At 69.6% G+C, this 55073-nt stretch carries 50 protein-coding genes; 24 read left to right on the top strand and 26 right to left on the bottom strand.

Annotation, left to right across the window (positions count from 1 at the left end; all coding sequences use genetic code 11):
* Positions 1–134: 134 nt before the first annotated feature.
* From ABEA07_RS04090 to ABEA07_RS04080, 3 genes are read left to right on the top strand one after another with little or no spacing between them, the layout of a single operon-like run.
* Positions 135–1253: a TauD/TfdA family dioxygenase gene (locus ABEA07_RS04090; protein WP_345536054.1), complete on the top strand. Its 1119-nt coding sequence runs from the start codon at positions 135–137 to the stop codon at positions 1251–1253.
* 35 nt (positions 1254–1288) lie between these two features.
* Complete coding sequence (locus tag ABEA07_RS04085) at positions 1289–2254, top strand: Bug family tripartite tricarboxylate transporter substrate binding protein (RefSeq protein ID WP_345536053.1); 966 nt, start codon at positions 1289–1291, stop codon at positions 2252–2254.
* 4 nt (positions 2255–2258) lie between these two features.
* The gene (locus ABEA07_RS04080; RefSeq protein ID WP_345536052.1) at positions 2259–3140 is read left to right on the top strand and encodes an isocitrate lyase/PEP mutase family protein; all 882 of its coding nucleotides are present in this window, start codon (positions 2259–2261) and stop codon (positions 3138–3140) included.
* A 1-nt stretch (position 3141) separates the two neighbouring features.
* On the opposite strand, the gene ABEA07_RS04075 is transcribed toward ABEA07_RS04080, so the two are convergent.
* From ABEA07_RS04075 to ABEA07_RS04065, 3 genes are read right to left on the bottom strand one after another with little or no spacing between them, the layout of a single operon-like run.
* A complete protein-coding gene (locus tag ABEA07_RS04075) occupies positions 3142–3972 on the bottom strand; it encodes a putative hydro-lyase (RefSeq protein WP_345536050.1) in 831 nt (276 codons plus the stop codon).
* 11 nt (positions 3973–3983) lie between these two features.
* Positions 3984–4835 carry an HpcH/HpaI aldolase family protein gene (locus ABEA07_RS04070; protein ID WP_345536049.1) on the bottom strand — a complete coding sequence of 284 codons (852 nt, stop codon included), beginning with the start codon at positions 4833–4835 and terminating at the stop codon, positions 3984–3986.
* The gene (locus ABEA07_RS04065) at positions 4832–5803 is read right to left on the bottom strand and encodes a Bug family tripartite tricarboxylate transporter substrate binding protein (RefSeq protein WP_345536047.1); all 972 of its coding nucleotides are present in this window, start codon (positions 5801–5803) and stop codon (positions 4832–4834) included. Before ABEA07_RS04065 ends, ABEA07_RS04070 begins: the two co-directional genes overlap by 4 nt.
* A gap of 236 nt (positions 5804–6039) precedes the next feature.
* On the opposite strand from ABEA07_RS04065, the gene ABEA07_RS04060 reads away from it, so the two are divergent.
* From ABEA07_RS04060 to ABEA07_RS04030, 7 genes are read left to right on the top strand one after another with little or no spacing between them, the layout of a single operon-like run.
* Entirely contained in the window at positions 6040–7800 is a 1761-nt protein-coding gene (locus tag ABEA07_RS04060; RefSeq protein ID WP_345536046.1) for a hydantoinase B/oxoprolinase family protein, read from the top strand.
* Positions 7797–9914 carry a hydantoinase/oxoprolinase family protein gene (locus tag ABEA07_RS04055; protein WP_345536045.1) on the top strand — a complete coding sequence of 706 codons (2118 nt, stop codon included), beginning with the start codon at positions 7797–7799 and terminating at the stop codon, positions 9912–9914. The genes ABEA07_RS04060 and ABEA07_RS04055 overlap by 4 nt, the downstream gene beginning before the upstream one ends.
* An 11-nt stretch (positions 9915–9925) precedes the next feature.
* Positions 9926–11404: an aldehyde dehydrogenase gene (locus ABEA07_RS04050; protein WP_345536044.1), complete on the top strand. Its 1479-nt coding sequence runs from the start codon at positions 9926–9928 to the stop codon at positions 11402–11404.
* Between the two features lie 5 nt (positions 11405–11409).
* On the top strand, positions 11410–13056 hold the full coding sequence (locus tag ABEA07_RS04045; RefSeq protein WP_345536042.1) for a thiamine pyrophosphate-binding protein: 1647 nt from the start codon (positions 11410–11412) through the stop codon (positions 13054–13056).
* A 4-nt stretch (positions 13057–13060) separates the two neighbouring features.
* Entirely contained in the window at positions 13061–13222 is a 162-nt protein-coding gene (locus ABEA07_RS04040; RefSeq protein WP_345536041.1) for a hypothetical protein, read from the top strand.
* A gap of 21 nt (positions 13223–13243) precedes the next feature.
* On the top strand, positions 13244–14212 hold the full coding sequence (locus ABEA07_RS04035) for a Bug family tripartite tricarboxylate transporter substrate binding protein (protein ID WP_345536039.1): 969 nt from the start codon (positions 13244–13246) through the stop codon (positions 14210–14212).
* Between the two features lie 52 nt (positions 14213–14264).
* Positions 14265–15179 carry an aminotransferase class IV gene (locus ABEA07_RS04030; protein ID WP_345536038.1) on the top strand — a complete coding sequence of 305 codons (915 nt, stop codon included), beginning with the start codon at positions 14265–14267 and terminating at the stop codon, positions 15177–15179.
* Between the two features lie 22 nt (positions 15180–15201).
* Here ABEA07_RS04030 and ABEA07_RS04025 read toward each other — a convergent pair whose 3' ends face one another.
* Positions 15202–16119 carry a LysR family transcriptional regulator gene (locus ABEA07_RS04025; protein ID WP_345536037.1) on the bottom strand — a complete coding sequence of 306 codons (918 nt, stop codon included), beginning with the start codon at positions 16117–16119 and terminating at the stop codon, positions 15202–15204.
* Positions 16120–16181: 62 nt separating this feature from the next.
* Positions 16182–17966, bottom strand: a complete 1785-nt coding sequence (locus ABEA07_RS04020; protein ID WP_345536036.1) for an ABC transporter transmembrane domain-containing protein — start codon at positions 17964–17966, stop codon at positions 16182–16184.
* Between the two features lie 78 nt (positions 17967–18044).
* Here ABEA07_RS04020 and ABEA07_RS04015 point away from each other — a divergent pair, with 78 nt between their 5' ends.
* From ABEA07_RS04015 to ABEA07_RS03970, 10 genes are all read left to right on the top strand, one after another.
* Positions 18045–18599 (top strand): MarR family winged helix-turn-helix transcriptional regulator, encoded by a 555-nt coding sequence (locus ABEA07_RS04015; protein WP_345536035.1) that lies wholly within the window; start codon positions 18045–18047, stop codon positions 18597–18599.
* Positions 18580–20070, top strand: coding sequence for an efflux transporter outer membrane subunit (locus tag ABEA07_RS04010; protein WP_345536034.1), 1491 nt, complete (start codon positions 18580–18582; stop codon positions 20068–20070). The genes ABEA07_RS04015 and ABEA07_RS04010 overlap by 20 nt, the downstream gene beginning before the upstream one ends.
* A 34-nt stretch (positions 20071–20104) precedes the next feature.
* The gene (locus ABEA07_RS04005) at positions 20105–21406 is read left to right on the top strand and encodes an HlyD family secretion protein (protein ID WP_345536032.1); all 1302 of its coding nucleotides are present in this window, start codon (positions 20105–20107) and stop codon (positions 21404–21406) included.
* Between the two features lie 14 nt (positions 21407–21420).
* Complete coding sequence (locus ABEA07_RS04000; protein ID WP_345536031.1) at positions 21421–22980, top strand: DHA2 family efflux MFS transporter permease subunit; 1560 nt, start codon at positions 21421–21423, stop codon at positions 22978–22980.
* A gap of 264 nt (positions 22981–23244) precedes the next feature.
* A complete protein-coding gene (locus ABEA07_RS03995; protein ID WP_345536030.1) occupies positions 23245–24015 on the top strand; it encodes an ABC transporter ATP-binding protein in 771 nt (256 codons plus the stop codon).
* A gap of 1 nt (position 24016) precedes the next feature.
* Positions 24017–24724, top strand: coding sequence for an ABC transporter ATP-binding protein (locus ABEA07_RS03990; protein ID WP_345536029.1), 708 nt, complete (start codon positions 24017–24019; stop codon positions 24722–24724).
* 56 nt (positions 24725–24780) lie between these two features.
* Entirely contained in the window at positions 24781–25974 is a 1194-nt protein-coding gene (locus ABEA07_RS03985; protein WP_345536028.1) for an ABC transporter substrate-binding protein, read from the top strand.
* 28 nt (positions 25975–26002) lie between these two features.
* Entirely contained in the window at positions 26003–27187 is a 1185-nt protein-coding gene (locus ABEA07_RS03980) for an ABC transporter substrate-binding protein (protein ID WP_345536027.1), read from the top strand.
* Between the two features lie 55 nt (positions 27188–27242).
* Entirely contained in the window at positions 27243–28118 is an 876-nt protein-coding gene (locus tag ABEA07_RS03975) for a branched-chain amino acid ABC transporter permease (protein WP_345536026.1), read from the top strand.
* A gap of 13 nt (positions 28119–28131) precedes the next feature.
* On the top strand, positions 28132–29112 hold the full coding sequence (locus ABEA07_RS03970) for a branched-chain amino acid ABC transporter permease (protein ID WP_345536292.1): 981 nt from the start codon (positions 28132–28134) through the stop codon (positions 29110–29112).
* An 11-nt stretch (positions 29113–29123) separates the two neighbouring features.
* On the opposite strand, the gene ABEA07_RS03965 is transcribed toward ABEA07_RS03970, so the two are convergent.
* Complete coding sequence (locus ABEA07_RS03965; protein ID WP_345536025.1) at positions 29124–29516, bottom strand: type II toxin-antitoxin system VapC family toxin; 393 nt, start codon at positions 29514–29516, stop codon at positions 29124–29126.
* Positions 29513–29758, bottom strand: a complete 246-nt coding sequence (locus tag ABEA07_RS03960) for a FitA-like ribbon-helix-helix domain-containing protein (RefSeq protein WP_345536024.1) — start codon at positions 29756–29758, stop codon at positions 29513–29515. The genes ABEA07_RS03965 and ABEA07_RS03960 overlap by 4 nt, the downstream gene beginning before the upstream one ends.
* A gap of 94 nt (positions 29759–29852) precedes the next feature.
* On the opposite strand from ABEA07_RS03960, the gene ABEA07_RS03955 reads away from it, so the two are divergent.
* Complete coding sequence (locus ABEA07_RS03955) at positions 29853–30791, top strand: SMP-30/gluconolactonase/LRE family protein (RefSeq protein ID WP_345536023.1); 939 nt, start codon at positions 29853–29855, stop codon at positions 30789–30791.
* A 60-nt stretch (positions 30792–30851) separates the two neighbouring features.
* Here ABEA07_RS03955 and ABEA07_RS03950 read toward each other — a convergent pair whose 3' ends face one another.
* The 4 genes from ABEA07_RS03950 to ABEA07_RS03935 form a co-directional block, all read right to left on the bottom strand.
* Entirely contained in the window at positions 30852–31592 is a 741-nt protein-coding gene (locus tag ABEA07_RS03950) for an aspartate/glutamate racemase family protein (protein ID WP_345536022.1), read from the bottom strand.
* A 28-nt stretch (positions 31593–31620) separates the two neighbouring features.
* Complete coding sequence (locus ABEA07_RS03945; RefSeq protein ID WP_345536021.1) at positions 31621–33012, bottom strand: amidase; 1392 nt, start codon at positions 33010–33012, stop codon at positions 31621–31623.
* Positions 33002–34495: a dihydropyrimidinase gene (gene hydA / locus ABEA07_RS03940; RefSeq protein WP_345536020.1), complete on the bottom strand. Its 1494-nt coding sequence runs from the start codon at positions 34493–34495 to the stop codon at positions 33002–33004. Before hydA ends, ABEA07_RS03945 begins: the two co-directional genes overlap by 11 nt.
* Before the next feature lie 93 nt (positions 34496–34588).
* On the bottom strand, positions 34589–35917 hold the full coding sequence (locus tag ABEA07_RS03935; protein WP_345536019.1) for an MFS transporter: 1329 nt from the start codon (positions 35915–35917) through the stop codon (positions 34589–34591).
* 269 nt (positions 35918–36186) lie between these two features.
* Here ABEA07_RS03935 and ABEA07_RS03930 point away from each other — a divergent pair, with 269 nt between their 5' ends.
* Positions 36187–36888 (top strand): GntR family transcriptional regulator, encoded by a 702-nt coding sequence (locus ABEA07_RS03930; RefSeq protein WP_345536017.1) that lies wholly within the window; start codon positions 36187–36189, stop codon positions 36886–36888.
* 41 nt (positions 36889–36929) lie between these two features.
* Here the strand turns inward: ABEA07_RS03930 and ABEA07_RS03925 are convergent, their stop codons facing one another.
* The 5 genes from ABEA07_RS03925 to ABEA07_RS03905 all read right to left on the bottom strand — a co-directional run bounded on the left by ABEA07_RS03925 (position 36930) and on the right by ABEA07_RS03905 (position 42493).
* Positions 36930–37985: a glycosyltransferase family 2 protein gene (locus tag ABEA07_RS03925; protein ID WP_345536016.1), complete on the bottom strand. Its 1056-nt coding sequence runs from the start codon at positions 37983–37985 to the stop codon at positions 36930–36932.
* 361 nt (positions 37986–38346) lie between these two features.
* Positions 38347–39267: a DMT family transporter gene (locus ABEA07_RS03920; protein WP_345536014.1), complete on the bottom strand. Its 921-nt coding sequence runs from the start codon at positions 39265–39267 to the stop codon at positions 38347–38349.
* 70 nt (positions 39268–39337) lie between these two features.
* A complete protein-coding gene (locus tag ABEA07_RS03915; protein ID WP_345536013.1) occupies positions 39338–40336 on the bottom strand; it encodes a Bug family tripartite tricarboxylate transporter substrate binding protein in 999 nt (332 codons plus the stop codon).
* A gap of 35 nt (positions 40337–40371) precedes the next feature.
* Positions 40372–41526: a CaiB/BaiF CoA transferase family protein gene (locus ABEA07_RS03910; protein WP_345536012.1), complete on the bottom strand. Its 1155-nt coding sequence runs from the start codon at positions 41524–41526 to the stop codon at positions 40372–40374.
* A gap of 13 nt (positions 41527–41539) precedes the next feature.
* Entirely contained in the window at positions 41540–42493 is a 954-nt protein-coding gene (locus ABEA07_RS03905) for a hydroxymethylglutaryl-CoA lyase (RefSeq protein WP_345536011.1), read from the bottom strand.
* Between the two features lie 126 nt (positions 42494–42619).
* Between ABEA07_RS03905 and ABEA07_RS03900 the strand changes: the two genes are divergently transcribed.
* Positions 42620–43543 carry a LysR family transcriptional regulator gene (locus tag ABEA07_RS03900; protein WP_345536009.1) on the top strand — a complete coding sequence of 308 codons (924 nt, stop codon included), beginning with the start codon at positions 42620–42622 and terminating at the stop codon, positions 43541–43543.
* 125 nt (positions 43544–43668) lie between these two features.
* On the opposite strand, the gene ABEA07_RS03895 is transcribed toward ABEA07_RS03900, so the two are convergent.
* The 4 genes from ABEA07_RS03895 to ABEA07_RS03880 form a co-directional block, all read right to left on the bottom strand.
* Complete coding sequence (locus ABEA07_RS03895) at positions 43669–44010, bottom strand: DUF4189 domain-containing protein (RefSeq protein WP_345536008.1); 342 nt, start codon at positions 44008–44010, stop codon at positions 43669–43671.
* 78 nt (positions 44011–44088) lie between these two features.
* On the bottom strand, positions 44089–45132 hold the full coding sequence (locus ABEA07_RS03890) for a lipocalin-like domain-containing protein (RefSeq protein WP_345536291.1): 1044 nt from the start codon (positions 45130–45132) through the stop codon (positions 44089–44091).
* A gap of 2 nt (positions 45133–45134) precedes the next feature.
* Positions 45135–46205: a PLP-dependent cysteine synthase family protein gene (locus ABEA07_RS03885; protein ID WP_345536007.1), complete on the bottom strand. Its 1071-nt coding sequence runs from the start codon at positions 46203–46205 to the stop codon at positions 45135–45137.
* A 23-nt stretch (positions 46206–46228) separates the two neighbouring features.
* Positions 46229–48781 (bottom strand): ABC transporter permease, encoded by a 2553-nt coding sequence (locus tag ABEA07_RS03880; RefSeq protein ID WP_345536006.1) that lies wholly within the window; start codon positions 48779–48781, stop codon positions 46229–46231.
* A gap of 376 nt (positions 48782–49157) precedes the next feature.
* Here ABEA07_RS03880 and ABEA07_RS03875 point away from each other — a divergent pair, with 376 nt between their 5' ends.
* The gene (locus ABEA07_RS03875; protein WP_345536005.1) at positions 49158–49508 is read left to right on the top strand and encodes an alpha/beta hydrolase; all 351 of its coding nucleotides are present in this window, start codon (positions 49158–49160) and stop codon (positions 49506–49508) included.
* 68 nt (positions 49509–49576) lie between these two features.
* Here the strand turns inward: ABEA07_RS03875 and ABEA07_RS03870 are convergent, their stop codons facing one another.
* The 6 genes from ABEA07_RS03870 to ABEA07_RS03845 all read right to left on the bottom strand — a co-directional run bounded on the left by ABEA07_RS03870 (position 49577) and on the right by ABEA07_RS03845 (position 54850).
* The gene (locus ABEA07_RS03870; protein WP_345536004.1) at positions 49577–50866 is read right to left on the bottom strand and encodes an amidase; all 1290 of its coding nucleotides are present in this window, start codon (positions 50864–50866) and stop codon (positions 49577–49579) included.
* Positions 50863–51087 (bottom strand): CoA transferase, encoded by a 225-nt coding sequence (locus ABEA07_RS03865; RefSeq protein ID WP_345536003.1) that lies wholly within the window; start codon positions 51085–51087, stop codon positions 50863–50865. The genes ABEA07_RS03870 and ABEA07_RS03865 overlap by 4 nt, the downstream gene beginning before the upstream one ends.
* A 5-nt stretch (positions 51088–51092) precedes the next feature.
* A complete protein-coding gene (locus ABEA07_RS03860) occupies positions 51093–52451 on the bottom strand; it encodes an NAD(P)H-dependent oxidoreductase (RefSeq protein WP_345536002.1) in 1359 nt (452 codons plus the stop codon).
* Complete coding sequence (locus ABEA07_RS03855) at positions 52451–53326, bottom strand: phytanoyl-CoA dioxygenase family protein (RefSeq protein WP_345536001.1); 876 nt, start codon at positions 53324–53326, stop codon at positions 52451–52453. Before ABEA07_RS03855 ends, ABEA07_RS03860 begins: the two co-directional genes overlap by 1 nt.
* Entirely contained in the window at positions 53323–54003 is a 681-nt protein-coding gene (locus ABEA07_RS03850) for a GntR family transcriptional regulator (protein ID WP_345536000.1), read from the bottom strand. Before ABEA07_RS03850 ends, ABEA07_RS03855 begins: the two co-directional genes overlap by 4 nt.
* Positions 54004–54145: 142 nt before the next feature.
* Positions 54146–54850 (bottom strand): ABC transporter ATP-binding protein, encoded by a 705-nt coding sequence (locus ABEA07_RS03845; RefSeq protein ID WP_425584072.1) that lies wholly within the window; start codon positions 54848–54850, stop codon positions 54146–54148.
* Between the last annotated feature and the right edge of the window lie 223 nt (positions 54851–55073).

Here is a 55073-nt window from a genome sequence, read left to right as displayed (position 1 = left end):
TATAGTCACTTTTTCTTGAGGCCCGGCGTCCCTAGACTTGCCGGCATGCCCCGAAGCGAGTCGTCCGGATCGTCGGACTCACCGGTTCGTGCGAGGGGCAATCACTGCCAACTGCCCACGGAGACCGACCTCACATGACCACCCCCGATCAAGGCTGGCGCGCCGCCGAAGCCGCTGCCGACACGACCTGGATCCACCGCCTGAGCCCCGAGGCCGTCGCCGGCTTCGACGCCGCCCTGCAGCATGCCAGGCGCCTGGGCAAGCCGCTGGTGGAGATGACGCAGGACGACTTCCCGCTGCCGCCGGTCTCGGTCGAGGCGCTGCAGGCGGCCCTGGCATGCACGCAAGGCCCCTGGGGCATGTGCCAGCTCAAGGGCTTTCCGGTCGAGCGCTGGAGCGAGGACGAGGCCCGTACCGCCTACTGGGGCCTGGGCCTCTACCTCGGCGTGGCGCGCACGCAGAACAAGGCGAGCGACATCCTCAACGACGTGCGCGATGCCGGCGGCAGCTACAAGGTGACCAACGGCCGCGGCTACAACACCAACGCGCAGCTCGACTTCCACTGCGACTCCTGCGACGTGGTCGCGCTGCTGTGCCGCCGGACGGCCAAGGAAGGCGGCGCCAGCAAGATCGTCAGCTCGAAGGCGCTGGTGGCCGAGTTCGCCCGCCGCCGTCCCGACCTGGTGGAGACCCTGCGAGGCGTCTTCTACTACAGCTACCAGGGCGCGCAGGACCCGGCGCAGCCGCCGTACTACACCATCCCGCTGCTCGGCAGCGCCGATGCGCCCTTCGCCTTCCGCATCAACCGGAAGAACGTCAATGCCGCGCAGCGCGATTTTCCGGAGGTGCCTCGCCTCAGCGCCGCGCAAACGCAGGCGCTGGACCTGATCGACGAACTGCTCGAGGACCCCGCGCTGCTGTTCTCCATGTGGTTCGAGAAGGGCGACCTCCAACTGCTCAACAACTACACCGTCGTGCACTCGCGCACCAGCTTCGTCGACCACGAGGAAGTCGATCAGAAGCGCCACCTGCTGCGCCTGTGGCTGGCCGTGCCCAGCTCCCAGCAGCTGCCGGCGGACTGGGCGCCGTACTACGGCGACGACCGTGCCGGCTCGGTGCGCGGCGGACTGCGCGGCAGCCACCGCACCCAGGCCTTCGAGGACTTCGAGATCCGACAGGCGCAGCGCATGAACATGCCGCGCAAGCCTTTCGTCGCGCCCGGGCGGCGCGAGCCTGCCGCCGAGGCGGCCTGAGTCCCGCTGCACCGCGTCAAGACCCGGAGACAACGATGAAGCGACGACATTTCTTGCGCCTGGCCACACCCCTGGGCCTCGGCGCACTTCACATGAACGGCTGGGCCCAGGGCCCCACGCAGGCGGTGCGCATGCAGGTCGGCGCCACGCCCGGCGGCGGCACCGACATCGTCGCGCGCGCGCTCGCGCAGGCCATGGAAGCGGAACTGCGGCGCAGCGTGGTCGTGGAGAACAAGCCCGGCGCCGGCGGCAACATCGCGGCCTCTGCCGTGGCGCAGGCCAGCGGCGATCCGAACCTGCTGCTGCTGGCCTACACCAGCCACGCGATCAACCCGGCCATCGGCATCAAGCAGAATTTCGACCCGCTGAAGGACTTCACGCCCCTGAGCCTGGTCGCCACCTCGCCATTGCTGCTGGTGTGCCACCCCGACCTGCCGGTCAAGAGCACGGGCGAGCTCATCGCGTACGCGCGCCGCAATCCCGGCAAGCTCAGCATCGCCGGTGCCGGGCTGGGCAGCGCCAGCCAGCTCTCCGGCGAAATGCTCAAGGCACAGGCCAGGCTGGACATCGTGAGCGTGCCCTACAAGGGCGCGGCGCCGGCGGTGCAGGACATGCTGGGCGGCCAGGTCCAGCTGATGCTGTCCAACGTGGCCACCGTGCGGCCCTTTCTCGAAAGCAGGAAGCTCAAGGCGCTCGGTGTCAGCACCAAGGAGCGGCTCGCCGCCTACCCCGAGGCCGCGCCCATCGCCCAGGTGCTTCCGGACTTCGACTTCCGCACCTGGTACGGCGTGCTGGCGCCCCAGGGCCTGAAGGCGGAAGACGCGAAAACGCTCGAGCAGGTCGCCATCAAGGCAGGCCGATCCGACCTCGTGAAGCAGCGGCTGGAGCACGAAGGGTTGGAACCCGTGGGCAACAGCAGCGCCCAGTTCAAGGCCTTCATCGACGCCGAACTCAAGCGCTGGGCGGCCGTGGCCAAGGCCACCGGCGTGCGTGTGAGCTGATCGCATGCGACTTGAAGACACGACCCGGACCCTCAAGGCCCGCCTGCAGGCCGGCGGCGCGGTGCTCGCCCCCGGCGTCTACGACCCGTTCTCCGCCCTTGTCGCCACCCAGTCCGGCTTCGAGGCGCTGTACCTCTCGGGTGCCGCGGTGGCCTACACCTCGCATGGCCGATCCGACGTGGGCCTGACCACGGCGACCGAAACGGCCGACGTCCTCGGCCGCATCACCGACCGCGTGGACACGCCCGTCATCGTGGACGGCGACACCGGCTACGGCAACGCCCTCAACACCCAGCGCACCGTGCGCCTGTTCGAGCGCGCCGGCGCCTCGGCCATCCAGCTGGAAGACCAGGGCTTTCCCAAGCGCTGCGGCCACCTGGACGACAAGGCGGTCATCCCGCAGGCCGAGATGTGCGGCAAGCTCAAGGCCGCACTCGACGCGCGAACGCGCGAGGACACGCTCATCATCGCCCGCACCGACGCGGTGGCCATCGAGGGGCTCGATGCCGCCCTGGCGCGCGCCGAGGCCTACCTGGCCTGCGGCGTCGACGTGCTCTTCATCGAAGCGCTGCGCAGTCCGCAGGACATGCAGTGCGCCTGCCGGCAGTTCGAAGGCCGCGTGCCCCTGCTGGCCAACATGGTGGAAGGCGGCAAGACGCCGCTGCAGTCGGCCGGCGAACTGGGCGAGATGGGCTTTCGCATCGTCATCTTCCCGGGTGGCGTGGTGCGCTTCCTCGGCGCGCAGATGAAGCGCTACTTCGATTCGCTGCACGCGAGCGGCAGCACCAACGCCATGCGGGCCGAGATGCTGGACTTCGACGGCCTCAACGCCGTGATCGGCACGCCCGAGCTGCTGGCCCGCGGCAAGCGCTACCAGCAGGGTTGAACTAGAGCCCGGTCCGGTGCGCGCTCACGCGCAGGTCGGTCGCGAACAGGTGTCCGGTCGCGTGCGTGATCATTTCCGGCACGCCCGAGGCCACCGCGACGGCCTGCGGCGTCACGCCGCAGCCCCACCATACCGGCACCTCGTGCGGCCCCACCTCGTTGACCTTCCCGCTGTGGATCCTGGCCATGTCGGGAATGCCGATCTCCGCGCCGTCGCCCACGTGCACCGGCGAGCCATGGGCGATCGGGTACTGCGAGGTGATCTCGACCGCGCGTACCAGCAGCGTCTTCGGAATAGGCCGCATGCTCACGATCATGTTGCCGCGGAACATGCCCGCCGGTCGGCAGGCGATGTTGCTTTCGTAGACCGCGATGCGGCCGGTGCCGCTCTGCAGGTGGCGCAGGTCGATCCCGCCATCCAGCATCGCCTGGTCGAAGGAGACGCTGCAGCCCATGAGGAAGCCCACGTGGTTCTTGCGCCACAGCGTGCGCAGGTCGCGAACTTCCTCGGCAAGCTGCCCGTCGCGGAACACGCGGTAGCGCGACACGTCGGTGCGCAGGTCGCCCGAGGGCGCCGACTGGCGCGGCACCGGGTCGCCGGGCTCCAGCACTTCCACGAGCGGGCAGGGCTTGGGGTTGCGCAGGCAGAAGCGCAGGAAGTCGAAGGCGAAGCGCTCGGGCACGATCGCCACGTTGGCCTGGATGTAGCCGCGTGCCATGCCCACGGTCGGGCCGTCCCAGCGGCCCTCGCGAATCGCCCCGCGTACCTCGCGCGGGTGGGCGTCGCGCAACTGGTCGCGTTCGGTGATCCGGGAGGCCGAAGCTGTCTGCATCGTGAAGGTTCTCAAGCTGAAGCGGGTCGCCGGCGCTGCGCCATCGCGCCGAAGAAGGCGGCCCGCTCGCGTGCGCGGTTCACCAGCATGCTCAGGTCGTTCTCGGTCAGCACCACTTGCGCGCCGAGTCCGAGGACCGCTTCCCATTGCGCATCGCGGCCCACGCCGCCCACGCCGAAGGCCTTGCCGTGCGCGCGCGCCGCCGCCGCGATGCGTTCCAGCGCCGCCACGTAGCGCGGGTGGTCGTAGCCGCCGGGCAGGCCCATGTCGAATACCAGGTCGCTGCTGCCGACGAAGAGCACGTCGGTGCCCGGCACCGCCGCGATCTCGTGCACGGCTTCGACGGCCGCCTCGCTCTCGATCATCAGCATCGTCACCGACTCCTGGTTGAAGCGGCGGCTCGCCTCGGCCAGTGGAATGCCGTAGCCGAACTGCGGAATGGACCCCGGCACCGACAGCACGCCCTCGGGCGGATACTTCGCCGCCCGGCTGGCGCGGCGTGCTTCGCCGCTCGAGTTGACGTGCGGCACCACCACGCCCAGCACGCCGTTGGTGAGCCAGCTCGCGATCTCCGCCTCGTCGTTGCGGCGCACCCGTGCGAAAGGCAGAAGCCCGGCGCGCAACGCGCCCAGCGCGATGTCGTAGGCGAGATGCGGCGTCATCGGGCTGTGCTCGTTGTCCAGCATCAGCCAGCCGTAGCCGCAGTCCTTGAGGATGGCGCCGATCTCGGGCGTGCGCGAATGCCGCACGTTGCAGCCCAGCAGCAGCTCGCCCCGCGCCAGGCGCTCCTTGAACGCCGTGCCGACCGCGGGGTGACCGCTCATCGAGGGCGCCGGCAGCGGCAAGGAGGTCGCGGCCGTCATTGCGCCTCGATCTTGGCGTCGTCGATGATGCGCTTGTAGCGCGCGGTGTCCTCCACCACCCGCGTGCGCAGGCCTTCGGGCGTGGTGGTGACGACGTCCATGCCCAGGCCGCGCAGGCGCTCCGCCACCGCGGGCTCCTGCAGGATCTTCACCACTTCCTGGTTCAGCCGCTCGACCACCGGCTTGGGCGTGCCGGCCGGCGCGAAGAGGGCGTACCAGGTGTCCAGCACCACCGGCGGAAAGCCGGCTTCGGCCATGGTCGGGATGTCCGGCGCCACGCTGCTGCGCGCGGCGGAGGTCACGGCCAGCGCACGCAGTTGTCCTGCCTGCACCGCGGGGAGGGCGGAGGCCATGTTGTCGAAGCTCATCGGCACGTGTCCCGCGATCAGGTCGCTGCGCAGCGGGCCGCTGCCCTTGTAGGGAACGTGCACCAGGTTCAGGCCCGTGAGCTTCTTGAAGCGTTCGCCCGCCAGGTGGCCACCGCCGCCGGTGCTGGCGGAGCCGAAGCTCACGCCGTCCTTCTGGCCGGCGATGTACTGCAGCAGCGACTTTCCATCCGTGGCCGCGACTTTCGGGTTGACCACCAGCAGCAGGGGCGCGGCCGCCACCATGGTGATCGGCTCGAAATCCTTCACCGGGTCGTGGCGCGTTTCCTTGAAGAGCAGGTTGTTGGTGCCGTGCGTGCTCTGCGTGCCCATGATCAGCGTGTAGCCGTCCGCCGGCTGCGTGGCGACGTAGTGGGCCCCGATGTTGCCTGCCGCACCGCCCTTCGATTCGACCACGACCGGCTGTCCCAGCGCTTGCGCCAGGCGGTCGCTGATCACGCGCGACACGATCTCGACACTGCCGCCGGGCGGGTAGGGCACGATGATGCGGATCGGTTTGTCGGGGTAGGCCGCGCCGGCGGCGCTCGCGATGCAGACAATTGCGGCGGCGATGCAGCGCCTGAACAGCGGGCTCGGATTCACGAACGGAACTCCTGTGGAAACGGTGGGCGAACCGGTCCGGATGCGACGGACTGCACGCATCCCGACCCCTGCGCCGAATGGTAGGAACGCGCGGCCGCGCGCTGAATTCACATCCGCCGGGGGCATCGTTCAGCCTGCCTGAACGCTGCCGGCCACGAGCGGATTCAGCGCCACGGAACGGCCCGTTATCGAACGGCGAATGGCCTGGCGCTCATGCGCTGGCGATACTGTCCGCCATGTACCACTCGCTCTTCGCCGCCGGCGAAGGCGCCACCCCCGAACCCATGAGACAAGACATCAACGCCGTGCAGCTGGGCATCGTCTGGCAGCGCCTGACCGGGCTGATGGACGAGATCGCGCAGACCTTCGTCCGCACTTCCTTCTCCGTGGTCGTGCGGGAGAACTGGGACCTCGCCATGTCCTTCATGGATGCGGAGGGCCGCGTGTTCGCGCAGTCCTCGCGCTCGATCCCGTCCTTCCTCGGCACCATGCCGCGCACCCTCCGGGCCATCCTGGAGCGCCATCCGCGCGAGACGCTGGAGCCCGGCGACGTGCTGATCTCCAACGACCCCTGGATGGGCACCGGACACCTCAACGACATCACCATGGTGCGCCCGATCTTCCGCGGCGGCACGCTGATCGCGTTCGTCGGCTCCACCTTCCACACGGTGGACATCGGCGGCGCGCCCAATCCATTCGCCCGCGACTGCTACGAAGAGGGGCTCTGCATTCCGGCGCTCAAGATCATGCGCCGCGGAGAAGAGAACGCCGACGTGGTGGCGTTCATCACCGAAAACCTGCGCGAGTCGGCCGAGACCCTCGGCGACCTGCGCGCGCAGTTCGCGGCCTTCGAGCAGGCGCAGAAGCGGCTCATCAAGCTGCTCGACGACGAGCGCATCGACGACCTGCGCCACGTTACCGACCAGATCCTCGACCGCTCGGAACAGAGCATGCGGGCGATGCTCGAGGCGGCGCCCGACGGCGAGTTCCACGACGAGGTCACGGCCGACGGCTACGACCTGCCGCTCACCATCCGCTGCACCGTGCGCAAGAAGGGCTCGGACCTCACGGTGGACTACGCCGGCACCACCGGCCAGATCGACAAGCCGATCAACTCGGTGATGAACTTCACCTTCGCCTACAGCGCGTACGCGATCAAGTGTGCCTTCGATCCGGGCTCGCCCAACAACGACGGCGTGCTGCGGCCGCTGCAGATCCTCGCGCCCGAGGGCTGCCTGGTGAACCCAACCCGGCCCGCGCCGGTCTGGGGCCGCCACCTGTCCGGCCACTACCTGCCCTTCGCGATCTTCGGCGCCCTGTCGCAGATGATTCCGCAGCGCGTGGCCGCCGACAGCGGCTCGCCGATCTGGAACATCTACTTCAAGGGCAACGACAAGGCGCGCCGCAAGTTCGTCAAGATGTTCTTCATGAGCGGCGGCTACGGTGCGCGTGCCGCGTCCGACGGGCCGGCCTGCCTGAGCTTCCCGACGAACGTGGCCAACAGCCCCATCGAGCAGTTCGAGACGCAGACGCCGTTGATCGTGACCGAGAAGCGGCTCATCGTCGACTCGGGCGGCGCCGGGCGCTTCCGCGGCGGTCCGGGGCAGCGGCTGTCCTTTCGCTCGACCTCGGACGATCCGCTCACCTTCGTCATCCGGCACGAGCGCGTCAAGCATCCGCCGCGCGGCTTCCTGGGCGGCCTGGCGGGCTCGCCGGGCGTCGACATGCTCAACGGCGAGCGCATCGCCGCCAAGTCGGTCGTCACCATGAAGAAGGGCGACGTCGCCACCTTCGAGACCCCGGGCGGCGGCGGCATGTATCCACCGACCGAGCGCAAGCTCGACGCGATCCGCAAGGACCTCGTCAACGGCATCGTCAGCCTGGCCGCGGCCCAGCGCGACTACGGCATCCAGGCCGACCGCCTCAGTCTCGCGGGCGGGAGCAAGAACACCCAGGCATCCGGGACAACGAAGGCATCGAAGGAATCCAACTCGTGAACGCAAAGGGACAAGACGCGCGCCGCTACCGCATCGGCGTGGACATCGGCGGCACCTTCACCGACCTCGTGATGTTCGACACCGAGGCCCGCATGCTCGTCAACGAGAAAGTGCCCACCACGCCGGACGATCCGTCGCGCGGCGTGCTCAACGGCATCGGCCTGCTGCTGCAGAAGAGCGGCGTGCGCGCCGCCGACGTGGATGCCGTGATCCACGGCACCACGCTGGTGGCGAACGCGCTGATCGAGCGCAAGGGCGTGCGCACGGCGCTGGTCACCTCCGAGGGCTTTCGCGACGTGCTGCAGATCGGCCGCGAATGGCGTTACGACATCTACGACATCGGCCTGCAGCCGGTGGATTCGCTGATCGAGCGCTCCGCCCGCTTCGAGGTGCGCGAGCGCATGGGCCCGGAGGGCGAGACCCTCGCGGCCCTGGACGAGCGCCAGATGGAGGCCGTGGCGCAGCAGCTCGCGGCGGGCGACTACGAGGCGGTGGCGGTGTGCTTCCTGCATGCCTACCGCTTCCCGGCGCACGAGCAACGCGCCAAGGCCATCCTCGAAAAGCACCTGCCGCACACCACGGTCTGCATCTCCAGCGAGGTGATGCCGGAGCTCGGCGAATACGAGCGCAGTGCCACCGCCGTGTGCAACGCGTACGTGCAGCCGCTCTTTCGCAAGTACATCGCCGGACTGATCGAGGGCATGCGCGGCATGGGCATCGAGCGCGAGCTCTTCCTCATGCAGTCCGACGGCGGCACGGTGCACTACACCACCGCCATGCAGTACCCCATCCGGCTGGTGCAGTCGGGCCCGGCCGGCGGCGTGCAGGCCACCGCGCTGATCGGGCGCCTGGCGGGTGCGGCCGATGTGCTGTGCTTCGACATGGGCGGTACCACCGCCAAGGCCTGCCTGATCGAGGGCGGCGAGCCGGCCGTCACCACCGACTTCGAGGTGGCGCGGCAGGCCCGCTTCAAGAAGGGCAGCGGCATCCCGCTCAAGGTGCCGGCGGTCGACATGATCGAGATCGGCTCCGGCGGCGGCAGCATCGCCCGCATCAACCAGATGGGCCTGATCCAGGTCGGCCCCGACAGCTCCAGCGCCGTGCCCGGCCCGGCCTGCTACGGCCTGGGCGGCGAAGACGGCACCGTGACCGATGCCGACCTGGTGCTGGGCTACCTGGATGCCAAGGCTTTCCTGGGCGGTGACATGGCGCTGGACGAGCCCGCCGCGCGCCAGGCCCTGGCCGCGGGCATCGGCAAGCCCCTGGGCCTGGACGACGTGGAAGCCGCCTTCGGCATCCACGAGACCGTGAACGAGACCATGGCGCAGGCCGCCAGCATCCACGCGCTGGAGAAGGGGCGCAAGGCGTCCGACTACGCCATGGTGCCGATCGGCGGCGCCGGGCCGGTGCATGCCTGCCACGTCGCGCTCAAGCTCGGCATCCGCCGCGTGATCTGCCCGCTGGGCGCGGGCGTGGCTTCGGCCTTCGGCTTCCTCGCGTCGCCGATGTCCTTCCAGTTCGTGCGGGCCGAGATCACGCCGCTGGCCCGGCTGGAGGCCGCGCGCGTGCATGCGCTGGTCGAAGCCCTCGAAGCGCAGGGCCGCGCCATGTTCGACGCCGCCGGCATGGGCGCCCTGAAGGTCCTGGTCAAGGTCAGTGCCGCCATGCGCTACGTCGGCCAGGGCTACGAAGTGCAGGTGCCGCTGGACGACCATCGCACGGCGCAGGGCATGGGCGCGCGGCTGGCGCAGGCCTTCGAGAACGCCTACCGCCAGCTCTACGGCCGCACCGAGCAGGGCGCGCCGCTGGAGATCGTGTCCTGGCGCGTGGTGGTGATGAGCGAGACGCCCGACATCACGCCGGCCGCCGTCGCCAACCTCGACGCCGGCGGCAGCGCGCTCAAGGGACGCCGGCCCGTGTACAGCGTGACGGGCCGGCGCTTCGTCGACACGCCCGTGTACGACCGCTACCGGCTGGGCACCGACACCGACATCCAGGGCCCCGCGATCGTCGAGGAGCGCGAATCCACCGTGGTCGTGCCGGAAGGCGCGCGCGTGAGCGTCGACCGCTGGCGCAACCTGATCGTCGACCTGCCGCTGCTGGCCGGACACTGAGGAGGCTCGCCATGCAGCAATACCAGCTCTACATCGACGGGCAATGGCGCGCGCCCGCAAGCGGGCAATGGTTCGATTCGATCAACCCCTACACCGGCGAAGCCTGGTGCCGCATCCCGCGCGGCACTGCCGGCGACGTCGATGCCGCCGCCCGTGCCGCCCACCGCGCCATGCACGAAGGCGAGTGGGCGACGATCACCGCCACCCAGCGCGGCCATCGCCTGCGCCGCCTGGGCGACCTGCTGGCCGCGCGTGCCGAACACCTGGCCCGCATCGAGGTGCAGGACAACGGCAAGCTGCTGGCGGAAATGCTCAACCAGTGCCGCTACCTGACCGAGTGGTTCCACTACTTCGGCGGGCTGGCCGACAAGATCGAAGGCTCGGTGCCGCCGATCGACAAGGCCGACGTGCTCAACTTCACGCGGCACGAGCCCATCGGCGTGACGGCCTGCATCACGCCCTGGAATTCGCCCCTGCTGCTGATGGCGTGGAAGGTCGCGCCCGCGCTGGCGGCCGGGAACGCGGTGGTGATCAAGCCTTCGGAATTCACTTCGGCCTCGACGCTGGAGTTCGCCCGTGTCTGCGAGGAAGCCGGCCTGCCCGCGGGGCTGGTGAACGTCGTCACCGGCTACGGTGCCGAGGCCGGCGAACCGCTGGTGGGCCATCCGCTGGTGCGCAAGATCGCCTTCACCGGCGGCGAGTCCGGCGGGCGCCACGTCAACATCGCCGCGGCGCGCGACTTCAAGCACACCACGCTGGAACTGGGCGGCAAGTCGGCCAACATCGTGCTCGACGACGCGCGCCTCGACGACGCGGTCTCCGGCGCCATCTCGGGCATCTTCGCGGCCACGGGGCAGACCTGCATCGCCGGGTCGCGCCTGCTGCTGCACGAGCGCATCCACGACCAGTTCCTGGACAAGCTGCTCGCCCTGGCCAGCCAGGCGCGCTTCGGCGACCCGATGGACGCCGGCACCCAGATCGGCCCCGTCACCACCGAGCCGCAGTTCCGCAAGGTGGTGGACTACCTTCGCATCGCCAAGGAGGAAGGCGCGCGCTGCGTGATGGGCGGCGAGGTGGCGCCCCAGCCGCCGGGCGCGCGCGGCTTCTTCGTGCAGCCCACCATCTTCGCGGACGTGAAGCCCGACATGCGCATCGCACAGGAGGAGGTCTTCGGGCCCGTGCTGTCGGTGATCCGCTTCGCGAGCGACGAGGAAGCGATCCGCATCGCCAACAGCACGAACTACGGCCTGGCGGCCGGCGTGTGGACCGAGAGCCTGCGCCGCGCCGTGAATTTCTCGAAGCAACTGCAAGCCGGCACCGTGTGGGTCAACACCTACCGCTCGACCAGCTACACCACGCCCTTCGGCGGCGTGAAGGCCTCCGGCCTGGGCCGGGAGAACGGCATGGACGCCATCCGCGAATACCTGCAGACCAAGAGCGTCTGGTTCTACACCGGCGGACCGGTCGCCAATCCCTACATCCGGCGCTGAAGAGCATGACCACGACAACCACGACCTTGGAGAACCCGGCAGCGATGACCGTGGCCGAAGCCCTGGCGCAGGCCATGGTGGAGGCCGGCGTTCGCCGCATCTACGGTGTGCCCGGCGGCGGCTCTTCGCTCGACGTGATCGAGGCAGCCGCGCGGCGCGGCATCGGCTTCACGCTGACCAAGACCGAGAACGCCGCCGTGATGATGGCGGGCGCGCTGGCCGAGAGCACCGGGCGCCTGGGCGTCGCGCTGATGACCAAGGGCCCCGGCGTGGCCAACGCGGCGAACGGCGTGGCCTATGCCAGCCTCGACCGCGCGCCGGTCCTGGTCATCACCGACGGCTTCACGCCCGCGCAGCTCGGCTACATCACGCACCAGGTGTTCGATCAGCGCGGCATGCTGGCGCCGGTGGTCAAGGGCCACGGCCGACTCGAGGGCGAGGACGCGGGCGCGGAGATTCGCCGCCTGGTGGCGCTGGCCCTTGCCGCGCCCTGCGGCCCGGTGCACATCGAGCTCACGAGCTCGGCCGCGCGCAAGCCCCTGGCCCGGCCCCTGCCCGAGGCCGTGGCGGCGCGGCCCGCACGGGCCGATGCGATACGGCTCGAGGAGGCCGCGGCGCGCATCGCCGCCGCCCGGCGCCCGGTCATCGTCGCCGGCCTCGAGGCGCGGCGCGCGGCGCCCCAGCTGCGCGCCCTGGCCGAGCGACTGTGCTGCCCCGTGCTGCCCACCTACAAGGGCAAGGGCGTCCTGCCGGACCGCCACGAGCTGGTGACGGGCGTGTTCACCGGCGGCGCGCAGGAACAGGAATGCGTGCGGCAGGCCGACCTGATCGTGCTGGTCGGCCTGGACCCGGTGGAGCTGATCCTGCAGCCCTGGCCCTACGACATTCCGGTGCTCGACATCGGCGTCCGCGCCTATCCCGTGCACTACGTGAAGCCGGTGCTCGGCGTGTACGGCGAGCTCGCGGCCAGCCTGGAAGCCCTGTGCGTGCAGGGCGTCGCGGGCAGCCACTGGGAGCCCGGCGAGATCGCACGCCTGCGCGGCAACGTGCAGCGCGCGCTGGCCTACGGGCCGGTCGCGCAGGGCGTGGCGCCCGACCGCCTGGTGCAGCTCACCGCCGAGGCCTGCGCGCGGGCCGGCTGGCGCGCGCGCGTGGCGGTCGATGCTGGCGCCCACATGTTTTCGGCCACCGCCTTCTTCCCATGCGAGGAGCCCGGCGACTGCCTGATCTCCAACGGCCTGGCCTCGATGGCCTTCGGCGTGCCGGCCGCGATCGCAGCCGCACTGGAGGACCCGTCGCGGCCGGTGGTCTGCTTCACCGGCGACGGCGGATTGATGATGTGCATGGGCGAGCTGTGCACGGCGGTCGAGGCGGGGGCGCGCATCCTGGTGGTGGTGTTCAACGACGGGGCGCTCTCGCTGATCGACGTGAAGCAGCAGAGCCGCCGGCTCCCCACGCGCGGCGTGCGCTGGGGCCGGCACGACTTCGCGCGGGTGATGGACGGGGCGGGCGGCGCCGGCTGGCGCGTGCGCGACGAAGACGGCCTGCGCACCGCCCTGCAGGCGGCACTGGCCGCGAGCGGCCCCGCGCTCATCGACGTCGAGGTCGAGCCGGCCGGCTATGCGCAGCAGCTCAAGGCGATGCGAGGCTGAAGCAATGATCACGATCGGCCCGCGTGCCAGCGCTGCCCCGCGTGCCGCCGCGCTCGCGGCCCCGGCCGGGCTGCCGGTCGGCACGCTGAGCGACGTGCTCGGCCGGTCGCTCGTCAGGCCGCCGGACTGCAGCGGGTCCGAGCCGGACCGAACTGAACCGAACTGAACTGGAGGAACCACGATGCCGATGTCTCGCCGCCGAATGATGGCACTCACCGCCGCCGGGCTCGCCGCGGCGCCGCATGCGGGCAGCTGGGCTGCCGAGCCCTTTCCGTCCGACGCGAAGACGGTGACGATCCTGGTCGGCTTCGCGCCGGGCGGTGGCGGCGACACCTGGGCCCGCTGGATGGCCGAGTTCCTCCGTGCGCGCTGGAAGACCACCGTGGTGGTCGAGAACAAGCCCGGCGCAGGCGGCACCATCGTGGCCGGCCAGCTCGCGCGTTCCAGGCCCGACGGATACACGGTCGCGCTGGCCACGTCGAGTCCGTTCACCGTCGCGCCTTACCTGCAGAAGCTGCCGTACGACCCGATCGCGGACTTCCGCTACCTGTTCCAGTTCCTGGTGAGCGCGCAGCCGCTCTTCGTCCGGGCCGATGCGCAGTGGAAGTCGATGCAGGCATTGATGGCCTGGGCCAAGGCCAACCCCGGGCAGCTGTTCTGGTCGACGGCGGCCACCAACGGCGCCACCCACATCGCCACCGCGGCCGCCTTCCAGGCGGCAGGCATCCAGGCGACCTACGTGCCCTACAAGGGCGGCGCCGAGGCGATCTCGGCCCTGCTCGGCGGCCAGATCCAGGCCCTGGTGGCGGCGGAGTTTCCGCCCTTCGCGGCCAGCGGCCGCGTGCGCCTGCTGGCGGAGAGCGGGCCCGACAAGCTGCCGGGCTACCCGGACGTGCCGACCTACAAGGAACTCGACTTCCCCGTCTCGGTGCCGATCTTCTACGGCCTCGCCGGCCCCGCGGGCATGCCCGAGGAGGCGGTGAAGGCCTGGGAGGCCGCGGGCCGCGCGATGGTGGACGATCCGGGCTTCAAGGAGATGCTGGGCAAGCTCTCCGGCACCGGCGCCTACATGGACGCCACCGCCTTCGGCCGCACCATTGCCGAGGTGAACCGCAAGATGGCGAAGCTGGTGCCCGATCTCAAGCTCGCCAACTGATCCCCAAGCCCGAACCCAGCCGCCAAGCGCGGACGACAAGGAAGAAAAAAGCATGTGGACCCCCGAATGGGTGCTGTCGGACGGCGAGATCATTCGCCATGCCGACGCGAAGATCCATCCCCTCTCGCTCGCCGTCACCTACGCCACCACCGTCTTCGAAGGACTGCGCGCCTACCGCCGCCCCGAGGACGGCAGCTACAGCTTCTTCCGCCTGCGCGAGCACATCGAGCGGCTGCAGGTGGGCATGAAGGTGATGCGCTTCGATCGCCGCATCGAGGTCGACGAAATGCAGGAGGCGCTGTCGCGCCTGGTGCGGGCCAATTCGCCCGACACCGACGTGTACATCCGCCTGCTCGTGTTCATCTCCGGCATCGGCTTGATGGCGACCAAGGGGCCGGTGAGCTACTTCGCGGTGGCGCAGCCGCGCGACAAGCCCCGATTCGCCGAGACCGGCATGCAGCTCGGCGTGAGCTCGTGGAGCCGGCTTTCTGACAACGCCAGCCCGCCGCGCATCAAGGCCACTGCCAACTACCACAACGCGCGCCTCACGCAGCTGCAGGCGCAGGCCGACGGCTACGACGGTGCGCTGATGCTCACGCCGCAAGGCAAGGTGTCGGAAGCGCCGATCGCCTGCTTCTTCATGGTGCGCGACGGCGAGCTCATCACGCCCAGCCTGGGCAGCAACATCCTGGAAAGCGTCACGCGCGATTCGATCATCCGGCTGTACGAACGTCGCTTCGGCCGGCCGGTGATCCAGCGCGAGGTCGACCGCAGCGAACTCTACTTCGCGCAGGAAGCCTTCCTGTGCGGCACCGGGCAGGAGATCATTCCCGTGGTCGGCATCGACCGGCTGCCGGTCGGCGACGGCAGGCCCGGCGAGCTCACGCGGCAGGTGCAGGCCATGTACTTCGACTGCGTGCGGCGCAACGTGCCGGACGAATGGGGCTGGCACACGCCGCTGACCTGAGGCCGGTGCCATCGCGTCGTGGTCAGTCGACGCGCTCGCCCCCTGCCAGCGCCCGCACCTGCTGGCGCAGGTGCTCGATCAGCAGCTCGCTCGAACGAGGCAGGGTGTGCGAGCGCAGGCGCACCAGGCTGATGTCGCGCCGTGCCCAGCTCTCGTCGAGCGACATCACGCGCAGGCGCTTCAGGCCGTATTGCTGCGCGCAGATCAGCGGCACCACCGCGACGCCCGCACCGGCCTCGACCATGCGGCAGACGGCGTCGAAGCTGCCGACCTGGATGCGCAGGTTGATGCGCTTGCCGAGCTGGCGCGCGATGCCGTCGACGAAGCTGTGGATCGAGTTGTGCTGGTTGAGTCCCACGAAGGGCGAACTGTCGAGCAGCTCGGCCAGGCGCACCGGCCCGTCCTTGCGGGGCCCCAGCAGGGGCGAGGCGATCAGCACCAGCTCGTCGCGGTAGAGGGGCAGCACGTCCAGCTCTTCGGGCATGACGCGCCCCGCCACCATCGCGATGTCGGCCGCGCCCTTGGCCACGGCCACCGCGGCCTCGCGCGAGCTGCATTCTTCCAGCTCGATGTCGATGTCCGGGTGCTCCGCCAGGAAGGCCGACAGCGCCCCGGGCAGAAAGGTGCTGGCCGCGGTGCTGTTGGCCAGCAGCCGCACACGCCCCTTCACGCCGCTGGCAAAAGGCTGCATCGCCGAGTGCATGCATTCGAGCTGGTTGAAGACCAGGCGGATGTGCTCCAGCATGCGCTCGCCCGCCGGCGTGAGCTGCACGCCCTTGGCCTGGCGCAGCAGCAGCGGCGTGTGGAAGTTTTCCTCCAGTTGCTTGATGCGCATGCTCGCCGCGGGGGGCGACAGGAAGGCGCGCTCGGCGGCTCGCGTGAGATTGCGTGTCTCGCCCACGTGAAGGAACAGGCGCAGGTCGGTCAGGTCGTAGTGCATGCGAAAGCCATTGTGATCCACGCGACATGCCGCCGCAGGATGCATGCCGTCCCTGAAAGCGGCTACGCGCCGAACTGCAGCGCGGCCAGCCGCGCGTAGACGCCGTTCTGCGCCACCAGCGCGGCATGGGTGCCATGTTCCACGATCCCGCCGTGGTCGAGCACGACGATGCGGTCGGCCTTCTGCACGGTCGCCAGCCGGTGCGCGATGACCAGGGTCGTGCGGCCGGTCATCGCCGATTCGAGCGCGGCCTGCACCATGCGCTCGCTCTCGGCGTCGAGAGCGCTCGTCGCTTCGTCGAGCAACAGCAGCGGAGGGTTCTTCAGCATGGCGCGTGCGATCGCGATGCGCTGCCGCTGGCCGCCCGACAGGCGCACGCCGCGTTCGCCGAGGAAGGTGTCGTAGCCCTCGGGCAGGGCGCGCAGGAAGCCGTCCGCGAAGGCCGCCCGCGCGGCCGCGTGGACCTCTTCGGTGCTGGCGTCGGGCCGTCCGTAGCGGATGTTCTCGAGCGCGCTGGCCGAGAAGATCACCGCGTCCTGCGGCACCAGCCCGATGCGCCCGCGCAGCGCGTCCAGGCCCAGCTGCGCCAGCGGCACGCCATCCAGGAGGATGCGGCCGGACTGCGGGTCGTAGTAGCGCAGCAATAACTGGAACACCGTGCTCTTGCCGGCCCCGCTCGATCCCACCAGGGCGACCGTCTCGCCGGCCCCGATGTCCAGGCTGAAATCGCGCAGTGCCGGCGTGCCCGGCCGCGACGGATAGTGGAAGCCCACGCCTTCGAAGCGCACGGTGCTGCCGGCGGCGGGCAGCGCCGAGTGGGCGGGCCGGGCCGGTGACACGATGGCCGGCGGCGCATGCAGCAGCTCCATCAGGCGCTCGGTCGCGCCGGCCGCGCGCAGCAGGTCGCCGTAGACCTCGCCCAGCACCGCGGCCGCACTGGCCAGGATGATCACGTAGACCACGGTCTGCCCCAGGTGGCCGGCCGTGATGTCGCCGCGCAGCACCGCCTGCGTGCCCTGGTACAGCCCCCACAGCAGGGCGGCCGAGGTGGCGATGATGATGAAGGCCACCAGCACCGAGCGCGCCCGGGTGCGGCGCACGGCGGTGCGGAAGGCGTCGTCGGTGGAGGCGTCGAAGCGGGCCGCCTCGCGCGACTCGGCCGTGTAGCTCTGCACCACGGGGATCGCGTTCAGCACCTCGGCCGCGATGGCGCTCGAATCCGCGACGCGGTCCTGGCTGGCGCGGGAGAGCCGCCGCACGCGCCGCCCGAACCACATGCTCGGCAGCACCACCAGCACGAGGATGCCCAGCACCTGGAACATCACGTAAGGGTTGGTCCAGACCAGCATCGCCAGCGCGCCGATGCCCATCACCGCATTGCGCAGGCCCATGCTCAGCGAGGAGCCGACCACTGTCTGCACCAGCGTCGTGTCGGCCGTCAGGCGCGAGAGCACCTCGCCCGTCTGGGTGGTCTCGAAGAAGGCCGGGCTCTGGCGCAGCACGTGCGCATAGACGGCGTTGCGCAGGTCCGCCGTGACCCGCTCGCCCAGCCAGCTGACGGTATAGAAGCGCGCCGCCGAAAAAACACCCAGCGCCACGGCAACGCCGAAGAGGGCGAGGAAGTGGCCGCGCAGCGCCATCGCCTGCGTGCCGCGGTCGGCGCCCACCAGGCCCCCGTCGATCAGGCTGCGCAACGCGATCGGGAACACCAGGGTGGTCACCGCCGCCATCACCAGGAACAGGCCGGCCAGCACGATCTGGACGCGGTAAGGGCGCAGGAACGGGGCCAGGCCGGACAGCGATCGCGGCGAGGCCCTGGCGGGCGAAGGAGGGGCAGGGGAAACCATGAGGCTGGATTCTAGCCAACGCTTGCCCTTTCAAAGGTCGCCTTGACAATTACTGTCGAGGCAACTAATATTCGCGCCATGCCTGACGCCACCGATCCAGCCGCCGCCCCGGCCGCTCTGCAGCCCGATCCCTCGAGCCAGGCTGCCGACTTCTACCGCCCCGAGTCCTACAACGCCGAGGAGAGCGTGGGCCACATGATGCGGCGCATCACCACCATGCTCGCGCAGAGCGTGGCCAACCGGATGTCGGAGCCCAGCGGCCCGACCTTCCCGCAGTGGGCGCCCCTCTACAAGCTTCATCTGGGCCATGCCACCACGGTCGCCGAGCTGGCGCGCGAATGCCAGCTCGACACCGGCGCCATGACCCGCCTGCTCGATCGGCTGGAGGCCAAGGACCTGTGCCGGCGCGTGCGCTCCCTGTCCGACCGCCGGGTGGTCAACATCGAGCTGACGGAGGAGGGCCGCGAGGCGGCTCGCCAGGTGCCTCATGTGCTGTGCGGCGTGCAGAACGAAATCCTCGCCGGCTTCAGCCGCGAGGAATGGTTGCAGCTCAAGGGCTACCTGCGCCGCCTGCTCGACAACGCACAGGCCCTCGCGGCCCGTGGAGAAAAGAATGACAGCGTCTCTTCCTGACTTCGCGCGGCGCCCGCTGACCGCGCTGGCCGCTGCGGCGGCGCTCCTTGTGGCCGGTTGCGCCGACATGGGCCACAACGCTTCGCAGGCCAGCCTGCGCGACGCCGCCTCCCTGGGCCTGACGAGCGAGGCCGCGGCCATGGCCGTGCCGAGCGTCGACAGCCAATGGTGGCTGGGCTTCGGCGATGCACAGCTCGATGGCCTGGTGGCGCAGGCCCTGCGCGGCAATCCCAACCTGCAGGTGGCGCGCGCCCGCCTCGACAAAGCCCGGTCCGCGGTCGGCGTGGCCGACGCTGCCGGCAAGCCCCACCTCGACGGGCAGCTCGACCTGACGCGCCAGAAGTTCAGCGCCAACGGCATCTACCCCGCGCCCCTGGGTGGCTCCATCCGCAACCTCGGCACCCTGCAGCTCAATGCGGGCTGGGAGCTGGATTTCTTCGGCAAGAACCGCACCGCCGTGGAGTCCGCCATCGGTACGTCCAACGCCGCGGCGGCCGAAGCCGAGGCGGCCCGCGTGCTGCTGGCCAGCAACGTGGCCCGCGCCTACGTGCAGTGGGCACGCCTCGATGACCAACTCGCCGTGGCCGGGCGCACGCTCTCGCAGCGCGAGGAAACGCTCAGATTGGTGCGCGACCGGGTTTCCGCCGGCCTGGACACGCGCCTGGAGCAGTTCCAGAGCGAAGGCGGCCTGCCGCAGGCGCGCCAGCAGATCGAAGCCTTGAACGAGCAGGTCGCCATCGCGCGCAATGCCCTGGACGCGCTGGTGGGCCAGCCCGGTGCCACGCATTCGCTGGCAGCACCCAAACTCGGCAACCTGCGCCCGATCGCCCTGCAGCCCACGCTCCCGGCCGACTTGCTGGGCCGGCGCGCGGACATCGCCGCCGCGCGCTGGCGCGTCGAGGCCGCCAGCAGCGACGTCGCCAACGCCAAGACCCAGTTCTATCCCAACATCAACCTGGTGGCCTTCGCCGGCTTCTCCGCCATCGGCTTCGGCCAGCTCACCAAGGCCGGCAGCGAACAGTGGGGCGTGGGCCCCGCCGTGCGCCTGCCCATCTTCGAAGCCGGACGCCTGCGCGCCAACCTGCGCGGCAAGACGGCCGACCTCGACGCTGCCATCGAGAGCTACAACGCCACCGTGCTCGATGCCGTGCGCGACGTGGCCGACCAGGTCGCGAGCGCCCAGTCGATCGCGCGCCAGCAGGCCGAGCAGGCCGCTTCGCAGCGCGCGGCCGAGTCCGCCTACGACATCGCCGTGCAGCGCTACGGCGCAGGCCTGGGCAACTACCTGAACGTGCTGGCGGCCGAGACCACCGTCCTGGCCGAGCGCCGCCAGGCCGTCGACCTGGCCGCGCGCGCCTTCGAGACCCAGGTGGGCCTGGCGCGCGCCCTGGGCGGCGGCTGGCAGCCCCCCTCCGACACCACGGCGACCGCCTCGGCCGACGCCGGCAAGACCGCCGCGCGTCATCCCTGAACAGAACACATTGCGCGAATCCGAAGGACTTTCCATGGACAGCAACAACACACCCGCAGAGAACGCCCCGGCCGAAGCGCCGGCTTCCAACGGCAAGCGCCGCCGTGCCCTCACCGTGCTGGCCGCGGCCGTGGTGGTGGCCGGCGTGGGCTGGGGTGCCTACGAATGGCTGGTCGGCAGCCGCTACGAAACCACCGACAACGCCTACGTGCAGGGCAACGTGATCCAGATCACCCCGCAGATCGGCGGCACCGTGATGGCGATCATGGCCGACGACACCGACCTGGTGAAGACCGGCCAGCCGCTGGTGCAGCTCGACCCGGCCGATGCCAAGGTCGCGCTCGAGCAGGCCGAGGCCGCGCTCGGGCAGGCGGTGCGCCAGGTGCGCACGCTCTATGCCAACAACGGCGCGCTGGCCGCGCAGGTCTCGCTGCGGCAGGCCGACATCGTCAAGGCGCAGAGCGACATCGCCCGCGCGCAGGACGACCTCAAGCGCCGCCAGGCGCTGTCGGGCAACGGTGCCGTCTCGAAGGAAGAGCTCAACCATGCCGAGACCACGCTGGCCAACGCGAAAAGTGCCCTGGCCGCGGCGCAGGCCGGCATGGCGGCGGCGCGCGAACAGCTCGCCAGCAACAAGTCGCTGACCGACGGCACCAGCGTGGAGGAGCACCCCAGCGTGCAGGCCGCGGCCGCCAAGGTGCGCGAGGCCTACCTGGCGACCCAGCGCGTGGCCCTGCCGGCGCCCGTCGAAGGCTATGTCGCCAAGCGCACGGTGCAACTCGGCCAGCGCGTGGCCGCTGGCACGCCCATGATGTCCATCGTGCCGCTGGACCAGCTCTGGGTCGATGCCAACTTCAAGGAAGTGCAGCTGCGCAACATCCGCATCGACCAGCCGGTGAAGCTGGTGGCCGACGTCTACGGCAAGAAGGTCGAGTACACCGGCCACGTCGCCGGCCTCGGCGTGGGCACCGGTGCCGCCTTCGCACTGCTGCCGGCCCAGAATGCGACTGGCAACTGGATCAAGGTGGTGCAGCGCGTGCCCGTGCGCATCGCGCTCGACCCCGAGCAGCTCAAGGCCAACCCGCTGCGCGTGGGCCTGTCGATGGACGTCGAGGTCGACGTGCGCGGCAAGGACGGCAAGATGCTCGCCGACGCGCCGCGCGCCACCGCGCTGGCCCAGACCCAGGTCTACAGCCAGCTCGACCAGGGCGCGGATGCCGAGGTGCAGCGCATCATCGCGGCCAACCTGGGCCGCAGCCCGGCGGTCGCGGAGACGCCGGCCAAGCCTTCCGCCGCGCCGGCCGCCAACGCGCGCTCGCACGTCAACCCGATCTGAGGAAGGGCAGGACGATGGCGACCGCCGCGGCCCCTGCCGCCCATCCGCCGCTCGAAGGCGCGGCCCGCGTCTGGGGAACGATCGCGCTCTCCGCGGCGACCTTCATGAACGTGCTCGACACCTCGATCGCGAACGTGTCGCTGCCCGCCATCTCCGGCGACCTGGGCGTGAGCTCCACGCAGGGCACCTGGGTCATCACGAGCTTCGCGGTCGCCAACGCGATCGCGGTGCCGCTGACCGGCTGGCTTACGCAGCGCTTCGGCCAGGTGCGCCTCTTCATGGCCAGCGTGCTGCTGTTCCTCGTCAGCTCCTGGCTGTGCGGCCTGGCGCCGAACATGACGATGCTGATCGCCTTCCGTGCGCTGCAGGGCTTCGTGGCCGGGCCGATGATCCCGCTGTCGCAGACCCTGCTGCTGTCGAGCTATCCGCGCGCCAAGGCCGGCCTGGCCATGGCGATGTGGTCCATGACCACCCTGGTCGCGCCGGTCATGGGGCCGCTGCTCGGCGGCTGGATCACCGACAACATCTCCTGGCCCTGGATCTTCTACATCAACATCCCGGTGGGCCTGCTCGCGGCCGGCATCACCTGGGGCATCTACCGCAAGCGCGAGAGCGTCACCCGCAAGGTGCCGATCGACGGCATCGGGCTCGCCCTGCTGGTGCTGTGGGTGGGCTCGCTGCAACTCATGCTCGACAAGGGCAAGGAGCTCGACTGGTTCCACTCGCCCGAGATCGTCGCGATGGCGGTGATCGCCGCCGTGGGCTTCGCCTTCTTCCTGGTCTGGGAACTCACGGACAAGCACCCGGTGGTGGACCTGTCGCTCTTCAAGCGCCGCAACTTCTGGTCGGGCGCGCTCGCGACCGCGGTGGCCTACGGGCTTTTCTTCGGCAACGTCGTGATCCTGCCCCTTTGGCTGCAGCAGTACATGGGCTACACCGCCACGCAGGCCGGCATGATCATGGCGCCGGTCGGCTTGCTGGCGATCGTGTTCTCGCCCGTGGTGGGCATCACCGTCGGCAAGGTGGACCCGCGCCGCTACGCCACCTTCTCCTTCCTGGTGTTCGCGCTGGTGCTGTGGATGCGCTCCAACTTCAACACCCAGGCGGACTTCTGGACCATCATGATCCCGACCATCATCCAGGGCGTCGCGATGGCCTTCTTCTTCATCCCGCTGGTGACCATCACGCTGTCGGGCCTCTCGCCGGACCGCATCGCGGCCGCCTCGGGACTGTCGAACTTCGCGCGCATCACGGCAGGCGCCATGGGCACCTCCATCGCCACCACGCTGTGGGAAAACCGGGCCGCGTTGCACCATGCGCAGCTGGCCGAATCGGTGAACCAGGGCAGCCAGGCCACCGCCAGCGCGATGGCGGGGCTGTCGGCCAGCGGTCTTTCCGCGGAGCAGGTGCTGGGGCAGCTCAACCGCCTGGTGGACCAGCAGTCCTTCATGCTCGCCGCCAACGATGTCTTCTACGCGTCGGCGGTGCTGTTCCTGCTCCTGATCCCCTTCGTCTGGCTCGCCAAGCCCGTGCGCAGTCCGGGTGCGGCCGATGCCGCCGCAGGGGCGCATTGAAGCTCTCCCCCAGGCTCCCCCACTTCGTGTGGTCCGCCAACCCCCTCACCGGGGGCGCACCCAGCGGCCCGGCAAAGCCGGTTCCGCGGGTGCTCCCGAACGGGCTGGCGTCGCGGCCGGCGTGCGCAGAGGCGGGGTAGGCATTTGCCCCAGTAGGCAAGTCGTTCAGCGGCTGTGAACAATGCGTTGCGTGCGGCCATCTTGCCGCGCCCATACGTAACGCATGAACGACGTCTTCTTCCAGCACCGGGGCGATCTCGCGAGATGAGCGACATCATTCTCGAGACCCGCCAGCTCACCAAGGAATTCAAGGGCTTCACCGCCGTCAGCAACGTCGATCTGAAGGTGGTGCGCGGTTCCATCCATGCCTTGATCGGGCCCAACGGCGCCGGCAAGACCACCTGCTTCAACCTTCTGACCAAGTTTCTCGAGCCCACCTCGGGAAGCATCCTCTTCAACGGGCAGGACATCACCGGCGAGCGCCCGGCGCAGATCGCGCGGCGCGGCATCATCCGCTCCTTCCAGATCTCCGCCGTGTTCCCGCACCTCACGCTGCTGGAGAACGTGCGCCTGGGCCTGCAGCGCGCGCTCGGCACCTCCTTCCACTTCTGGAAGAGCGACAAGACGCTGCAGTCGCTGAACGGGCGCGCCCGCGCCCTGCTGGCCGAAGTCGGCCTCGAAGAACTGGCCGACGAACTGACGGTCAACCTGCCGTACGGCCGCAAGCGCGCGCTGGAGATCGCCACCACCCTGGCCATGGAGCCCGAGCTGATGCTGCTGGACGAGCCCACGCAGGGCATGGGCCACGAGGACGTGCACCGCGTGGCGGAACTGATCAAGCGCGTCTCGGCCGGCCGCACCATCCTGATGGTGGAGCACAACATGAGCGTGGTTTCCACCATCGCCGACACCATCACGGTGCTGCAGCGCGGCGCCGTGCTGGCGGAAGGCCCGTACGCAGAAGTCTCGAAGAACCCGCAGGTGATGGAGGCCTACATGGGCACCACCGAGGGCCAGCTCCAGGGAGCCCACTGACATGGTGGCTGCGCTGGATATCAAGGGCCTGCAAGCCTGGTACGGCGAATCGCACGTGCTGCACGGCGTCGACATGGTGGTGCAGCCCGGCGAGGTGGTGACGCTGCTGGGCCGCAACGGGGCAGGGCGCACCACCACGATGCGCGCCATCCTGGGCCTCACCGGCGCCCGCAAGGGCAGCATCAAGGTGAACGGCGTGGAGACCATCCACATGCCCACGCACCGCATCGCGCACCACGGCATCGGCTACTGCCCGGAGGAGCGCGGCATCTTCGCCAGCCTCTCGGCGGAAGAAAACCTGCTGCTGCCGCCGGCCCTCAAGGGGCCGGACAAGGGCATGTCCGTGGAGGAGATCTACGCCATGTTCCCCAATCTCGCCGAGCGCCGCAACAGCCAGGGCACACGCCTGTCGGGCGGCGAGCAGCAGATGCTGGCGGTGGCGCGCATCCTGCGCACGGGCGCCCGGCTGCTGCTGCTCGACGAGATCTCGGAGGGCCTGGCCCCGGTGATCGTGCAGGCCCTGGCCCGCATGATCCACACCTTGCGCAGCAAGGGCTACACGGTGGTCATGGTGGAGCAGAACTTCCGTTTCGCCGCGCCGCTGGCCGACCGCTTCTACGTGATGGAGCACGGCCGCATCGTCGAAGCCTTCGGCGCCTCCGAGCTCGACGCCAAGATGCCCGTTCTGAACGAGCTGCTCGGCGTCTGATTCCCTTCCCCCTTTCACGCATTCAACCGTTTCACCCGATCGAAGGAGACCACACCATGAAGACTTCATTCACCGCGATCGCGCTGGCCATCGGCGCCCTGGCACTGGCTTCCGGCGCCCAGGCGCAGGAGAAGGTCAAGATCGGTTTCGTCACCGACCTGTCCAGCCTGTACTCCGACCTCGAGGGCAAGGGCGGCGTCAGCGCGATCGAGATGGCCATCGCCGACTTCGGCGGCAAGGCGCTGGGCCAGCCCATCGAGCTGCTCACCGCCGACCACCAGAACAAGGCCGACATCGCCGCCTCCAAGGCGCGCGAGTGGATCGACACGGCAGGCGTCACCATGATCTTCGGCGGCACCAACTCGGGCACCGCGCTGGCGACCGCCAAGGTGGCGCAGGAGAAAAAGCGCGTCTACTTCAACAATGGCGCCGCCAGCTCGGCCCTCACCAACGAGCAGTGCAGCCCCTACACCGTGCACTACGCCTACGACACCGTGGCCCTGGCCAAGGGCACCGGCGCCACGGTGGTGGAGCAGGGCGGCAAGAGCTGGTTCTTCCTGACCGCCGACTACGCCTTCGGCCATGCGCTGGAGGCCGACACGGCGCGCGTCGTCAAGGAGAAAGGCGGCACCGTCGTCGGCGCGGTGCGGCACCCGCTGAACGCCTCGGACTTCTCCTCCTTCCTGCTGCAGGCGCAGAACTCCAAGGCGCAGATCCTCGGGCTCGCGAATGCGGGGGGCGACACCATCAACTCGATCAAGGCGGCCAAGGAATTCGGCGTCGGCAAGACCATGAAGGTGGCCGGCCTGCTGGTCTTCCTCAGCGACATCCACAGCCTGGGCCTGAAGAACACCGAGGGCCTGCTGCACACCACCAGCTGGTACTGGGACCTCAACGACGACACCCGCAAGTGGGCCAACCGCTACTTCGAGAAGAACAAGCGCATGCCCACCGACATCCAGGCCGCCGACTACTCCGCCACCATGACCTACCTGAAGGCGGTGGAGGCGGCCAAGACCACCGATGCCGACAAGGTCATGGAGCAGCTGAAGAAGATGCCGATCAACGACTTCTTCGGCAAAGGCCAGATCCGCGCCGACGGCCGCTACGTGCACGACATGTACCTGGTGCAGGTCAAGACCGCCTCCGAATCGAAGAAGCCCTGGGACTACCTGAAGGTCGTCAAGACCTTGCCGGGCGACCAGGTGTTCACCACCAAGGCCGAATCCAAGTGCGCCCTGTGGAAGTGACGACAGCCCATCACAACAGGAGCACCCCATGAAGAAATTCGCACTGTCGGCCATCGTTGCAGGCCTTGCGCTGGCCGCCGGCGCGGCGCAGGCCCAGGTCAAGATCGGCTTCATCACCGACATGTCCAGCCTCTATGCCGATGTCGAGGGCCGCAACGGCGCCACCGCCATCCAGATGGCGATCGACGACTTCGGCGGCAAGGTGCTGGGCCAGCCGATCGAACTGCTCACGGCCGACCATCAGAACAAGGCCGACATCGCCGCCTCCAAGGCGCGCGAGTGGATCGACACGGCCGGCCTGACCATGCTCTTCGGCGGCACCAACTCCGGCACCGGCCTGGCCATGGCGAAGGTGGCGCAGGAGAAGAAGCGCGTCTTCATCGTCAACGGCGCCGGCACTTCGGCCCTCACCAACGAGCAATGCAGTCCCTACACGGTGCACTATGCCTACGACACCGTGGCGCTGGCCAAGGGCACCGGCGGCGCGGTGGTGGCGCAGGGCGGCAAGAGCTGGTTCTTCCTGACCGCCGACTATGCCTTCGGAGCCGCGCTGGAGAGCGACACCGCCAAGGTGGTCAAGGAGAAGGGCGGCACCGTGGTGGGTGGCGTCAAGCACCCGCTCAACGCCTCCGACTTCAGCTCCTTCCTGCTGCAGGCGCAGAATTCCAAGGCGCAGATCCTCGGCCTGGCCAACGCGGGCGGCGACACCATCAACGCCATCAAGGCCGCCAAGGAGTTCGGCATCACCAAGTCCATGAAGATGGCCGGGCTGCTGGTGTTCATCACCGACATCCACAGCCTGGGCCTGAAGAACACCGAGGGTCTGCTGCTCACCACCAGCTGGGACTGGAACATCGACGACAAGACGCGCGCCTTCGGCAAGAAGTTCTTCGACAAGACCAAGCGCATGCCCACCGACATCCAGGCCGCCGACTACTCGGCCACCATGGCCTACCTCAAGGCGGTTCAGGCGGCCGGCACGACCGATGCCGACAAGGTGATGGCACAGCTCAAGACGACCCCGATCGACGACTTCTACGCCAAGGGCCAGATCCGCGAGGACGGCCGCTTCGTGCACGACATGTACCTGGTGCAGGTCAAGAGCCCGGCCGAGTCCAAGCAGCCCTGGGACTACTACAAGGTCGTGAGCAAGCTGCCGGGCGACCAGGTCTTCACCACGAAGGCCGAGAGCAAGTGCGCGCTCTGGAAGTAAAGCGGGCCGGCCGCGACGGGCGGCCGGGCGCGGCGGCCCCCTGGACGAGAGATACATGACCATTTCCCTTCCTGCACTGCTGAGCCAGCTCCTCCTGGGGCTGGTCAACGGGTCGTTCTACGCGATCCTGAGCCTGGGGCTCGCAGTGATCTTCGGCCTGCTCAACGTCATCAACTTCGCGCACGGTGCCCTGTTCATGCTGGGCGCGGTGCTGACCTGGATGGCGATGAACTACCTCGGGGTCAACTACTGGGTGATGCTGCTGGCGGCGCCGGTCGTCGTCGGCGCTTTCGGCGTGCTGATCGAGCGGCTTCTGCTGCGCTGGATCTACAAGCTCGACCACCTCTACGGCCTGCTGCTCACGCTGGGCATCACGCTTCTGATCGAGGGTGTGTTCCGTTCCGTCTACGGCGTCTCGGGCCTGCCCTACGACACGCCCGACGCGCTGGCCAGCGCCACCGACCTCGGTTTCATGATCCTGCCCAACTACCGGGCCTGGGTGGTGGTCGCCTCGCTGGTGGTCTGCTTCGCCACCTGGTTCGTGATCGAGAAGACCCGCCTGGGCGCCTACCTGCGCGCCGGCACCGAGAACCCGCGCCTGGTCGAGGCCTTCGGCGTCAACGTGCCGCTGATGGTCACGCTCACCTACGGCTTCGGTGTCGCGCTCGCCGCCTTCGCCGGCGTGCTGGCCGCGCCCGTCATCCAGGTCTCGCCGCTGATGGGGCAGAACCTCATCATCGTGGTCTTCGCGGTGGTGGTGATCGGCGGCATGGGCTCGATCATGGGCGCCATCCTCACCGGCCTGGGGCTGGGCGTCATCGAGGGCCTGACCAAGGTCTTCTACCCCGAGGCTTCCTCCACCGTCGTCTTCGTGATCATGGTCATCGTGCTCCTGATCCGCCCGGCCGGACTGTTCGGCAGGGAAAAGTGAAGCGCAGCGCATGATGAAGAACAACAAGCTCTCCAACATCCTCTACGGCCTGCTGCTGCTCGGCCTCGTCGCCGCGCCCTTCCTCGGCGCCTACCCGGTGTTCGTGATGAAGCTCATGTGCTTCGCGCTGTTCGCCTCGGCCTTCAACCTGCTGCTGGGCTACACCGGCCTGCTGTCCTTCGGCCATGCGGCTTTCCTCGGCGGCTCGGCCTACGTGGCCGGCCATGCCATGAAGGTCTGGGGCTTCACGCCGGAGGTGGGCCTGGTGCTGGGCACGCTCACCGGCGCGCTGCTGGGCTGGCTGTTCGGCGTGCTGGCCATCCGCCGCCAGGGCATCTACTTCGCCATGATCACCCTGGCGCTGGCGCAGATGGTCTTCTTCTTCTGTCTGCAGGCCAAGTTCACCGGCGGCGAGGACGGCCTGCAGGGCGTGCCGCGGGGCAAGCTCTTCGGCGTGGTCGACCTGCAGAACGACCTCACCATGTACTACGTGTCGCTGGTGATCGTGGTCGCGGCCTTCCTGCTGATCGTGCGCACCATCCACTCGCCCTTCGGCCAGGTGCTCAAGGGCATCAAGGAGAACGAGCCGCGCGCGCTCTCGCTGGGCTACGACGTGGCGCGCTTCAAGCTGCTGGCCTTCGTGATCTCGGCCGCGCTGTCGGGCCTGGCCGGTTCGCTCAAGACGCTGGTGCTGGGCTTCGCCACGCTGTCGGACGTGCACTGGACCGCTTCCGGCCAGGTGATCCTGATGACGCTGGTGGGCGGCCTCGGCACGCTCTCCGGCCCGCTGGTCGGCTCGGCGGTGGTGGTGCTGCTGGAGAACAAGATCGGCGAGTTCGGAAACCTGCTGGCCGCGATCACCACCGTCGAGTGGTTCAACACGCTGGGCGAGTCGGTCACCATGGTCACCGGCCTGATCTTCGTGATCTGCGTGCTGGCGTTCCGGCGGGGGATCATGGGGGAGATCATCGCGTTCGTGTCGCGACGGCGGTAGTGCCGCTGCGCTCAGTTCGGAAGCACGACCGCCCGCTTCGGAAACGCGCGCAGCAACTTCTTGTCCTCCGTCACGAGCCGGGTGTCGAGCTTGATCGCCAGCGCAATGAATTCGCAATCGTAGGCAGAGCAGTCGCTGTCGCGGACCAGTTCGAGCACGTGGCGTGAATCGACTTCGAACTCCGATCCGGCCAACAGACTTTCCGCCTCTGCCTGAATGCTGCATGCCTGCTCGAAGCTGAAGGCCTTCCGCCTCACATACCCGGCAAGGATGTTCCGAAACTCGCTGCGCCACAAAACAGGAGCAGCCCAGTCCGGGTCCTGCTCGAATAGCTTTTCGGCTGCTGCGGTGTAGTCGCCGGGTAAATAGAGATAAGCCAATACGTTCGAGTCCACCACGATCATGGCCGGCCCTCACGCTTCAACGCATCGATGTCGCGCGCTCGGAATTTGCTCTTCGGCAGAACGGCGCGCAGTTGCCGTGCGCGAGCCAATCTTTCTGCGGGTGCAACCTTGTCCAGTCGCAACGCAGCTTCCAGGCACACGATGGCTTCGCTGTTCATGCTGCGCCGATGCGCCTCGGCGGAGAGCTTCAGGCGGTCGTAAACGGCATCTGGAATGTTCTTCAGCGTCAAGGTCGTCGGCATATCGTTCTCCACCAAAATGGAACCATTATGGTTTCATCCGGATGCCCGGTCAACGCCAGAGCCAATGAGCTTCCGACTCATGAGGAATCCAGCCATGTGGCAGCCCGCCCAACGCTATCCGGACCCCGCCATCGAGATCCTCGATCCGCGCTTCGCCAAATACCAGCTGATGAACGCCGCCGTCGAGCGCCTCGCCACCGGCTTCCGATGGGCCGAAGGCCCGGTGTGGTTCGGCGACGGGCGCTGCCTGCTGTGGAGCGACATTCCCAACGACCGCGTGCTGCGCTGGGATGAGGAAACGGGCGCGGTGAGCCAATTCCGCAAGCCTTCCAACTTCGCCAACGGCCACACGCGTGACCGCCAGGGCCGGCTGCTGAGTTGCGAGCACGGCACGCGCCGCGTGACGCGCACGGAGTACGACGGTTCGATCACCGTGATCCTCGACCGCTTCGAGGGCAAGCGCCTCAACTCGCCCAACGACATCGTGGTCAAGTCCGACGATTCGATCTGGTTCACCGATCCGCCCTTCGGCATCCTCGGCCACTACGAAGGCCATGCGGCCGAGCCCGAGCTGCCGACGAATGTCTACCGGGTCGATGGCCGGACCGGCGAGGCCACCGTGGTCGCCGGCGAGGTGGACCGCCCCAACGGGTTGTGTTTTTCGCCCGACGAGAGCCGGCTCTACGTGGTCGAGTCGGGCAGCACGCCGCGGCGCATCCGCGTGTTCGACTTGAGCGCCGACGGGCAGCGCCTGGAGAACGACCGCGTGTTCGTGCAGGCCGATCCCGAGGGCGCGCCCGACGGCTTCCGCTGCGACGTGGACGGCAACCTGTGGGCCGGCTGGGGCACGGGCGAGGGCCGCGACGGCGTGATGGTGTTCGCGCCCGACGCCACGCCCATCGGCCGCATCGCATTGCCGGAGCGCTGCGCCAACCTCTGCTTCGGCGGGCCGGCGCGCAACCGATTGTTCATGGCCGCGAGCCAGTCGCTGTACGCGCTTTACGTCAATACACAGGGGGCGCCGGGCGGGTGAGGGTCGGCAACGCTTGACGTGGTCGAGCCGTTTGGCCGGGACCCGGATGCGGCTCCAAGGTCAAGGGTTGAAGCGCCGCGCCAAGGCCTCCGGCAACCCGATCACCGGCTTGGCCGCCGGCCGCCTGAAGGTGCCCGCGGTCGCCTTGCGCACGCGCAGGCTGGCCAGCGCCTCGGCCTGCTTCACGGCGGCCGCCATCTGGTCCACCACCGGTACCGGGATGCGCGCCTTGACCTTGTCCGCGAGCCCCGCCAGCGGCGCGCCGGCCAGGATGACGACGTCGGCCTCGTCCTCTTGCACTGCCTTGTTCGCCAGGTCCACCAGCAGCTCCTCCTTCTCGTCCTGCACGTCGGCGACGGAGGCGAAGCGGCCCTCCAGCATGCGGATGCCGGCCAGCCGGCCGGCGAGGCCGTGCGACTCCACGCATTCCTGGTACCAGGGCCCGAGGGCCTGCGCGAAAGTCACGATCGCGAAGCGGCGGCCGAGCATGCAGGCGGTCAGCATCGCGGCCTCGGCCATGCCGACCACCGGGATGTCGAAGAGCTCGCGTGCGCCGAAGAGACCCGGGTCGCCGAAGGCCGCGATGATGGCCGCGTCGAAGCCCGCATGGTGCTCGGCCAGCATCTCCAGCGCCACCGCGCCGCCGATCTGGGCCTCGGCCCGCGTCGCGATGTAGGGAAAGCCGCGGGGCGCGGTGAGCGCCACCAGCTCGGTGCCGGCGGCCGCGGCGGGCAGGGCGGCGCCCATCAGGCGGTCGGTGATGCCCTGGCTGGTGTTGGGATTGAGGACGAGGATGCGCATGGCTTGTGGGGCGTGAATGGACGAAGGGCTAAGCGGTGCAGCCCGCCTCTGCGAGCAGGGTTTCGATGCCTTCGGCGGCGGCGAGCAACTGCCGGTCCCGCCCGCGCGCGGCGATCAGCTGCAGGCCGACGGGCAGGCCGTCGCGTCCGCTGCCGCAGGGGATGGAGATGGCCGCCGCCATCGCATGATTGACGAAGGGCGTGAAGACGGCATGCGCCCGCGGTTCTACCGCGCGGCCGCCGATGTGCGAAGGCCCGAGCCGATCGGCCGGCCAGGCCACGCACGGCGTGGTGGGGCACAGCAGCAGGTCGTGGCGCGAAAGGAAATCGGCCAAAGTCGATGCGATGGTGGCGCCCGCGGCGCGCGCGCGGGCGACTTCGGCACCGGACCATTGCAGCCCGCGTTCGATCTGGCGCGCGACGTCGGGATCGAAGCGGCCGGGGTCGCGCCGCCATTCGTCGCCGAACAGATGGGCCAGGCCGGTGTGCTGCAGGGGCATCAGCGCGTCCTCGTTGGCGTCGGCCGGCCAGGCGGGATCGGCCTGCTCGATCGCCAGCCCGGCCTGGCGCAGCGCCGCGACGGCGCGGGCGATGCACGCTGCCACGTCTTCGTCGACCGGTACTTGGAGGCCCAGGCGCGGGCTGAAGGCGACGCGAAGCCGTTGCGCAGGGCGCACCGGCCCCGGCTCGGGCAGGAGCAGCGATGCGGGGTCGCGCGCATCGGGGCCCGCCATGGCCTCGAACATCAGCGCGGCATCGCCCACGTTGCGCGCGATCGGCGCCATCGTCTGCAGGCCGATGAAGGCATGCGGAAAGCCGAAGGGGTCGGGCACCGCGCCGAAAGAGGGCTTGAAGCCCACCACGCCCACGTGCGCGGGCGGGCGCCGGCTGGAGCCGCCGCCATCGGTGCCGAGCGCGAGCGGCGCCATGGCGGCGCCCACCGCGCTGGCGCATCCGCCGGAGGAACCGCCGGGCGTCAGGGCAGGGTTCATCGGATGGCGCGTGAGGCCGTAGACCTTGTTGGTGGTAAGCCCCTTGCAGGCGAACTCCGAGCTGTTCGCCATGCCGATGACGAGGGCGCCCGCGGCGCGCAGCCGCTCGACCGCCAGCGCATCGCGTGGCGCGATGAAGTCCTTGAACAGCAGCGAGCCTTGCGTCACGCGCTGGCCCGCGACCCAGATGACGTCCTTGACCAGCACCGGCACGCCGGCCAGGGGAAGGGACTCGCCCATCGCGATGCGCGTGCGCAGCCGGTCCAGGTCGGCAGCGAGCGAGGCCGGCGTGTCGCCCACCACCGCGTTGAGCTCGCCGTTGCGGGCCTCGATGCGCCCGCGGAAGGCCGCGAGGACCTCGGCCGGGTCCAGCGCACCGCTGCGCACCTCGGCCGCGATGCGCGTGGCGCTCAGCGTTTCAGGCTGCATGGCCGCCCGCCTTCGACAGCTTCGCGAGCGCGTCCGGCAGGTTGCCGACGTAGTGGCCGCCCGCCGTGTCCTGCGGACGGGGCCGTGCCATCTCGGGCTTGCCGCAGGGCAGGAACTCGCCATGCCCTGCCGGCGCGCAGAACTGTCCGCCGTCCCACACGCGCTCGCCGCGCACGAGCGTCGTCACCGGCCAGCCGGTGACCTGCATGCCCTCGTAGGGCGTGTAGTCCACCTCGTGGTGCAGCATGCCGTTCTCGATGGTCACTTCCTTGTCCGGGTCCCAGATCGCGATGTCCGCGTCGGAGCCGATCGCGATGGTGCCCTTGCGCGGGTGCAGGCCGTACAGGCGCGCCGGGTTGGTGGAGGTGAGGCTCACGAACTGGTTGAGGCTGATGCGGCCCGTGCGCACCCCTTCGGAGAAGAGCAGCGGCAGCCGCGTCTCCACCCCCGGAATGCCGTTGGGAATGTGGCGGAAGCCCACTTCCTTGCCGCCCGGCTTCTTGCCCTCCGGGCCGTCGAAGCGGAAGGGCGCATGGTCCGACGAGACGAGGGTGAAGAGCCCGTCCGACAGCCCTTCCCACACCACGCGCTGGTTGGCCCGGTCGCGCGGCGGCGGGCTGCAGACGCACTTGGCGCCCTCGTAGCCCCCGCCCAGGTTGTCGGCAGTCAGGAAGAGGTACTGCGGGCAGGTCTCGGCGTAGATGCGCAGGCCGCGGCCGTGCGCCCAGCGGATCTGGTCGATCGCCTCGCGGCCCGACACGTGCACGATCAGGATCGGCACGTCCACCAGTTCCGACAGCGTGATCGCGCGGTGCGTGGCCTCGCGCTCGATCGCCATCGGCCGCGAAGTGGCGTGGTAGGCCGGCGCGGTGTGGCCCGCTTCCTCCAGCGTCTCGGTCAGCCAGGCGATGCAGTCCGCATTCTCGGCGTGGATCATCGCCAGGGCGCCGTGCCGCCGCGCGACCGCCAGTGTCCGCAGGATCTGGCGGTCGTCCAGCTTCATGTCGTCGTAGGTCATGTAGATCTTGAACGAGCTGTAGCCCTCGGCGATCAGGGCCGGCAGCTCTTCGCGCAGCACCTCGGGGGTGGGGTCCGTCACGATCATGTGGAAGGCATAGTCCACCGAGGCCTTGCGGCCGGCGCGGCGGTGGTAGTCCTCCACCGCCGCGCGCAGCGACTGGCCCTTGATCTGCTGCGCGAAGGGAATGACGGTGGTGGTGCCGCCGCAGGCCGCCGAGCGCGTGCCGGTGAGGAAGTCGTCCGCCATGCGCAGGCCGTCTTCCATCGGCTGGTCGAAATGGCAGTGGGCATCGACGCCGCCGGGCATCACCAGTTTTCCGCGGGCATCGATCTCGTCGCGGCCGCGGGCCAGTTCCTGCCCCAGCGCCACCACCCGGCCGCCGCGGATGCCGATGTCGGCGTACATGGTCTCGGCGGCGGTGGCGATCAGGCCGTTGCGGATGACGGTGTCGAAGTCTTTCACTTTGGTTCCTTTGAGTTTCCCGGCAACTGGGTGTCGCCCCCCCGGTGAGGGGGTTGGCGGACACACGAAGTGCGGCAGCCTGGGGGAGAGCTTTTACCTTCCGGCGTCCTTGAGGTCGATGCGGGCGGTCTCGCGTGCGGCGAATGCAGCCACGGCGATCAGCGCGCAGACGATGGCCAGGTAGATGGCCACGGGCGTGGCGGAGTTGTACTTGGCAATGAGTGCGGTCGCGATGATCGGTGCCAGCGCCCCGCCGAAGACCCCGGCGAACTGGAAGCCCAGCGAGGCCCCGGTCACCCGCACCTTGGTGGCGAACAGCTCCGGCAGGAAGGAGGCCAGCGGCGAGAACATGAAGGACACCAGCACCATTCCGACGAAGGATGCCGCGATGATGGACGCCGGGTTGCCGGTCTGCACCATCTGCATGAACACGAAGGCCCAGATCGCACCGCCGATGCCGCCGATCATCAGCACCGGCCGGCGGCCGATGCGGTCCGACAACCAGCCCGCGACCGGGATGAAGATCATCTGTGCGACCGCGCCGAGCAGCACCGCGTTCAGCGCGACCGACTTGGGCAGGCCCAGCTTGGTCGGCACGAAGTACAGCAGGAAGAGCGTGAACACGTAGAAGGCGATGTCGCCGCCCAGCCGGGCGAAGAAGGCGATGGCCAGCTGCGGCTTGTAGTGGCGCAGCACCTCCATGATGGGCGCGTGCTCCTCGTGTCCCTTGGCGTCCTTCTCGAAGACCTTGGACTCGGCCACGTTCATGCGGATGTACAGGCCCACGCCGACGAGGATGGCGCTGAGCAGGAAGGGAATGCGCCAGCCCCAGGACATGAACGCGTCTTCGGAGACCTGCCAGGTGACCAGCGCGAAGGCGCCGTTGGCCAGCAGCAGGCCGATGGGCGCGGCGATCTGCACCACGGCGCCGAGCAGTCCTCGTCGCTTGCCCTCCGGGTCGAGCTCGTTGACCATGATCGCCGCGCCGCCCCATTCGCCGCCCAGCGCGAGGCCCTGGACGATGCGCAGCACCACCAGCAGGATCGGCGCGAGCATGCCGACCTGCCCGTACGAGGGCAGGCAGCCGATCAGGAAGGTGGCCAGGCCCATCATCAGGAGCGTGATGAAGAGGATGGACTTGCGCCCCAGCTTGTCGCCGAAATGCCCGAACACCGCGGCACCCAGCGGCCGCGCGACGAAGGCGACGCCGTAGCTGGCGAAAGACAGCAGCGTTGCCACCAGCGGCTCACTCTGCGGGAAGAACAACTTCGGAAACACCAGCGCGGCGGCCGAGCCGTAGATGAAGTGGTCGTAAAACTCCAGCGTGGTCCCGGCCAGGCTGGCCGCGGCCACGCGCTTGGTGGAAGAAGGTGAGGCGCTGGCGTCGGCGCTGCTGGCGCCCAGGGGCAATGTGGCGTGCATTCGCATTTCTCCGTGTGGGTGGGTGGGGTCGTGACGTTGAAGCTGGCCGAACGATAGGCGACATCCGATGTGCAATCAAGAAGAATTTTGTATTTCGGTGAAATCATTTATGTTCTTCGGCGTCGGGTGCTGGTTTACCCTGACGCAAGCACTGTTCCGGGCTGAATGATGCTACTTCCTGGGGCATCTCTTGCACTGAAATGGCCATGACTGGCCGCAGAACCGCCATACAATCCTGAGCAAACTGGAATTCAATAGGAGATCGAACGATGGCCAAGACAGCGCATCAGGACGCCGAGCCGGTCGGCGGTGCCTCGGTCGACGAGATCAGCGAGCGCGTGCTCCTTGCCATCTGGGAGCACCGCTTGCCGCCCGGCACCAAGCTGGTCGAAGAAAAGCTCGCCGAGGTGTTCGGCGTGAGCCGCACCAAGATCCGGCTGGCGCTGGCCAAGCTGTCGCACGACGGCATCCTCACGGTGGAGCCCAATCGCGGCACCTTCGTCGCCAGTCCCACGGTGGAGCAGGCGCGCCAGGTGTTCAACGCGCGGCGCGTGCTGGAGCCGGCGCTGCTGCGCGGCCTGAGCGGAGAGCTCAAGCGCGAGCAGCTCGCGCGCCTGCGCAAGAACATCGCCATGGAGGGCGAGGCGCGCGAACGCAACGACCGCCGCGCGACGATCCGCCTGTCAGGCCAGTTCCACCTGCTGATCGCCGAGCTGGGCCAGAACCCTTACCTGCACAAGTGCCTGCGCGAGCTGTGCTCGCTCACCTGCCTGGTGATCGCGCTGTACGACGCCCCGGGCATGCCGGCCTGCCCTCACCACGAGCACCACGACATCGTCGACGCGCTGGAGGCGGGCGACGCCGAGCGCGCCTGCGCGCTGATGGTGGAGCACCTCACGCACGTGGAGAACACGCTGCGCCTGGAGATGCCGGCGGACGAGGACATCGATTTCCGGGCCGTATTTGCTTGAAATGACGCTCTCCCCCAGGCTCCCCCACTTCGTGTGGCGCTTCAGGATCGCCGCAGCAGCTTGCGCAGCACCTTCTTGAGCGGACCGGCCCCGAAGATCAGCTGCGAGTACGAAACGAACAACGGCCTCGGCAGCAGCAGGCTGCCGTAGTAGTAGAGGCGGTACTGCCGTGGTCCGCTGCGGGTGTCCGGGTGGCGCAGCACGCGCAGCAGCAGGCCCAGGTCCTTGCCTTTGCCGGACAGCCAGCGCTCCAGGAAGCGCAGCCACAGGTGGCCGCCCTGGTCGTCCAGCGGCCGCCACAGCACCGAGGCGCCGGGCCGGCTGCGCTCGATCTGCGCGCGCAGCCAGGTGTCGAAGCGCACGGCGCGCTCGCGCGTCGCGTGGACCTGCGCCGCCGACACCATCGAGCCCTTGGTCGCGGAGGCGCCGTGCACGCGGTAGCGCGTGAGGGGCTCGGCGACGTGGACGCAAGGGCTGAGCAGGGCGGCGGCGGTGCACAGCTGCAGGTCCTGGTACATCAGCCGGTCGCTGTCCAGCGGGCCGATGGCGTCCAGCACCTCGCGGCGGAAGGCCAGGCCCGAGGTCAGCGCGAGCACGGGGCAGGACGCGGCCTGCAGCGTCTGCGCCGCGAGCCAGCCCTCGGGCGCCACGCCGCCGGGGTAGTAGGGCGCCAGGCCCAGGTGGGGCTGCGTGGCCGAGAAGCGCTGCATGGCGTTGTGGACCCAGCCCGGCAGGTGGCCGTCCACGCGCCGGCGCAGTGCGTCCAGCACCTTCTCGATGCGCTGCGGCGCCATCGTGTCGTCGGCATCGAGCAGCAGCACCACGTCGCCCGAGCAGGCCGCCAGCGCGGTGCGGGTCGCGGCGCAGATGCCGCCGTTGGGCTGGTGGATCGCGCGCACCTGCGGGTGGCGCGCGGCATAGGTCCCGAGCACCTCGGCCGTGTCGTCGGTCGAGCCATCGTTCACCACCACGATCTCGTCGGCGGGCACGGTCTGGGCGAGGCAACTGTCCAGGCATTCGCCCAGATAGCGGCCGTAGTTGAAGCAGATGATCGCGATGCTCGCTCGCGGCGTAGCCGGCAACGGGGGCAGCGCCATCGGCTGGATCGACAGGTGGCTTGGCGCAAGAGACGGGATTGCTTCTGCCCTCATCGCATCGGCCTCTCAAAGCCCCCGGGAGGGCGACGTCCCGGATTGTGCCCGAGGAGCGCCATGCAGGCTTCATGCCACCCGCAGCGCCGCTTCGCCCGCAGATTTGCACACTACAATCGCGCCGCCGGCTTTCTTGACGGCTGCCTCTTGGCAGTGTGGGATTCCCTTCCGGCATGAGCTGGAAACGGCTCTTCGGGCTCCCTCCGGGGAGCTTTTTTTTTGACGAAGCGCAGCCTGGCTCAACCCCGCCGGGATCCACCCGGAAGCACCACGGGGCCGGCAACTGTGTCCGGCGTCCGGCACGTGATCAGGCGCGGCTGCCCGCGGCACGGCCGTTGAGCCAGACGGTGCCGATGCCGCCCAGTCCGATGAGGCCCGTGCCCACGATCGCCCACGCGTCCGGCGCGTGGCCGAACAGCAGCCAGCCGATCGCCGTGGCGAAGGCGATCTGCGCGTAGGCGAAGGGCATCAGCACCGACAGCGGGGCGGTGCGCACGGCTGCGGCCATGCAGACATGGCCCGACGTGGCGAAGCTGCCCATCAGGAACAGCAACGCCCATTGCGCGCCGCTGGCCCGGCCCAGCGCCGGCGCGATGTCGAGCGGCAGCGCCCACAATGCCACGCCCAGAACCGATGTCACGAGCAGCGCGGACAGGAAGTTCGTGACGACCAGGTCATCCGCGGTGGCGATGCGGCGGGTCACCAACTGAAAGGCCGCGTAGCACAGCGCACTGGAGATCGGCAGCAGCGCGCCCCAGCCCAGCGCACCGGCACCCACGGGCCGGACCACCGCGAGCATGCCGGCCACGCCGAAGCCGACCATCGCCCAGCGTGCCGGCGACACGTGCTCCTTGAGAACGAGTGCGCTCAGCACCGTGGTGGCCACGGGCGCCAGCAGCATCAGGGCCGTGAACTCGGCCAGTGGAATGTGCTGGACGCCATAGAACGCTGCCGTGGAGTTGCACAGCAGCAGGATGCCGCGGATGCACTGCAGCGCGGGCGCCCGGCTGCGGATGCGCAGCGTTCCGCCCCGCACGCAGTGCCAGGCGGCCAGGCTGGCGGTCTGGAACATGTAGCGCACCCACAGCAGGACCAGCACCGGAATCGAGCCGCCGAGGTACTTGATGGTGGCGTCGCTGCCCGCGAACATGCAGGCGGTCAGCAGGACCAGCGCGATGCCGGCGCTCAGGTTGGGCGGTTTCGGCGTCGCACGCTCGGTCGGGGTCATTCGGGGCCTGGGCAGATGGCCGGGCACCTTATCACGGGCGCGTGCGCGCGACGCCGCGCAGCCTCCTGCGTCAATCCAGCGTCACGTTGGCCTTTCGCGCCAAAGCCGCATAGCGCCCCGCCTCACTCCTGAAGAACTTCGCGGCCTCCTCCGGCGAGGTGGGCCTGATCACGTTGCCCTGCTTGCCCATGGCCTCGGCCACTTCGGGGCTCTGGAAGGCCTTCACGAAGGCGTCGTGGATGCGCGCGACCTCGGCCGCCTGCATCTTCGCCGGCCCGACCACCGCGAACCAGCCCTCCACCTCGTAGTCGGGCAGGCCCTGCTCGGCGATGGTGGGAATGTCCGGCGCCGCGGGCGAGCGCCTGGCGCCGCACAGGCCGATGGCGGTGACCGCGCCGCTCTTGATGTGCTGCTGGATGGCCGGCAGCGCGACCACGCCGAACTGCACCTGGCCCGCGATCAGGTCCGTCACCATGGGGCCGGTGCCCTTGTAGGGAATGTGGCGCGCCTTCACCGCGGCCTGCTCCAGGAAAAGCTCGCCAGCCAGGTGGATGATGGTGCCGTTGCCGGAAGAGGCGTAGTTGTAGTCGTCCGGCCTGGCCTTGAGCAGCGCCACCAGCTCCTTCACGTTCTTCGCGGGCATGCCCTTGCCTGCCACCAGCACCAGCGGCGTCGCGCCGATCACGCTGATGGGCGTGAAGTCGGCGATCGCATCGAAGGGCATCTTCTTGTAGACCGCCGGATTGATCACGTGGTTGTTGGAGAACAGGCCCAGCGTGAATCCGTCCGGCGCGGCCTTGGCGACGGCGGAGGCGCCGGTGATGCCGCCGGCGCCCGGCAGGTTCTCGATCACCACCGGCTGGCCCAGTGTCTTGCCCAGCGTGGGGGCGGCGGCTCGGGCGATGGTGTCCACGCCCGAGCCGGCGCTGATGGGCAGCACGATGCGCACAGGCTTGTCGGACTGCGCGAAGGAAGGCAGCGCGGTGGCGGCGAATGCGCAGGCGCCGAGGCCCAGCAGGCCGCGGCGGGAGATGCAGAGCTTCGTGCAAAGGTTCGTGCGATGGTTCATGACGTTGTCTCCGATCGTTGTGAATTCACAGGATGTCAGGCCGCCTGCCGCGAGGGCAGCCGCGACAGGATCTCCTCGGTGTGCTCCCCGGCTTTGGGCAGCGGCGATCGCACGCCCGGGCGTCGCCCACCCATCAGCAGGGGCAGCAGCACCACCTCGGTCTGGCCGCCGTCATCGGTGGTCATCGGCACCAGGCCGCCGCTGGCCTTGAGGTGCGGGTCCTCCACCAGTTGCTCGGGCCGCATGATCGGCGCGTAGGGGATGCCCGCGGCTTCCAGCTGGAGCGAGAGTTCGCCGGCGCGATGTCGAAGCAGGATCTCGCCCAGCGTCGCGAGCAGTTGCGGACGCACCGCCACGCGCGCGGCGTTGTCGGCGAACTCGGGGCGATCGAGCAGGTCGGTGCGCTCCAGCACGCGGCACAGGGTCTCGAACTGCTTGTCGCTCACGGCGCCGATGAAGAGCTGTTCGCCCTCCGCCAGCGTGAACACGTCGTACACGCTCCAGGCGGACACGCGCGAGGGCATGGGCGGCGGGGGTTCGCCGGTCATCAGGTACTGCTGCATGTGCTGCGAGGACAGGAAGACGCAGTTCTCGAAGAGGGCGCTTTGCACCTCCTGGCCGCGGCCGGTCGCATCGCGCTCGCGCAGCGCGGCCAGCACGCCGATGGCACCGAACATGCCGCCCATGATGTCGTTGACCGAGGTGCCGGCACGCAGCGGCCGGCCGACCGGACCTGTCATGTACGACAGGCCGCCCATCATCTGCACCACTTCGTCGAGGGCCAGGCGCTTTTCGTAGGGACCGGGCAGGAAGCCCTTGTGCGTGACGTAGATCAGCTTCGGGTAGCGCCGCGACAGCGTGTCGTAGCCGAGGCCGAGCTTCTTCATCAGGCCGGGGCGGAAGTTCTCCAGCACCACGTCGCACTCGCCGATCAGCTCGGTCGCGGTGGCGCGGCCTTCCTCGGTGTTGATGTCGAGCACGACGCTCTTCTTGTTGCGGTTGAAGCTGCGGAAGAAGCCGATGCCCAGGCCTGGCAGCTTGCGCGTCTTGTCGCCGCCGGGCGGCTCGATCTTGATGACCTCGGCACCGAGGTCGGCCAGGATCATGCCGCAGGTGGGGCCCATCACCATGTGGGTGAACTCGACGACGCGGATGCCGGCGAGGGAGAGGGGGTTGTCTTGTCCGTTCATGCGTGGCGTCCGGTCAGTTGGAAAGCGCGCCTGCGCGCGCGAAGGTCTTGGGCAGCCCGGCCTGCCACAGCGAGCCGTGCAGCGTCTCGCCGCACAGCCAGCCGGCGACGCGCTCACGCAGGGCGAGCAGCGCATCGATGTCCACGCCGGTGGCAATGCCCATGCTGCCCAGCATGTAGGCCAGGTCTTCGGTCGAGACGTTGCCGCTCGCGCCAGGCGCATGCGGACACCCGCCGATGCCGGCGAGGCAGGCGTCGAATCGATGCACGCCGACCTCCAGCGCTGCGTAGACGTTGGCCAGGCCCAGGCCGCGCGTGTCATGGAAGTGGCCGCACCAGAACCGCTCGCCGGCGATCCGCAACGCGTCCTCGAAAAGATCGCGCACCATCGCCGGATCGGCGTAGCCCACGGTGTCGGCCAGGCTCACCCGGTCGGCGCCGGCGTCGAGCAGGGCCTGCATGAGGCGCAGCACCTCGCTCTTCGCAACCTGGCCCTGAAGGGTGCAGCCGAAAGCGGTGCCGACGCCGCCCTCGATCAGCGTCTTCGACCCGGCCGCATCGCGGGCCGCGCGGATGCGCGCCACCTCGGCCACCACCTCGTCGGGCGTCTTGCGCAGGTTGGCCAGGCTGTGGGCGTGGCTGGCGGAGAGCGGCACGATCATCAGGTCGGCGCCGGCGCCGATGGCGCTCTCGCCGCCGCGCAGGTTGGGCACCAGAACCGAGACGAAGAGACCCGGCAGGGTCTTGGCGAAGTCCACCAGCTCGGCCGTGTCGGCCAACTGCGGCAGCAGGCGGGCCGGCACGAAGGAGCCGACCTCGATCTCGCGCTGGCCGGCCGCGTGCGCGGCGCAAATCCATTCGCGCTTGTGCGCGGTGTCGAGGATGGTGGCGATGCTCTGCAAGCCGTCGCGCAGCCCGACCTCGCGGATCACGGCGTTCGCAGGCAGGCGGGCGGGGCGGGCTGTCATGTCCTTGTCTCCATCGAAGGGCGCGTGCGCAGGGGCCATCGCGCCGACGGGTGAACTTTAGGCATTCCCGAGCCACGCCTGAAGCGTTAATCTGCCACGCCTGACGTTCCATTCCGGAAAGCCACGATGCACGACCTCGACCTGACCACCCTGCGCCTCTTCGTCGCCGTCTGCGAGACGCGCAACATCGCCCGCGCCGCCGAGCAGCACCACATCGTCCCCTCGGCCATCAGCAAGCGCATCGCGCAGCTCGAAGGGGTGGTCGGCAACCGCTTGGTGGAGCGCAAGCGCCGCGGCGTGGTGCCGACCGGCGCCGGCGAGATCCTGCTGGAGCACGCCCGCGCGATGCTGGCCGGGCAGGACCGGGTGGCCCGCGACATGGCGGCCTACGGCCAGGGCATCAAGGGGCAGGTGCGAGTGCTGGCGAGCGTGTCCTCGATCGCCGAGTACCTGCCGGACGACATCGCCGACTTCCTGCAGTTGCCCGCGCACCGCGACATCCGCGTCGACATCGAGGAGGCCCTGAGCCGCGACCTGGTGCGCGGCGTGCGCGAAGGCCTGGCGCCGGTCGGCGTGTGCTGGGACGCGGCCGACCTGGAAGGCCTTCAGACGCGGCCCTACCGCAACGACCAGTTGGCGATCGTCGCGCACCCGGCGCATCCGCTGGCGAAGCAGAAGCGCTGCCGCTTCGAGCAGACACTGGATTTCGACCACGTCGGCCTGCCGGCCAGCACGGCGGTGCATACCATGCTCGGGCGCGCGGCCGCGATCGCCGGCCGGCCGCTGAGCTACCGGGCGGTGGTTACCACCTTCGACGCCAGCCTGCGCTGCGTGCGCGCGCAGCTCGGCATCGCGGTGGTGCCGCAGGAGGTGGCGCAGCCGATGGCGCAGGCGTACGGGCTGCGGGTGCTGCCGCTCACGGACCGCTGGGCGCGCCGCGGCTTCGCGATCTGCTTTCAGGACGAGCGGCAGCTGTCGCCGGCGGCCCGGCTGCTGGTGGCGCACCTCGCGTCGCAGGCGCAGGCGCGGCGCGGGCGGAAGAAGGCTTGAGGCCGTCGGCGATCCGGCGCGCCGTGAATATATGTTCTATGGCAGTTGCACAGCCGCTGGCTGTTGCTCATAGATCACGAGCTGGATCGCTTTGCATCGTTGGAACGTGACGGCAACACCACGCCTCAGCGCGAACACACGCTGACGACCACCTTGCAGGGCTCGGTCGGCAGGTGGCTTTCGCATTGCTTCGCCGCGGCCTGGCCGGCATCGTCGGACGTGGGGGCGATCGCGGTGCCCCACTCGCCGTAGTTGCCCGTGGCCAGCGCAGCGCAGGCGCGGTCGAAAGATGCGCGCACCACGCAGGCACCCGCGCGGCCCGCGGCGCGCTCGCAACGGGCGCGTGCGGCGTTCTCCGCCGCATCGCGGGTGGGCTGGTCGTACGCGTAGCCGTACCATCCCTGCAGGGCCGCAATGGCGCCCCAGCTCGGGCGTAAAGCCGTCTGGGCATGGGAAGGGCTGATCAAGAGGCAGCACGACACAAGCAGCGTGCTCGAAGCAAGGCGAAATAGCATCATCGGATGGTGAAGGATGCGCATCGCGCATCAAAGTTTCAGCGGCTGCGCGTAGCCGGTCATCTCCAGGTAACCGCGGCCGATGCGCCGGCCTTCGGCATCCAGCAGGTCGCTCACGCCTTCCCAGTAGACGCCGCCGGTCGAGCCGCGGCTGTCGAGCTCCTGGTCGTCGAGCAGCGCCTGCACCGTGAAGCGGCCGGCCGGTGTGTCGATGCGCCAGCGCATGGGGTAGGTGGCGCGGGTGCGGGGGCTGGTCCAGGGCTGTGTACCTTCGAAGCGCATCGCATCGTGGGCGAAGGTACGCAAGTGTCCGTCCGCGCTGCGCATCGAACCGCCGAACCACAGGGCCGAGCCGTCGCGGCGGCGCAGCCGGAAGGCGGTGAGGGCGCCGCCATCGTCGAGGTTCATGCCGATCCAGTCCCAGCCCACGGCCTCGGGATGCAGCAGCGCTTCGCTCCACTCGTGGTCCAGCCACGCGCGGCCGCGCACCTCGAAGGCCCGGCCCTGCAGGCTGAGCCGGCCGCGCGCGTCGAGCTGCGGCTCGCTGTAGTAGTAGCTGGCCTGCTCCGGCTCGGGGCCCTTGCGCGACAGGCCCGCCTGGCCCTGGAGCAGCACGGGCTGCGTGGGCGTGAAGCGCAGCGCGATGCCGAAGCCCTCGGCGGGCAGACTCGCGACGTAGCTGCCGTTCTCGCGCTGCAAGGTCCAGTCGCGCAGGCGCAGCGCAGTGTCTTCCTCGCTCGCCGACGCGATGCCGAAGCCGGCGCGCGCGATGCGCTGGTCGTGCCAGAGCTTGCGGCCCTGCAGGTCGGTGATGGCGGCATGGGCGAAGACCAGCTGCCTCGCGGCGAAGGCCGAGCGCAGGGACTGGGTCTCGTCTACCCGCGAGCGGAAGAAGGTGAGCTGGAAGCCGAAGGCGCGTTCGCCGGCTTCTGCATGGCCGGTGACGTACCACCACTCGGTGCGCAGCTCGGGATGGCTGCCGTAGTCGCGCGGGAACTGCAGCGTGCGCGGCGGCAGGGCCCAGGCGGCGGGCAGCGCCAGCCAGGGGAGGGCGAACAGGGCGCGCCGTCGCATCGTCACGCCGCGAGCGCGTCCTGCACGCGCTGGGCCGCGGCGCTGCAGTCGCCGAAGTTCCGGGCCACCCAGTCGGGGTCGTGGTAGGTCGGCAGGTAGCGCTCGCCGGCATCGCACAGCAGCGAGAGGATGGAGCCTTGCCGGCCTTGCGCGCGCATCTCGGCTGCGAGTGCCAGCATGCCGATGAAGTTGGTGCCGGTGGAGGGGCCCACCTTGCGGCCCAGCAGCGTCGACAGCGCATGCATCGCGGCCACCGAATCGGTGTTGGGCACCTCGATCATGCGGTCCACCAGCGAGGGGATGAAGCTGGGCTCCACGCGCGGGCGGCCGATGCCTTCGATGCGCGAGCCCGGCGCCGTCAGCGTCGCATCGCCGCTCGCGTGGTACGCGGCGAACACCGAGCCCTCGGGATCGGCCACGCAGACGCGCGTGTCGTGGCAGCGATAGCGCAGGTAGCGGCCGATGGTCGCGCTGGTGCCGCCGGTGCCCGCGCCCACCACGATCCACGCCGGCACCGGATGCCGCTCGCGCGCCATCTGCTGGAACATGCTCTCGGCGATGTTGTTGTTGCCGCGCCAGTCGGTGGCGCGCTCGGCATAGGTGAACTGGTCCATGTAGTGGCCGCCCTCGCGGCCTGCCAGCGCCCGGGCTTCGGCGTAGACCTGGGCCGCGTGGTCCACGAAGTGGCAGCGGCCGCCGTAGAAGCCGATCTGCGCGATCTTCTCCGGCGAGGTGCTCCTCGGCATCACGGCGATGAAGGGCAGGCCCAGCAGGCGGGCGAAGTAGGCCTCGCTCACCGCGGTGGAGCCGCTGGAGGCCTCGACGATGGTCGTGCCCTCGCCGACCCAGCCGTTGCACAGCGCGTAGAGAAAGAGCGAGCGCGCCAGCCGGTGCTTGAGGCTGCCGGTGGGGTGGGTGGATTCGTCCTTGAGGTACAGGTCGATGCCGTGCGCGGCGAACTGCGGCAGGGGCAGCGGGATCAGGTGCGTGTCGGCGCTGCGCTGGTAGTCGGCCTCGATGCGGCGGATCGCGCTGTCGAGCCAGCGGGCGCAGACGGAAGGGGCGGCTTTCATGGCCGCATTGTCTCCAGTCTTCTTCACCAGTCTTCCTTGACCGCCAGCACCGCATCGCGCGAGGCCGCCGCGCGGCCCGCCAGCCAGGCGGTGAGGGTGCCGGCCGCCACCACCGCGGCGCACAGCCCGGCCAGGCGCAGCCAGGGCACCAGCAGATCCATGCTCCAGTGGAAGCTCTGCGGGTTGACCACGTGCACGAGCACGACGGCCACCGCGAGGCCGAGGCCCAGACCGGCCGCCGCGCCGATCGCAGTCCACGCTGCGCCTTCGCCGGCCACCACCGCCAGCACCTGGGTGCGGGTGAAGCCCAGGTGCGCCAGCAGCCCGAACTCCTTTCGGCGCGCCAGCACCTGCGCGCTGAAGCTGGCCGCGATGCCGAACAGCCCGATGCCGATCGCCACCGCCTGCAGCCAGTAGGTGACGGCGAAGCTGCGGTCGAAGATGCGCAGCGAGGTTGCGCGCAGCTGGCCGACGGAGGCCATCTCGATGGGCTCGCCCGGGCCCAGTTCGCGCTCCGCCAGCGCGCGCAGGGACTGCTGCACCTGGGCCTCGGCCGCGCCCGGCGCCAGCCACACGGCCACGTCGCTCACGCTGCGGTCGCCGGTGAGGCGCTCGAAGTCGCGCGCATCGATGGTGATGGCGCCGAACTGCCGCACGTAGTCGCGCCACACGCCGGCCACGAAGAAGCGGCCGCGGCCGTCGAAGGCGCGGGCCAGCGGCGCGAAGTCCGTGCCGGGCTTCGCGCCGTAGAGCTCGACCATGGCCTCGCTCACGTAGACGGGGATCGCTCCCGCCGGCGGCGCCAGTGCGGCACCGAGCAGCGGCAGCGCGCGCGAGGCATCGTCGTCCAGGCTGCGCGAGATCAGCGTGACCGAGGGCCGCGACGGGTCGAGCAGCAGCGCGCGCGTGCGCAGTGTGCCCGTGCGCGCGACGCCGGGCAGGGCCCCCACGGCTTGCACGAAGGCCGGGGTGAAGGCGGCCTGCTCGCCGCCCAGCGATCCGGCGCCGCCGCTGGACGTGCCGCGCAGGTACAGATCGGCCGGCAGCACCACGTCGAGCCAGCGCGTCACCGATTCGCGAAAGCTCGCCACCATCACGGTGAGTGCGACGGCCAGGCTCAGGCTCGCGACCACGCCGCTGACGGCCACCGCCGCGGTGGCGCGCATGCGGCGCGCGCGCTCGATCGCCAGCATCGGCAGCACGCGCTGCGCGAAGAACGGCGCGAGCCGGTCGTAGAGCAGCGCGATCAGGCCCGGCAGTGCCGCGATGCCGCCCACCAGCAGGAAGCCCACCGACAGATACGCGGCCACCGGAATGCCGAACACCGCCGGAGCGGTCGCCAGGGCGGCGCCGGCCATGATCAACAGCAGCGCGATGCGAGGCGCGCCGCCCTTCGCATGGTCGCTGCCCAGGCCCTTGAGCGTCTGCGCTTCCGGCAGCGACTGCGCGGCGCGCGCCGGCCACCAGCCGCCCACGGCCGCGGCCAGAAGACCCAGGCCGCCGTAAAGACCGGCCGGCGCCCAGCGCCAATGCAAAGTCGGCGCGACGCCTTCGAAGTACCCCCCGCCGAGGTCGCCGCCCAGCACCCGGAGTGCGAAGGCGGCCAGGGCCGTGCCCAGCGCCAGGCCCAGCACGCTGCCGATGAGGCCCAGCGCCAGCGACTCGGCCAGCACCAGGCGCAGGCGTTCGCGCGGCGTGAGGCCCAGCACGCCCAGCAGCGCGAACTGCTGCGCGCGCTTGGCCACGCTCAACGCCAGCACCGAGAACACGAGGAAGGCACCTGTGAACAAGGCCACGAGCGCGAGCACGGTCAGGTTCACGCGATAAGCGCGCGAGAGGTTGCTCACGCGTTCCGCTGCATCGCCGGGCTCGGCGATCTGGAGGTTCGCCGGCCAGCCGGGCGTGCCGCGCAGCGTGCGCATGAAGGCGGCGCGGTCGGTGCCCGGCGCGAGCCTCAGGTCGATGCGGCTGAGCTGGCCGGTGCGGCCGAGCAGGTCCTGCGCGGCGCCGATGTCCATCACCGCCAGCGCCGCGCCGCCGGCCGCGACCTGGCCGGCGATGCGCAATTCGCGCGTGCCGGCCCCGATGCGCAGGGTCAGTTGCGTCGCGCCTTCGCCGAGCGCGCTGCGCGCGGCCGCGTTGAGGAACACGGTGTCGGGGGCGAGCAAGGCGAGGCGTCCGGCATCGTCGGCCGGCTTGGGCATCAGCGCAGGGGCGATCGTGGGCAGCACCAGCGCATCGGCGCCGACCAGGCGCAAGGGCAGCCGGCGCCCGCCTGGCGCGAGGGCCTGCACCTGCGATTCGAGCACCGGGCTGGCAAGCTGGACCTGCGGCAGGCGCGCGACGTGGCCGAACACCGCCTCGTCGAAGCTGCCCTGCGCGGCGCGCAGTTCCAGGTCGGGCTGGCCGTTGACCGAGCGGACTGCGCTCGAAAATTCGTCGAGCGCCGAGGCATTGATCAGGTGGACCGAGAAAGCCAGCGCCACGCCCAGCATCACGGCCAGCACGGCGGCGGCGCTGCGCCAGGGGTGGTGGCGGAGTTCTTGCCAGGAAAAGGTCAGGAGGAGGGCGCGCATCGAAGGGCGATTCTGCGCGCACCGAGTCGAAGCTCTGAGGTACGGGTGGGCGCGATGCCCGGCATCGTCCATTCAGCCGTGCAGCGACGTCATCGCCCTATGCGGCCATTCACCGGGCGTGCCCCTGGAGCAGATGTCGAGCACGATCGCTCATGGCCCATGACAGCCGGCAAAGCATGTCACCGGCGCTTGGTTGCGGACGGAGAAAAAGCAAGGCCCCCGATTGTTTCCAGATCGGTGACACCGCGATTCCAAATGGCCAGGGTTTCCACCTGGAGATCTCGACATACTTCTTTCACGGGCTGGCCATGAGCGAACCCGGGCGAACGGGCCACGAACCCGTTCGCGTCGTTTCAGCATCCCTAGGAGATCAATCATGAACAACACCAAATTCATCGCTGCCGCTGCGCTGTCCCTGCTGGCCGTGGCCGGCGCGCATGCCGAGACCTATGACGGCGTCCACCCGCTGACCCACGGCGCCGCCCGTGCCGAGGTGGCAAACCAGGCGGTTGCCGCTGCGCGCAACGGCAACGCCTACAGCGATGTCGCCAACGCCGGCGTGCAGACCGTCGTCTCGACCGCCGACCGCGCCAAGGTCCGTGCCGAGGCCGTTGCCAAGGCCCACGACCCGCTGCAAAGCCTGGACCGCCGTGCCTTCTTCCGCGATGAAGTGCCGGCCGCCTACAAGAAGCCCAGCGTGTCTTTCACGCGCCAAGCCGGCCTCTGATCGGCCTTTTGCCTCTGCGCCTCGGCGCAGATCGAAGCCGGGCCCGCATCGCGGGGCCGGCTTTTGTTTCATGGCGCGTCCCTCAGGAGAGGATGAAGGGCCGCGGCCGCGGCCAGGAGTGCGCGTTCCTGCCCCGGGTGCCCCACCAGTTGCAGCCCGATCGGCAAGCCCTGCGGGCCGTGCAGCCCCGGCACGTTGACGCAGGGCAGGCCGAGCAGCGTCCAGACGCGGCTGAAGACCGGGTCGCCGGTGGCGGACAGGCCGGCCGGTGCTTCGCCCGGGGCGGCGGGCACGAGCAATGCATCGAGGCCGTGCATCAAGGACTGCACGGCGCGGGAGCCGTCCTGCGCCAGCGACAGCGCGCGGCGATGGTCGGCTTCGGGGGTGTGGCGGCCCGTGTCCAGCAAGGCATGCAAGGCGGCACTGAGCTGCTGCGGATGCGCGCGCCATTCGGCGTCGAGCTGGCGCGCCGCTTCCCACGCCATCACGGTCTTCTGGGCGTTCAGCCAGCCTGCGGCCGACGCGGGAAGGGCGACATCGCGCAAGTCCGCCCCCGCCGCACCGGCCAGCTTCACGCCTTGCTCGAAGGCAGCGACGCCACCGGCATCTGCGGCCGGCCATTCGTGCGTGCGGCAGATGCCCAGCCGCAGCGCGCGCGGCGGCGCAGGCTGCAGCGGCTCGAAGCCGACGCCGGCCATCGCGCATCGCATCAGCTCCAGGTCATCCGCACTGCGCGCCAGCCAGCCCAGCGTGTCGAGCGAAGGCGAGAACGGCTTGATGCCCTCCAGGCGCACCATGCCGTAGCTCGGCTTGAGCGCGAACACGCCGCAGTAAGAGGCCGGGCGGATCAGCGAGCCTGCAGTCTGCGTGCCGAAGGCGATCGGCACCATGCCGTCGGCCACCGCGGCGGCCGAACCGCTGGACGATCCGCCCGGCGTGTGCGCCGGGTTGCGCGGATTGGCGGTGGGCCCGGGTTGGAAATAGGCGAACTCGGTGGTCACGGTCTTGCCCATCACCACCGCGCCGGCCTGGCGTGCCAGGGTGACGCAGTGCGCGTCGGCCGTGGGACGGAAGCCTGCGTAGATCGGGGAGCCGTAGCACGTCGGCAGGTCGGCCGTCGCGATGATGTCCTTCACGCCCAAGGGGACGCCGCCGAGCAGGCCGGGCACGCCGCGCGCGTCGAGTGCGCGGGCCGTGGCCAACGCGCCGTCGGCGTCGACGTATTGCCAGGCATGGATCTGCGGCTCGCGCTCGGCGATGCGTTCGAGCGCGGCGCGTGCGGCGGCCTCGGCGCTCAGTTCGCGTTGTGCCAGTGCGCGCCGCAGCTCGACGGCCGTCATCGTCGCAATGGCCTTCATGCCACGTCGGCCATGGCCGCGAGTTCCGCCACGATGGCCTGCGCGCGCGCATCGGGCAGGTTCAGCACCATGCTCTTCTCGTTGCGGTTGATGAGCGAGAAGTACACGCTCTCGCCTGCCAGGAAGGGGCCGAAGCGCCGCGCTTCGTCGCCCTCCGGCGATTCGATCTTGATCACCTCCGCGCCGAGGTGGGCCAGCAGGTGCGTTGCAGTGCCTCGCACGCTGATCAGGCCGCCTGTTGCCGCGTCGGCGCGAACATCGATTCCATCTCGCTGCGCAGCGTGTACGCGGGCGTGGTGGTGTCCATTGCCACGTCGGCCCAGCTCAGGCTCTGGCCTTTCTTCACCGGCCGCACCACCTTCACGTTGTGCGCGAGTCCGAGCGGCAGGCCGCCCATGCGCAGCGAGCGCTCGGCGGGCAGCAGCTTGCCCCACACGGTGTAGCCGCCTTCGCCGTCCAGCATCTCGCCGGGCGCGAGGTCGCGCTTGGCGGTGGCGACCACGTCGGCGTTCCAGCCGGTGGCCACGCCGGTGGCTTCGCCGCGCAGCGCCACGCTGGCGACCGACATGCCGACCTCCAGGCCGATCAGGTGCCAGCGCTTGTAGAGCGTGAAGTAGCGTCCGCTGGGATCGGTGTGCGCGTTGTATTCCTCGAAGCAGTTCTTGATGTACTCGGTCTCCGCCTCGACCGTGACCCACACGCCCATGCGGATGTCGTAGGGGATGCGGCGGCCGTCGGCTTCGAGCGAGGACACCACCTCCACCATGCCCTTGCGTTCCAGCACGCCGCCTTCGCTCTTCGGGCGGGTGACGAAGGGGATGTCCTCCACGCTGGCGGGCGGATAGAGCAGGCCGTCCGAAGGCACGCCGAGCCCCGTCGCGTTGGCCACCGCTGCGCTTTCGATGGAGGGCTTGGAGCCGTCCAGGAAGCTGTTGAACATCTTCGGGTTGAGGCCGCCGCGCTTCGCCTGCTCGGGGGTGAGGCCGTAGTGGCCCCACACGGTCTCTGGCGTCGATTCGCTGAAGTGCGGCAGCCACTTGTGGCCGCGACCGGCCGCCACCACCGGGAAGCCGCAGGTGCGGGCCCAGTCGACCAGGTCGCAGATCAGCGCCGGCTGGTCGCCGAAGGCCAGCGAATAGAGCAGGCCGGCCTGCTGCGCGCGGCGGGCCAGCAGCGGGCCGCAGAAGGCATCGGCCTCCACCGTGACGTTGACCACGTGCTTGCCGTGCGCGAAGGCGTCGAGGCAGTGCTCCACCGCGGCCACGGGGTTGCCGGTGCATTCGACCACGATGTCGATGGCGGCCTCGCGCGTGACAGCCTGCCAGTCCTCGGTGATCCAGGTCGTGCCCTGCAGCAGGGCCTCCTGCACCGAGCGGGCCGCGGCGCGTTCCCGTGGCCAGCCCACGCGTTCGAGGTTGGTGCGCGCGGCCTCCGGCGAGAGGTCGGCGATGGCGACCAGCTGCACGCCGGGCGTGCGCGGGATCTGCGCCAGGTACATGGCGCCGAACTTGCCGGCGCCGATCAGGCCGATGCGCACCGGCTTGCCTTCGGCGGCGCGCTGCTGGAGTTTCTGGTGCAGGCTCATCAGGCGGCCACCGTGTCGATGCGTTCGAGCGAGGTGCGCAGGGCGCTGTCGGGCAGCCCGTCCTTCCAAGGCGTCTCGACCGGATAGGCCTCGAGCAGGCAGTCGTCCGGCAGCAGCTCGATCGGCGTGAAGTCTCGGTGCGCGATGTACTCCGGCCGCTTGAAGCGCCGGATGTGGTTGCTGACCGCGCACAGGCTCAGGTACACCGCCACCCGGTTGAACGGCGAGAGGTTGCTGCCCGAGGCATGCACCAGGCAGCTGTGAAACAGGATCATCGAACCGGCCGGGCCCTTGGGCGAGACGATGCCGCCGTGCTTGCCGCCGGCGCGCTGCACCAGTTGGGCGATGAGGTCGTTGTCGACGGTCCAGAGCGGGTAGCTGGTGGTCGTGAGGTCATGCCTGGCCTCGACCACGCCTTTCACGTGGCTGCCGGGAATGAACATCAGCGGCCCGTTGAACTCGCTCACATCGTCCAGGAAGATGGCGACGTTCATGGCGCGCTCGGTGGGCATCAGGTCGTCGTTGAGCCAGGTGCCGTAGTCCTGGTGCCATTGCCAGACGTCGCCTTCGAAAGCCATCTTGCCGTTGATCTTGAACTGGTGCATGTAGACCGCCTCGCCGAAGAGGTCCATCACCGGCTCCACCATGCGCGGGTGGCGGGCCAGGCGCGCGAAGGGCTCGCTGATCAGGTGGGCCGCGAAATTGGTGCGCACCGCGTCCGATCCCTTCTCGCGCACGTTGAAGGCCTCGCGCCGGCTGTAGAGTGCGGGCACCGCGTCGGTCAGTACTTTCGTCTCCTCGGGGGAGAAGTGTCCGGGGAAGAAGAGGTAGCCGTCGCGCTCGAACTGGGCGCGCTGCGCGGGAGTGAGTTTCATGCGTGGTCTCCGGGGCTGGAAAGGCGCTCGGCGAGGCGCATGCTCAGCGTCTCGCCCGCGCGGGTGCAATGCGCCTCGCTGAGTTGCGCGGCGCGTTCGACGTCGCCGGCGCCGATGGCCGCGGCGATCGCCTCGTGCTCGTCCCACAGCGACTCGCGCTGCGGCACGGATTGCAGCACCGCGCCCATCGCGCGGCGCAGGTGGACCCAGTGTTGGCCGGCACCCTGCGCGATCAGCGGGTTGCCCGACGCGGCGTAGATCGCGTGGTGGAAGGCGACGTCGGCTTCGATCATGGCTTCCACGCTGCGCCCGCGTGCGGCGCGGCGGCCGCGCTCGATGAGCCTTCGGTCGATCGGCGCGCGCTGTGCAGCCGCCAGCCGGGCCGCCAGCACCTCCAGCGCGCCGCGCACCTGGTAGAGCTGGCGCGTCCATTCGACGTCCAGCGGCGCGACCAGCAGGCCGCGGCCGGGCGCGTCGAGCACGAAGCCGTCTTTCTTGAGGAGGCGCAGCGCCTGCAGCACCGGCTGGCGCGATACGGCCAGGCGCCGCGCGAGGTCTTCCTGCGTGATGCGCTCGCCGGGTGCGAGCGAGCCGTTGCTGATGGCATCGAGCAGGGCGCGGTAGACCTGGTCGACGAGGTCGGGCGCGGCGGCGATCTGGACCAGCTGGGCGGGCATCGGGCGGTGGGCTTAAGTCTGAACTCTGTATACAGAGTACGAGGATCGGCGGATGGTGGCACTAGGGGTTTGTGCCGGGGCGCGGCGTGTGGGCCGCAGTCCTTCGACGGCGCCGCTGAACCCCGCCGGGCAGCGAAGCGCTTCAGCCCGGCAGGATGCCGCCCGCACTCAGGTGAAGCACCCGGTCGGCCCGCGCCGCGGCCGCTTCCGAATGCGTCACCAGCACCAGCGAAGCGCCATGCTCGCGCGTCTGCGCGAACAGCACGTCCATCACTTTCGTCGCGGTGCCCGGGTCGAGGTTGCCGGTGGGCTCGTCGGCCAGCAGCAGTGCGGGCCGGTGCACCAGCGCACGTGCGATCGCCACGCGCTGGAGCTGGCCGCCGCTGAGCTGCTGCGGCAGGCGGCCACCCAGGCCGGCGAGGCCGACGACCTCCAGCATGTGCGCGACGCGCGCCGGGTCGGATTGCTTCAGCAGCATGAGGGGCAGCGCGACGTTCTGGTTCACGTCGAGGTGCGGCAGCACGTGGAAGGCCTGGAACACGAAGCCCACGTTGCGGCGCCGCCAGAGGGCGCGCGCCTCGGCGTCGAGGGCTCCTATGTCGATGGTTCCATGCACGACGCTGCCGTCGTCCCAGTGGTCCAGGCCGGCCATGCAGTTGAGCAGCGTGGACTTGCCCACGCCCGATTCGCCAACGATGGCGACGAACTCGCCAGGCGCGATGGTGAGCGAGACTTGCTCGAAGACGGTGCTGTCGGCGTAGCGTTTGGCCAGGTCTTGGATTTTCAGAAGCACCGGGGTCGCTTCGACTGCGGTGCTTCTCGCTTTCGGAGCGGGCGTGCGACTCATGGTCTGACCTCTGGTCGGTCTTGCTTTCTCTCGCTCTGGGGGAGGGTGGGGGGGAGGGCTCTGGGCCTTTGTTTTGGCGCTGTATTTGTTGTTGGTCGGGAGGGTGGGATTGGCCACGCGGGGCTTTGTTTTTGCCTTGTTGGGTGTTTGGCGCAGGAGCCGGGAATTCGCCCCGGCGGGCGAGTTACTTTCTTTGTCTCGCCAAAGAAAGTAACCAAAGAAA

This window comes from Variovorax defluvii (assembly GCF_039541515.1).
GTDB classification, from domain to species: Bacteria; Pseudomonadota; Gammaproteobacteria; order Burkholderiales; family Burkholderiaceae_C; genus Variovorax; species Variovorax defluvii.
Note: the sequence above shows the minus strand (reverse complement) of the source record. Positions and strands in the feature narration are given on the sequence as shown.

Excerpts from the sequence above, each read along its gene's own strand:
- ABEA07_RS04090 (WP_345536054.1), top strand. The coding sequence starts at position 135 with ATGACCACCCCCGATCAAGGCTGGCGCGCCGCCGAAGCCGCTGCCGAC.
- ABEA07_RS04085 (WP_345536053.1), top strand. The coding sequence starts at position 1,289 with ATGAAGCGACGACATTTCTTGCGCCTGGCCACACCCCTGGGCCTCGGC.
- ABEA07_RS04080 (WP_345536052.1), top strand. The coding sequence starts at position 2,259 with ATGCGACTTGAAGACACGACCCGGACCCTCAAGGCCCGCCTGCAGGCC.
- ABEA07_RS04075 (WP_345536050.1), bottom strand. The coding sequence starts at position 3,972 with ATGCAGACAGCTTCGGCCTCCCGGATCACCGAACGCGACCAGTTGCGC.
- ABEA07_RS04070 (WP_345536049.1), bottom strand. The coding sequence starts at position 4,835 with ATGACGGCCGCGACCTCCTTGCCGCTGCCGGCGCCCTCGATGAGCGGT.
- ABEA07_RS04060 (WP_345536046.1), top strand. The coding sequence starts at position 6,040 with ATGTACCACTCGCTCTTCGCCGCCGGCGAAGGCGCCACCCCCGAACCC.
- ABEA07_RS04050 (WP_345536044.1), top strand. The coding sequence starts at position 9,926 with ATGCAGCAATACCAGCTCTACATCGACGGGCAATGGCGCGCGCCCGCA.
- ABEA07_RS04045 (WP_345536042.1), top strand. The coding sequence starts at position 11,410 with ATGACCACGACAACCACGACCTTGGAGAACCCGGCAGCGATGACCGTG.
- ABEA07_RS04040 (WP_345536041.1), top strand. The coding sequence starts at position 13,061 with ATGATCACGATCGGCCCGCGTGCCAGCGCTGCCCCGCGTGCCGCCGCG.
- ABEA07_RS04035 (WP_345536039.1), top strand. The coding sequence starts at position 13,244 with ATGTCTCGCCGCCGAATGATGGCACTCACCGCCGCCGGGCTCGCCGCG.
- ABEA07_RS04030 (WP_345536038.1), top strand. The coding sequence starts at position 14,265 with ATGTGGACCCCCGAATGGGTGCTGTCGGACGGCGAGATCATTCGCCAT.
- ABEA07_RS04025 (WP_345536037.1), bottom strand. The coding sequence starts at position 16,119 with ATGCACTACGACCTGACCGACCTGCGCCTGTTCCTTCACGTGGGCGAG.
- ABEA07_RS04020 (WP_345536036.1), bottom strand. The coding sequence starts at position 17,966 with ATGGTTTCCCCTGCCCCTCCTTCGCCCGCCAGGGCCTCGCCGCGATCG.
- ABEA07_RS04015 (WP_345536035.1), top strand. The coding sequence starts at position 18,045 with ATGCCTGACGCCACCGATCCAGCCGCCGCCCCGGCCGCTCTGCAGCCC.
- ABEA07_RS04010 (WP_345536034.1), top strand. The coding sequence starts at position 18,580 with ATGACAGCGTCTCTTCCTGACTTCGCGCGGCGCCCGCTGACCGCGCTG.
- ABEA07_RS04005 (WP_345536032.1), top strand. The coding sequence starts at position 20,105 with ATGGACAGCAACAACACACCCGCAGAGAACGCCCCGGCCGAAGCGCCG.
- ABEA07_RS04000 (WP_345536031.1), top strand. The coding sequence starts at position 21,421 with ATGGCGACCGCCGCGGCCCCTGCCGCCCATCCGCCGCTCGAAGGCGCG.
- ABEA07_RS03995 (WP_345536030.1), top strand. The coding sequence starts at position 23,245 with ATGAGCGACATCATTCTCGAGACCCGCCAGCTCACCAAGGAATTCAAG.
- ABEA07_RS03990 (WP_345536029.1), top strand. The coding sequence starts at position 24,017 with ATGGTGGCTGCGCTGGATATCAAGGGCCTGCAAGCCTGGTACGGCGAA.
- ABEA07_RS03985 (WP_345536028.1), top strand. The coding sequence starts at position 24,781 with ATGAAGACTTCATTCACCGCGATCGCGCTGGCCATCGGCGCCCTGGCA.
- ABEA07_RS03980 (WP_345536027.1), top strand. The coding sequence starts at position 26,003 with ATGAAGAAATTCGCACTGTCGGCCATCGTTGCAGGCCTTGCGCTGGCC.
- ABEA07_RS03975 (WP_345536026.1), top strand. The coding sequence starts at position 27,243 with ATGACCATTTCCCTTCCTGCACTGCTGAGCCAGCTCCTCCTGGGGCTG.
- ABEA07_RS03970 (WP_345536292.1), top strand. The coding sequence starts at position 28,132 with ATGAAGAACAACAAGCTCTCCAACATCCTCTACGGCCTGCTGCTGCTC.
- ABEA07_RS03965 (WP_345536025.1), bottom strand. The coding sequence starts at position 29,516 with ATGATCGTGGTGGACTCGAACGTATTGGCTTATCTCTATTTACCCGGC.
- ABEA07_RS03960 (WP_345536024.1), bottom strand. The coding sequence starts at position 29,758 with ATGCCGACGACCTTGACGCTGAAGAACATTCCAGATGCCGTTTACGAC.
- ABEA07_RS03955 (WP_345536023.1), top strand. The coding sequence starts at position 29,853 with ATGTGGCAGCCCGCCCAACGCTATCCGGACCCCGCCATCGAGATCCTC.
- ABEA07_RS03950 (WP_345536022.1), bottom strand. The coding sequence starts at position 31,592 with ATGCGCATCCTCGTCCTCAATCCCAACACCAGCCAGGGCATCACCGAC.
- ABEA07_RS03945 (WP_345536021.1), bottom strand. The coding sequence starts at position 33,012 with ATGCAGCCTGAAACGCTGAGCGCCACGCGCATCGCGGCCGAGGTGCGC.
- ABEA07_RS03935 (WP_345536019.1), bottom strand. The coding sequence starts at position 35,917 with ATGCACGCCACATTGCCCCTGGGCGCCAGCAGCGCCGACGCCAGCGCC.
- ABEA07_RS03930 (WP_345536017.1), top strand. The coding sequence starts at position 36,187 with ATGGCCAAGACAGCGCATCAGGACGCCGAGCCGGTCGGCGGTGCCTCG.
- ABEA07_RS03925 (WP_345536016.1), bottom strand. The coding sequence starts at position 37,985 with ATGGCGCTGCCCCCGTTGCCGGCTACGCCGCGAGCGAGCATCGCGATC.
- ABEA07_RS03920 (WP_345536014.1), bottom strand. The coding sequence starts at position 39,267 with ATGACCCCGACCGAGCGTGCGACGCCGAAACCGCCCAACCTGAGCGCC.
- ABEA07_RS03915 (WP_345536013.1), bottom strand. The coding sequence starts at position 40,336 with ATGAACCATCGCACGAACCTTTGCACGAAGCTCTGCATCTCCCGCCGC.
- ABEA07_RS03910 (WP_345536012.1), bottom strand. The coding sequence starts at position 41,526 with ATGAACGGACAAGACAACCCCCTCTCCCTCGCCGGCATCCGCGTCGTC.
- ABEA07_RS03905 (WP_345536011.1), bottom strand. The coding sequence starts at position 42,493 with ATGACAGCCCGCCCCGCCCGCCTGCCTGCGAACGCCGTGATCCGCGAG.
- ABEA07_RS03900 (WP_345536009.1), top strand. The coding sequence starts at position 42,620 with ATGCACGACCTCGACCTGACCACCCTGCGCCTCTTCGTCGCCGTCTGC.
- ABEA07_RS03890 (WP_345536291.1), bottom strand. The coding sequence starts at position 45,132 with ATGCGACGGCGCGCCCTGTTCGCCCTCCCCTGGCTGGCGCTGCCCGCC.
- ABEA07_RS03885 (WP_345536007.1), bottom strand. The coding sequence starts at position 46,205 with ATGAAAGCCGCCCCTTCCGTCTGCGCCCGCTGGCTCGACAGCGCGATC.
- ABEA07_RS03880 (WP_345536006.1), bottom strand. The coding sequence starts at position 48,781 with ATGCGCGCCCTCCTCCTGACCTTTTCCTGGCAAGAACTCCGCCACCAC.
- ABEA07_RS03875 (WP_345536005.1), top strand. The coding sequence starts at position 49,158 with ATGAACAACACCAAATTCATCGCTGCCGCTGCGCTGTCCCTGCTGGCC.
- ABEA07_RS03870 (WP_345536004.1), bottom strand. The coding sequence starts at position 50,866 with ATGAAGGCCATTGCGACGATGACGGCCGTCGAGCTGCGGCGCGCACTG.
- ABEA07_RS03860 (WP_345536002.1), bottom strand. The coding sequence starts at position 52,451 with ATGAGCCTGCACCAGAAACTCCAGCAGCGCGCCGCCGAAGGCAAGCCG.
- ABEA07_RS03855 (WP_345536001.1), bottom strand. The coding sequence starts at position 53,326 with ATGAAACTCACTCCCGCGCAGCGCGCCCAGTTCGAGCGCGACGGCTAC.
- ABEA07_RS03850 (WP_345536000.1), bottom strand. The coding sequence starts at position 54,003 with ATGCCCGCCCAGCTGGTCCAGATCGCCGCCGCGCCCGACCTCGTCGAC.
- ABEA07_RS03845 (WP_425584072.1), bottom strand. The coding sequence starts at position 54,850 with ATGAGTCGCACGCCCGCTCCGAAAGCGAGAAGCACCGCAGTCGAAGCG.